47 protein-coding genes and 3 tRNA genes are annotated in these 51,865 nt (G+C 57.8%); 12 read left to right on the top strand and 38 right to left on the bottom strand.

Going from position 1 to position 51,865, the window contains the following annotated elements; translation table 11 throughout:
- From B3Z17_RS03710 to aroA, 4 genes are all read right to left on the bottom strand, one after another.
- A partial coding sequence (locus tag B3Z17_RS03710; RefSeq protein WP_286828595.1) for a S1 RNA-binding domain-containing protein occupies positions 1-679 on the bottom strand: 679 nt, incomplete at its 3' end.
- 146 nt (positions 680-825) lie between these two features.
- Positions 826-1,464, bottom strand: a complete 639-nt coding sequence (gene cmk, locus B3Z17_RS03705; RefSeq protein ID WP_286828594.1) for a (d)CMP kinase — start codon at positions 1,462-1,464, stop codon at positions 826-828.
- Positions 1,465-1,497: 33 nt separating this feature from the next.
- On the bottom strand, positions 1,498-2,592 hold the full coding sequence (locus B3Z17_RS03700) for an NADH:flavin oxidoreductase (RefSeq protein ID WP_286828593.1): 1,095 nt from the start codon (positions 2,590-2,592) through the stop codon (positions 1,498-1,500).
- 51 nt (positions 2,593-2,643) lie between these two features.
- Positions 2,644-3,966 carry a 3-phosphoshikimate 1-carboxyvinyltransferase gene (gene aroA / locus B3Z17_RS03695; protein WP_286828592.1) on the bottom strand — a complete coding sequence of 441 codons (1,323 nt, stop codon included), beginning with the start codon at positions 3,964-3,966 and terminating at the stop codon, positions 2,644-2,646.
- A gap of 118 nt (positions 3,967-4,084) precedes the next feature.
- On the opposite strand from aroA, the gene B3Z17_RS03690 reads away from it, so the two are divergent.
- The 7 genes from B3Z17_RS03690 (at position 4,085) to B3Z17_RS03660 (ending at position 9,824) form a co-directional block, all read left to right on the top strand.
- Entirely contained in the window at positions 4,085-4,600 is a 516-nt protein-coding gene (locus tag B3Z17_RS03690) for a TIGR02300 family protein (protein ID WP_286828591.1), read from the top strand.
- Between the two features lie 46 nt (positions 4,601-4,646).
- Positions 4,647-4,722, top strand: a tRNA-Ala gene (locus tag B3Z17_RS03685).
- Positions 4,723-4,946: 224 nt separating this feature from the next.
- On the top strand, positions 4,947-5,186 hold the full coding sequence (locus tag B3Z17_RS03680) for a DUF1150 family protein (RefSeq protein ID WP_206991666.1): 240 nt from the start codon (positions 4,947-4,949) through the stop codon (positions 5,184-5,186).
- A 210-nt stretch (positions 5,187-5,396) separates the two neighbouring features.
- Complete coding sequence (locus B3Z17_RS03675) at positions 5,397-6,503, top strand: parallel beta-helix domain-containing protein (RefSeq protein WP_286828590.1); 1,107 nt, start codon at positions 5,397-5,399, stop codon at positions 6,501-6,503.
- An 11-nt stretch (positions 6,504-6,514) separates the two neighbouring features.
- Entirely contained in the window at positions 6,515-7,564 is a 1,050-nt protein-coding gene (locus B3Z17_RS03670) for an SO2930 family diheme c-type cytochrome (RefSeq protein WP_286828589.1), read from the top strand.
- 70 nt (positions 7,565-7,634) lie between these two features.
- Positions 7,635-8,861: a threonine ammonia-lyase gene (locus B3Z17_RS03665; RefSeq protein ID WP_286828588.1), complete on the top strand. Its 1,227-nt coding sequence runs from the start codon at positions 7,635-7,637 to the stop codon at positions 8,859-8,861.
- A gap of 81 nt (positions 8,862-8,942) precedes the next feature.
- Positions 8,943-9,824 carry an FKBP-type peptidyl-prolyl cis-trans isomerase gene (locus tag B3Z17_RS03660; protein ID WP_286828587.1) on the top strand — a complete coding sequence of 294 codons (882 nt, stop codon included), beginning with the start codon at positions 8,943-8,945 and terminating at the stop codon, positions 9,822-9,824.
- Here the strand turns inward: B3Z17_RS03660 and B3Z17_RS03655 are convergent.
- On the bottom strand, positions 9,821-11,440 hold the full coding sequence (locus B3Z17_RS03655) for a caspase family protein (protein ID WP_286828586.1): 1,620 nt from the start codon (positions 11,438-11,440) through the stop codon (positions 9,821-9,823). The genes B3Z17_RS03660 and B3Z17_RS03655 overlap by 4 nt on opposite strands.
- Before the next feature lie 133 nt (positions 11,441-11,573).
- Here B3Z17_RS03655 and cysQ point away from each other — a divergent pair, with 133 nt between their 5' ends.
- Together cysQ and glmM are read left to right on the top strand one after the other, a co-directional pair.
- Positions 11,574-12,365 (top strand): 3'(2'),5'-bisphosphate nucleotidase CysQ, encoded by a 792-nt coding sequence (gene cysQ / locus B3Z17_RS03650; protein ID WP_414672761.1) that lies wholly within the window; start codon positions 11,574-11,576, stop codon positions 12,363-12,365.
- 59 nt (positions 12,366-12,424) lie between these two features.
- Positions 12,425-13,765, top strand: a complete 1,341-nt coding sequence (gene glmM, locus B3Z17_RS03645; protein WP_286828584.1) for a phosphoglucosamine mutase — start codon at positions 12,425-12,427, stop codon at positions 13,763-13,765.
- Positions 13,766-14,793: 1,028 nt separating this feature from the next.
- Here the strand turns inward: glmM and B3Z17_RS03640 are convergent.
- Positions 14,794-15,438 (bottom strand): DsbA family protein, encoded by a 645-nt coding sequence (locus B3Z17_RS03640; protein ID WP_286828583.1) that lies wholly within the window; start codon positions 15,436-15,438, stop codon positions 14,794-14,796.
- Positions 15,439-15,502: 64 nt separating this feature from the next.
- Here B3Z17_RS03640 and B3Z17_RS03635 point away from each other — a divergent pair, with 64 nt between their 5' ends.
- Entirely contained in the window at positions 15,503-16,459 is a 957-nt protein-coding gene (locus B3Z17_RS03635; RefSeq protein WP_286828582.1) for an alpha/beta hydrolase, read from the top strand.
- Between the two features lie 61 nt (positions 16,460-16,520).
- On the opposite strand, the gene B3Z17_RS03630 is transcribed toward B3Z17_RS03635, so the two are convergent.
- Positions 16,521-19,406, bottom strand: coding sequence for a TonB-dependent receptor domain-containing protein (locus B3Z17_RS03630; RefSeq protein WP_286828581.1), 2,886 nt, complete (start codon positions 19,404-19,406; stop codon positions 16,521-16,523).
- A gap of 549 nt (positions 19,407-19,955) precedes the next feature.
- Here B3Z17_RS03630 and B3Z17_RS03625 point away from each other — a divergent pair.
- Both B3Z17_RS03625 and B3Z17_RS03620 read left to right on the top strand, forming a co-directional pair.
- The gene (locus tag B3Z17_RS03625) at positions 19,956-22,124 is read left to right on the top strand and encodes a TonB-dependent receptor (protein WP_286828580.1); all 2,169 of its coding nucleotides are present in this window, start codon (positions 19,956-19,958) and stop codon (positions 22,122-22,124) included.
- A 79-nt stretch (positions 22,125-22,203) separates the two neighbouring features.
- Positions 22,204-23,607, top strand: coding sequence for a protein adenylyltransferase SelO family protein (locus B3Z17_RS03620; RefSeq protein WP_286828579.1), 1,404 nt, complete (start codon positions 22,204-22,206; stop codon positions 23,605-23,607).
- A 9-nt stretch (positions 23,608-23,616) separates the two neighbouring features.
- Here B3Z17_RS03620 and B3Z17_RS03615 read toward each other — a convergent pair whose 3' ends face one another.
- The 31 genes from B3Z17_RS03615 to B3Z17_RS03465 all read right to left on the bottom strand — a co-directional run bounded on the left by B3Z17_RS03615 (position 23,617) and on the right by B3Z17_RS03465 (position 51,738).
- Positions 23,617-24,180, bottom strand: coding sequence for an HNH endonuclease (locus tag B3Z17_RS03615; RefSeq protein WP_206991678.1), 564 nt, complete (start codon positions 24,178-24,180; stop codon positions 23,617-23,619).
- 140 nt (positions 24,181-24,320) lie between these two features.
- A complete protein-coding gene (locus tag B3Z17_RS03610) occupies positions 24,321-24,968 on the bottom strand; it encodes a DNA-3-methyladenine glycosylase family protein (protein ID WP_286828578.1) in 648 nt (215 codons plus the stop codon).
- A complete protein-coding gene (locus B3Z17_RS03605; RefSeq protein WP_286828577.1) occupies positions 24,965-25,984 on the bottom strand; it encodes a DUF2125 domain-containing protein in 1,020 nt (339 codons plus the stop codon). The genes B3Z17_RS03610 and B3Z17_RS03605 overlap by 4 nt, the downstream gene beginning before the upstream one ends.
- Positions 25,985-26,003: 19 nt before the next feature.
- Positions 26,004-26,744, bottom strand: coding sequence for a lysophospholipid acyltransferase family protein (locus tag B3Z17_RS03600; protein WP_286828576.1), 741 nt, complete (start codon positions 26,742-26,744; stop codon positions 26,004-26,006).
- Between the two features lie 19 nt (positions 26,745-26,763).
- Entirely contained in the window at positions 26,764-27,354 is a 591-nt protein-coding gene (locus tag B3Z17_RS03595) for a YdcF family protein (protein WP_286828575.1), read from the bottom strand.
- Positions 27,351-28,220: a cell division protein FtsX gene (locus tag B3Z17_RS03590; RefSeq protein ID WP_034814509.1), complete on the bottom strand. Its 870-nt coding sequence runs from the start codon at positions 28,218-28,220 to the stop codon at positions 27,351-27,353. Before B3Z17_RS03590 ends, B3Z17_RS03595 begins: the two co-directional genes overlap by 4 nt.
- A gap of 2 nt (positions 28,221-28,222) precedes the next feature.
- On the bottom strand, positions 28,223-28,972 hold the full coding sequence (locus B3Z17_RS03585; protein WP_286828574.1) for an ABC transporter ATP-binding protein: 750 nt from the start codon (positions 28,970-28,972) through the stop codon (positions 28,223-28,225).
- A complete protein-coding gene (locus B3Z17_RS03580) occupies positions 28,965-30,212 on the bottom strand; it encodes a lipoprotein-releasing ABC transporter permease subunit (protein ID WP_286828573.1) in 1,248 nt (415 codons plus the stop codon). The genes B3Z17_RS03585 and B3Z17_RS03580 overlap by 8 nt, the downstream gene beginning before the upstream one ends.
- 24 nt (positions 30,213-30,236) lie before the next feature.
- Complete coding sequence (gene proS / locus B3Z17_RS03575; RefSeq protein ID WP_286828572.1) at positions 30,237-31,547, bottom strand: proline--tRNA ligase; 1,311 nt, start codon at positions 31,545-31,547, stop codon at positions 30,237-30,239.
- Positions 31,548-31,990: 443 nt separating this feature from the next.
- Entirely contained in the window at positions 31,991-32,242 is a 252-nt protein-coding gene (locus B3Z17_RS03570) for a DUF1467 family protein (protein WP_068306049.1), read from the bottom strand.
- A 3-nt stretch (positions 32,243-32,245) separates the two neighbouring features.
- Positions 32,246-32,650 carry a methylmalonyl-CoA epimerase gene (gene mce, locus B3Z17_RS03565; protein WP_286828571.1) on the bottom strand — a complete coding sequence of 135 codons (405 nt, stop codon included), beginning with the start codon at positions 32,648-32,650 and terminating at the stop codon, positions 32,246-32,248.
- Between the two features lie 10 nt (positions 32,651-32,660).
- On the bottom strand, positions 32,661-34,370 hold the full coding sequence (locus B3Z17_RS03560) for a ribonuclease J (protein ID WP_286828570.1): 1,710 nt from the start codon (positions 34,368-34,370) through the stop codon (positions 32,661-32,663).
- Positions 34,342-35,130, bottom strand: coding sequence for a type III pantothenate kinase (locus tag B3Z17_RS03555; RefSeq protein WP_286828569.1), 789 nt, complete (start codon positions 35,128-35,130; stop codon positions 34,342-34,344). The genes B3Z17_RS03560 and B3Z17_RS03555 overlap by 29 nt, the downstream gene beginning before the upstream one ends.
- A 13-nt stretch (positions 35,131-35,143) precedes the next feature.
- A complete protein-coding gene (locus B3Z17_RS03550) occupies positions 35,144-35,893 on the bottom strand; it encodes a biotin--[acetyl-CoA-carboxylase] ligase (RefSeq protein ID WP_286828568.1) in 750 nt (249 codons plus the stop codon).
- Positions 35,894-35,928: 35 nt separating this feature from the next.
- On the bottom strand, positions 35,929-37,383 hold the full coding sequence (gene nuoN, locus B3Z17_RS03545) for an NADH-quinone oxidoreductase subunit NuoN (protein ID WP_286828567.1): 1,455 nt from the start codon (positions 37,381-37,383) through the stop codon (positions 35,929-35,931).
- A 13-nt stretch (positions 37,384-37,396) separates the two neighbouring features.
- Positions 37,397-38,926 carry an NADH-quinone oxidoreductase subunit M gene (locus tag B3Z17_RS03540; RefSeq protein WP_286828566.1) on the bottom strand — a complete coding sequence of 510 codons (1,530 nt, stop codon included), beginning with the start codon at positions 38,924-38,926 and terminating at the stop codon, positions 37,397-37,399.
- Positions 38,927-38,944: 18 nt separating this feature from the next.
- On the bottom strand, positions 38,945-41,062 hold the full coding sequence (gene nuoL, locus B3Z17_RS03535; RefSeq protein WP_286828565.1) for an NADH-quinone oxidoreductase subunit L: 2,118 nt from the start codon (positions 41,060-41,062) through the stop codon (positions 38,945-38,947).
- 4 nt (positions 41,063-41,066) lie between these two features.
- Entirely contained in the window at positions 41,067-41,375 is a 309-nt protein-coding gene (nuoK, locus tag B3Z17_RS03530; RefSeq protein ID WP_068306024.1) for an NADH-quinone oxidoreductase subunit NuoK, read from the bottom strand.
- 13 nt (positions 41,376-41,388) lie between these two features.
- Positions 41,389-42,036, bottom strand: a complete 648-nt coding sequence (locus tag B3Z17_RS03525; RefSeq protein WP_206594915.1) for an NADH-quinone oxidoreductase subunit J — start codon at positions 42,034-42,036, stop codon at positions 41,389-41,391.
- A 23-nt stretch (positions 42,037-42,059) separates the two neighbouring features.
- Complete coding sequence (nuoI, locus tag B3Z17_RS03520) at positions 42,060-42,548, bottom strand: NADH-quinone oxidoreductase subunit NuoI (RefSeq protein ID WP_068306021.1); 489 nt, start codon at positions 42,546-42,548, stop codon at positions 42,060-42,062.
- A 14-nt stretch (positions 42,549-42,562) separates the two neighbouring features.
- Positions 42,563-43,597: an NADH-quinone oxidoreductase subunit NuoH gene (nuoH, locus tag B3Z17_RS03515; protein ID WP_286828564.1), complete on the bottom strand. Its 1,035-nt coding sequence runs from the start codon at positions 43,595-43,597 to the stop codon at positions 42,563-42,565.
- Positions 43,590-45,641 (bottom strand): NADH-quinone oxidoreductase subunit NuoG, encoded by a 2,052-nt coding sequence (gene nuoG, locus B3Z17_RS03510; RefSeq protein ID WP_286828563.1) that lies wholly within the window; start codon positions 45,639-45,641, stop codon positions 43,590-43,592. The genes nuoH and nuoG overlap by 8 nt, the downstream gene beginning before the upstream one ends.
- A gap of 22 nt (positions 45,642-45,663) precedes the next feature.
- Entirely contained in the window at positions 45,664-46,944 is a 1,281-nt protein-coding gene (gene nuoF, locus B3Z17_RS03505; protein ID WP_286828562.1) for an NADH-quinone oxidoreductase subunit NuoF, read from the bottom strand.
- Complete coding sequence (gene nuoE, locus B3Z17_RS03500) at positions 46,944-47,540, bottom strand: NADH-quinone oxidoreductase subunit NuoE (protein ID WP_286828561.1); 597 nt, start codon at positions 47,538-47,540, stop codon at positions 46,944-46,946. Before nuoE ends, nuoF begins: the two co-directional genes overlap by 1 nt.
- Positions 47,537-48,715, bottom strand: coding sequence for an NADH-quinone oxidoreductase subunit D (locus tag B3Z17_RS03495; RefSeq protein WP_286828560.1), 1,179 nt, complete (start codon positions 48,713-48,715; stop codon positions 47,537-47,539). The genes nuoE and B3Z17_RS03495 overlap by 4 nt, the downstream gene beginning before the upstream one ends.
- The gene (locus tag B3Z17_RS03490) at positions 48,715-49,347 is read right to left on the bottom strand and encodes an NADH-quinone oxidoreductase subunit C (protein WP_068305998.1); all 633 of its coding nucleotides are present in this window, start codon (positions 49,345-49,347) and stop codon (positions 48,715-48,717) included. Before B3Z17_RS03490 ends, B3Z17_RS03495 begins: the two co-directional genes overlap by 1 nt.
- A gap of 90 nt (positions 49,348-49,437) precedes the next feature.
- Positions 49,438-49,998 carry a NuoB/complex I 20 kDa subunit family protein gene (locus tag B3Z17_RS03485; RefSeq protein WP_241493399.1) on the bottom strand — a complete coding sequence of 187 codons (561 nt, stop codon included), beginning with the start codon at positions 49,996-49,998 and terminating at the stop codon, positions 49,438-49,440.
- Entirely contained in the window at positions 49,989-50,354 is a 366-nt protein-coding gene (locus tag B3Z17_RS03480) for an NADH-quinone oxidoreductase subunit A (RefSeq protein ID WP_068149414.1), read from the bottom strand. Before B3Z17_RS03480 ends, B3Z17_RS03485 begins: the two co-directional genes overlap by 10 nt.
- Before the next feature lie 245 nt (positions 50,355-50,599).
- A tRNA-Asp gene (locus B3Z17_RS03475) sits at positions 50,600-50,676 on the bottom strand.
- A gap of 458 nt (positions 50,677-51,134) precedes the next feature.
- Positions 51,135-51,211: transfer RNA gene (locus tag B3Z17_RS03470), tRNA-Asp, on the bottom strand.
- Between the two features lie 221 nt (positions 51,212-51,432).
- Positions 51,433-51,738 carry a hypothetical protein gene (locus B3Z17_RS03465; protein WP_286828559.1) on the bottom strand — a complete coding sequence of 102 codons (306 nt, stop codon included), beginning with the start codon at positions 51,736-51,738 and terminating at the stop codon, positions 51,433-51,435.
- Positions 51,739-51,865: the final 127 nt, after the last annotated feature.

Below are 51,865 nucleotides of genomic sequence, written 5' to 3'. Positions count from 1 at the left end.
CGGTGACGTGCAGCAGGCCGTCGACGCCGCCGAGGTCGATGAACGCGCCATAATCGGTGATGTTCTTGACGATACCCTTGCGGACGTCGCCCTCTGCCATGTCGGAAACGATCTCGGCGCGCTGTTCGGCACGGCTCTCTTCGAGGATTGCGCGCCGCGAGACAACGATGTTGCCGCGAGCACGGTCCAGCTTGAGGATCTGGAATGGCTGGATTTCGCCCATCAGTGGGCCAACGTCGCGAACCGGGCGGATGTCCACCTGGCTACCGGGAAGGAAGGCGTTCACACCGCCAAGGTCGACCGTGAAGCCACCTTTGACGCGGCCGGAAATAGCACCTTTGACAGGCTCTTCGGCGTTGAAGCATTTTTCCAGTTTGATCCAGCGCTCTTCGCGGCGGGCCTTGTCGCGGGACAAGACAGCGTCGCCAAGGGCGTTTTCGATGCGATCAAGGTAGACATCAACGATGTCGCCGGCTTCCGGCTCCTTGTCTTCCATCGAGAATTCTTTGACCGGGATGCGGCCTTCGGTCTTCAGACCGATATCAACCAGCACGGCGTCATTGTCGATACGAATGACGGTGGCCGGAATGACCTGGCCTTCCTGCATTGCGCTGGCGGCCGTGGACGATTCAAACATTGCTGCGAAATCGTCGGTCGAGGGATTGAAGTTATCTGACATTTGGGTTCCTTCGGGCGGGTCGAACGGCTCAAGGCAGGCGTGCACTATTGCAGCCTGCTCAGAACAACCCGAGAGCGTGGTCTCTTGCATTTGAAGTGGTGCGGCCTGTTTGGATTTGAGGTCTCTCAAATATGAGAGCAGCCCCTTCAGGCGCGGTTTCCACGGGCCATCGCCGCCTCAACAGCCGCAATCGCCTTTTCCACTGCGGCTTCTATAGTCAGGTCGGTCGTATCTATCAAGACAGCATCTGCCGCCATTTCGGCCGGGGCGTCTTTACGAGACTGGTCTCGTTGGTCGCGAACGCGCAATTGCTCGATCACCGTTTCAAGGGCGATGTCACTTCCCTGGCCGCAAAGTTCCTTCCAGCGTCGCGCACCGCGCACTTCCACGCTGGCGTCTACCCAGAGCTTCGCATCTGCTTCCGGCGCGATAATCGTTCCGATATCCCGGCCATCGAGCAGGGCACCCAGCGGCTGGGTTGCAAAAGCCCTCTGCAGTTTGAAGAGAGCCTGGCGAACTTCCGCTATCGCCGCCACCACGCTTGCTGCCTTGCCGGCCTCAGCTGTGCGAAGGTCGGCCTCGTCGAAATCGGCAAGATCCAGGCTGCGGGCAACCGCTGCGACGCCATCTGCATCATCCAGTGCAACCCCGGCACGCATCGCGGCAACACCGGTCGCGCGGTACAGTCGCCCCGTATCCATGTGCGGCAGGCCGTAATGGGCCGATAGCCGCTTCGCGATCGTGCCTTTGCCCGACGCCGTAGTTCCATCAATGGCGATAATCATGGGGGCGGGAAGTGAGCGATCCCAAGGGGCAAGTCAAGCCGGGGCTGCCGTCGCCTCCACAAACCCTTTCCAGCCGCTCATATAGTCGATGAAGCTCTCGCCCAGCCCCTCCTGGCGCAGATGCGCGCGCGAAACCGGTAGCGCTGTCGGCTCGAAATCCGGATTGGCGGATACCTGTATTGGGAAATCATGGTGCAAGATCGCCCCCCGACCGACCACAACGAAATCGAGACCAGCCTCAACCGCTTCACGGCATTTCGCGGCTGTGGTCAGCTTTCCAGCCGCGCCCAACCGAACCTCGCCCCGCTCCAAGTCGGTGAACCAGTCGACGAGCCGGCGGTCCTGATAGGCTTCATCAACAGGCGTCTTGAATACATCCCATAGTGAAAGATCCAGATAGTCGATCTGACCCTCGGCCATGACCCGCCGTGCAACTTCACGAACCTCCATCAGGTCCATGCCGAACCTTTCCGGCGAAAGACGCATGCCAACCGAAAAATCGTCCCCGCAGGCTGCACGGATGCCGTCGATTATCTCGAAGGTCAGACGGGCCCGGTTTTCCAGACTGCCCCCGTAGTGATCATCGCGTTTGTTAATCTCGGCGCTGAGGAATTGGCAGAGCAGGTATCCATGCGCCCCATGCACTTCGACGCCATGAAATCCTGCCGCTTCGCACCGGACCGCCGCTGCAATGAAATCGTCGCGCGCCTGCTCCACTTCAGCAAGCGTCATCGCCCGCGCGCCGAATTCCTCATTATCAGACGGACAGACTGGTTGCTGCCCCTCGATCAACTCATGCGGCGTGCGCATGCCTGCATGATGCAACTGCACCACTGAGTGGCTGCCTGCGGCATTGATATTCGCGGCAAGTTCGCGGAGTCCCGGCAAGTGGGCATCATCATAACAACCCAACTGGCCCGGAAAACCGATACCATGGGGATCAATCTGCGCCGCCGCCGTCATGGTCAGGCCAAAGCCGCCTTCGGCACGCATCGAAAGCCAACGGATCTCGTCGGCGCTTAGCAGGCCATCCGCATGGCTCTGTTGATTGGTGAGAGGGGCCAGCATGAACCGGTTTTTCAGGGCTGGGCCGTGCGCAAGAGTCAGGGGGGAGTTGAGGTCTGTCATTTGACCAAGATGCCCGCTTATCGGGTCTGGTCAATTTTGACCTTGCGGAAATCAGCCTTCCGATATTTCCGCACCCAACTCCGCCATATGGCTCAGGAAGTCCGGATAGCTCGTCGCGATCATCGAGATGTCGTCAACGTGCACGGGCTTCTGGGACGCCGTTCCCATGACCAGCGCACTCATCGCGATGCGGTGGTCATGACGGGTCTCGACCAGACCACCTCCCGGAGGCGGTCCGCCGCAGCCCTGGACCGCGAACCCGTCCGGGCGTTCCTCGGCCTCAACACCGTTGGCACGCAGCATGGCAACAACGGCACCGATCCGGTCCGACTCCTTGACGCGAAGTTCTTCGGCGCCGGTTACAATTGTCTCGCCGTCCGCAAAGGCCGCCATGACACCCAGGATCGGGAATTCATCGATCATCGAAGGCACAAGGCGTTCCGGCACCGCCTTGCCGGAAAGATGCGCCGACCCTGCATGAATGTTGATCAAACGTTCACCAGCCGCATCCCCCATTTCCTCCGCGCCCAGATGCGCGCCCATCAGATTTGCAACATCATAGAAGCCGGAACGTGTGGGGTTGGACATAATACCCTCAACCATCACATCGCCCAGCGGCGAGAGGATACCGGCCGCGACCAGGAAGGCGGCGGAAGATGGATCGCCCGGAATGGCCGCATCAATGGCCGACAACATCTGTCCACCCGCCAGTGAAACGCGGACACCCTCGCTTCCAATCCGCTCAGTGCCAACCTCGACACCGAAGCCGCGCAGCATGCGTTCGGTATGGTCGCGCGTCTGGCGCGCTTCTTCGACAATGGTGGTGCCTTCTGCGTTCAGTCCCGCCAGCAATACGGCCGACTTCACTTGAGCCGACGCAACAGGAGGCACATAAGTGATCGCCTTGAGACTTTCGGTCCCGACAATTGCGAAGGGCAACTGACCGTCCGGCCCGGCCGTGTCGAGGCCCCGCATCAGGCGCAAGGGTTTCAGGATACGATTCATGGGGCGTGAGCGCAGGCTCTCGTCCCCGGTCATCTCCACATTGATCGGATAGCCGGACACCAACCCCATCATCAAGCGTGAACCTGTTCCGGAATTGCCAAAATCCAGTAATTTGGTCGGCTGGGTCAGTCCTTTTTCCCCAACACCGGTAACTTCCCAGGCACCCGGCCCCGTTTGTTTTACCGTTGCACCCAGGGCCTCCATTGCCCAGCCCGTGCGGAGCACATCTTCGCCCTCCAGAAGCCCGGTAAACCGGCTCTTTCCTACCGCGAGCCCCCCGAAGATTAGTGCCCTGTGAGAGCAGGATTTATCACCCGGCGCTCGTATAACGCCCTTGAGACTTTTAACGGGTCGGCTGGTCCAGACCATTTCAGGTACATTCCGTGGTTGATTGACGACGTGAAATGGGGCTTTGACAGCGTGAGGCGTTCATGGCAAGCGCCCGGCCATATCAAATTCAGAGAAGACTTAAAGGAGGCTGTCTCCCATGTCGAAAGACAAACTTGGAACCAAACAGGTCTGCCCGTCCTGCGAGGCACGCTTCTACGACCTCAACAAACGTCCGTGCGTCTGCCCAAAGTGCGGCGAGGAGTTTGACCCGGAAGACGAAGTCATCCGCACCACGATCACGAAAGTGAAGGCCAAGGCTGCCAAGGCCGCGGTCAAGACCGAAGATGATGACGAGGATGATGACGACGAGGACGACTCCGCCGCCCGCGCCAATGACGATGATGAGGACGAGGATGATGAAGTCGACGAGGAAGTCGCCAAAGAGCTTGGCGGCGACGAAGAAGAAGTGATCCTGGAAGGCGCATCCGAAGACGACGAGGACGGCGACACGCCCGCCAAGGTTCCTGCCGGCTTCAACGAGGAGGGTGTCGACGATGACGACGATGACGTCCTGCTGGATGACGACGACGATACCGATTTCGAAATCGACGCAGATGTCGACGATGATGACGACGACGATCTGCCGCTCGATGACGAGGATGATGAAAAATAAACTTGAATCACGGGAGCGACGGTTGTAACTGCGTCGCTTCCGGTTCGGGGCCATAGCTCAGTTGGGAGAGCGCTTGCATGGCATGCAAGAGGTCGTCGGTTCGATTCCGTCTGGCTCCACCATTTCCTTCCTCGCCCGAACCGGGCTCGCGCGGGTAGCCCGTTTTCTGAACCTCGCATGAATATTACGGCTGCACAGCAGCACATCATCGTGATGCGATGCCTTCAAGATGCCCCAATGCCGGCCTTGAACGGGAACCTTTATCCCCCACCTTTATTGTGAACAGTGGAACAGATCGTTCCGACGTTCGGCATGTCTGTCTCTTGCGACGGAAAGGATTGGAGCGATGACAACAGAACTGAAAACGAACCCGTTTGAAAACGATGCCTTCGTATATATCCGCCATCTTGATGCCGGAGAGCTTTCAGGGATTCTTCCCGCGAACGCCATCGACCAGATCGACGAACCTGAAGATTTGTTCGTCGTGGCATCTGCCGACGGAGTCCACTTGGCCGTAGTCCAGGGGCGCGAAGCCGCCTTTGCTGCCGCCCGGTCGCACGACCTCAAACCCCTGAGCGTGCACTAGGATACGATTTCAAACTAATACTTGCCTTTCCCTCCCCTTGGATTGAAATTCGATTCAAACCAAGGGGAGGGTTGAACTTTGAAACGCATTATTCTGGGCTCTGTGTGTTTGAGTATTGCCGCACTGGCCTCATGCGGCGATTCCGCACCAAAAGATGATGCCGCCCCTGCCGCTGGCATAGTTTCGGCCGAAGGAGATTTTGCCACAAATTTGCAGACAGCCCTCATCGAGGCTGTTTCCGGCAGCACCGTCGAGCTTCCTGAAGGCCACTTCCAACTTGAAACCGGCCTTTCCCTCGACGTGAACGGCATCACGCTTATTGGCGCGGGATCGGACAAGACCATACTCGATTTCTCCGGCCAAACCGGTGCCGGCGAGGGCCTTCTGGTTACATCGGACGATGTCACGCTGGCTGAATTCTCCATTCGCGACACCAAGGGCGACGGCATCAAATCCAAAGGAGCGGACCGGATCACCTATCGTGACCTGATCGTGGAATGGTCTGGCGATCCCGACGAAAGCAATGGCGCATACGGCGTATACCCGGTCGAATCACGAGACGTGCTCATCGAGCGCGTTGTCGTACGCGGTGCATCCGATGCGGGTATCTATGTCGGCCAATCCAAAAACATCATCGTTCGCAATTCGGTCGCCGAGTACAATGTTGCCGGCATCGAGATCGAAAATTCGATGAATGCGGACGTTTACGGAAATATTGCCCAGCACAATACTGGCGGAATTCTTGTTTTCGATCTGCCTGACCTGCCGCAAACGGGCGGGCACTCAACGCGCATCTTCAACAATCAGATCATCGACAACAACACCCGCAATTTCGCCCCTGCCGGCAATATCGTGGCGGGCGTACCATCCGGAACGGGCGTCATCATCATGGCCAACCGTAACGTGCATGTGTTTTCGAACAATTTTTCAAACAATCGCTCGGCGCACATTCTGATGACAGCCTATCCCGAACCCTTCAGTGACGAAGCATACAACCCTGTGCCTCGCGATGTCGTACTTGTTGGCAATTCCTATTCTGGCGGCGGCGACGACCCCCAAGGCATGCTGCAACCCATCGCCGAAGCCATGGGAGGCATCCTGCCGGAAATCGTCAGCGATGGCGTAGTGGCATGGGAAGGCGGCAGTGTTCCGACAACCAACATCTCCATTCAGGAGGATGAGTCGGTTGGCTTCATCGATCTGGGCATTGGCAAGTATCCTGCCGATCCAGCCAGCATCGCCCCATCCAACCAGCGTCCCGACGCTGCGCCAGCGGAGCAACCATCGGCAGTCGTACTGCCACAGGATGAAAAATAGCGGTCGACACGATGATTGCGCGCCTTTTTCTGATTGCCTGCCCGCTGGTGACGGCCTGCGGCGGTTTTGATCATACGGCCGCGCCATCCCTCGAAACAATCCTGAGCGACACACCCGCCCAAACGCTATCAGAATACGGATTGTTTACAGACCGTGCCGCCGAAACGCCCGCAAACCGGGTTTTGGCATATGACCTCGTAAACCCCCTCTTTTCCGACCACGCCGTAAAGCATCGCTTTGTTTTCGTGCCCGGTGGCGAACAGGCAATCTACTCGGATACGGATGTCTTCAGCTTTCCTGTCGGTACCGTGCTGGTAAAAACCTTTTCCTTCGCGCCGGACATGCGCACGCCCGAGACAGACCGGTACAAGGTGGAGACAAGGCTCCTGATCCACAAGGAAGATGGTTGGGCCGCGTTTCCTTATATCTGGAACGCGTCCGGTACGGAGGCGACCTACGCGCCTGCGGGCAAGCAACTCAATATCGACATGATCGATCCTTCCGGAACGCCTTTGGGCATTCGTTACGCCATACCGAACAAGAACCAGTGCAAGACCTGCCACCAAAGCGGAGATTCGGTTCTACCGATCGGGCCAAAAGCGCGAAACCTGAATCATGACGGGCCGACAGGTTTCAGCCAACTCTCCAACTGGCAGGCCCGCGGCATAATCGATGGTGTTCCGGCTCATCCACCCGTGGTCCCTCCTGTCTGGGAGACGCGCCTTCCGGTCGAGTCCCGCGCCCGTGCTTATCTGGATATAAACTGCGCCCACTGCCACAAGGCGGATGGATTAGCCTCCAACTCCGGCCTCTGGCTCGGCTGGACCGAAACCGAGCCTGTAAAGCTTGGTCTCGGTAAACATCCGACTGCTGCCGGGCGCGGCTCAGGCGGGCGGAGCATGGTCGTAGAACCGGGTCAGCCCGACCAGTCGATCCTGGTCTTTCGCATGGCCTCTGACGAAGCGGGCATCGCGATGCCGGAACTCGGCCGCAGCGTGATTGATGAAGACGGCCTGTTGCTGGTCCGGGAATGGATTGAAAGCCTCGACGGGCAGGAGTAGTTCCAGCCTTGCCCTTGCCGAACCGCGAGCATAGGGTGCGCGCGTTTTGCACCCTCAAGAATGGCTCATCATGCCCGACACCCAGACAACAGACCTTCCCGTGACCCTGTCCGATATCGAAGCGGCCGCCAGCCTGCTCGAAGGCCAGATCGTTCATACACCGTTGAACCTGTCTCGGACCCTGTCTCATATTACCGGCGCAGAAGTGTGGGTGAAGTTCGAGAACCAGCAATTCACCGCCGCCTTCAAGGAGCGCGGCGCGCTCAACAAGCTGTCGAAACTGACCGACGATCAGAAGCAACGTGGCGTGATCGCGGCCTCTGCCGGCAACCATTCTCAGGGCGTGGCTTATCACGCGCGACGCCTGGGTATCCCGGCCACCATCGTGATGGCCAAGACCACCCCATTCAGCAAGGTCGAGCATACGCGGAGCCACGGGGCACGCGTTCTGCTGGAGGGACTGATCTTCGACGAAGCCAAACAGTATGCAATGGAGGTTTGCGAGCGCGACAATCTTACCTTCCTGCACCCTTTTGACGACCCAGACATCATCGCGGGCCAGGGCACGATCGCACTGGAAATGCTGACAGCCCAACCAGACCTCGACACGCTGGTCGTTCCGATTGGCGGCGGCGGACTGATCAGCGGCATCGCCATTGCGGCAAAGGCCCTGAAACCGGACATCCAGATCATCGGCGTCGAGGCGGCGATGTATCCTTGTATGCACGCCGCGCTTCGTGGCGAAACGCCAAAAACCGGCGGCGCCACGATCGCGGAAGGCATTGCCGTGAAGGAAGCGGGTGAATTGACCCGTCAGATCTGCGCCGAACTGGTCGATGACATCGTTCTCGTTGAAGAAGAACATCTCGAGCGCGCCATCACGCTGTACGCGGAAGTCGAGAAGACCATCGCCGAAGGCGCAGGCGCAGCGGGCCTCGCAGCCTTGATCGCTCATCCCGCCCGCTTTCAAGGCCGAAAGGTCGGTCTGGTGCTCTGCGGCGGCAACATCGACACGCGCTTGCTGTCCTCAGTGCTGACACGCGCTCTCGTCCGTGAACACCGCCTGACTTCTATCCGGATCATCGGCGACGACCGGCCCGGCCTGCTCGCACTCGTCTCCAAGATTATTGGCGACCAGGGTGCCAACATCATGGAAGTTGCGCACAATCGGATCGCGCTGGATGTGCCCGCCAAGGGAGCCGAATTCGATATCCTGATTGAGACACGCGACGCACAGCATACGCAGGAAGTGATCGATGCATTGGCGCAGGCAGGCTATCCTCCGCGCTCACTTTGATCGATATATCAGCCGCCAAGGTGACTTGGTGGCGAGACCTGACTAAACCCGCCTGAACATCCCAGCCAACTGGAGAGTTACATGATCCGGACCATAATCGCAGCCTTCGCGGCCACTCTGCTTGTTGCCTGCGGCGGCACTCCCGACACCGCTGACCTGGATGCAACATTTGAAACCTATCTACCTTGGGACGCTGAACGTTCTGACGTGGAAACCGGCATGGGTGGTCTGGAATATATCGTTTTGAAAGAAGGCCCCGATGGCGGTGCCAGTCCTGTTCCGACAGACATGGTGCGCGTGCATTATGAAGGCCGCACGGCTGGCGGCGACAAGTTCGACTCCTCCTATGATCGCGGCTCCCCCTCCATGTTCCGCCTGAATCAGGTCATCCCGGGCTGGACGCAGGGTCTGCAACAGATGACTGAAGGCGACGTCTACCTGTTCTACATTCCGAACGCTCTGGCCTATGGCAATCGCAATCGCGGTGATGTCATCAAGGCTGGTGACGATCTCGTCTTCCAGGTTGAACTGGTGGAAGTGATGGAACCGAAATCCGCCGACGCCGAAGCGTGGGAGAAGTACACACCTTGGAATCCAGAATTGCCGGAAGTTCAGAAAACGGAGTCGGGCCTGCAATTCGTCGTGCTGGAGAGCGGAGATGCCGCTGGCGGGAGCCCGGTAAATGGCGAAATGGTCGCTGTCTACTATGAAGGCCGCCTTGTGGAGACCGGCGAGATGTTCGACAGCGCCTTTCAGCGCGGGCAACCGGAAACATTCCCTTCCAATCGCCTGATCCCCGGCTGGGTAGAGGCGCTCGCCATGATGAAGCCGGGTGATCGCTGGTTGATGTATATCCCGTCAGATATCGCCTATGGCGCGCAAGGCACACCGGGCGGTCCAATCCCGCCAAATGCCGACCTGATGTTCGAAGTCGAACTGCTGGACGTGATCAAGAGCAATTAAGGGTACGGGTCGGACGGCGGAGCATACGTGTCCTCCGGCCCCATCTGTGTGGTCTCGTCCTCTGGACGGATATCCGCCCGAAAAAAGATCGGCAGGTCGAGAGACGTCTGGAACCAGGGCCGTTCCGCCCCGTCCGTGCGCGCTTGAACATCCAACGCAACGCGGCGCATGACCGTCTCGATATCAATTCGGTCCTCGGACTGGATTATCCGGGAGAAGGAGCCCGCAAATTCCGAATCCGTCTGCGGGTTCAATCGATGTGTGCCCGGCGCAACCGCATATGCGACGACCACATTGTCCCGACCAAAGTCTTCGTTGAAGCCGGGATCACCGCCCCGGTGGCCCATTCCGTTAAATGGACGCCCGCAATCCGCCAAAACCATAATCGCTTGGGCGGATGAACTTTCCAGACGCGTAACCAGGTCACCAAGTCGAACCGATGACTGTGCCGCCTCGAATTTATTACGCGGCAGTTCGCCTTCCATCATGAGGTAATTGTCTCCGGAAATATCGGTGCCGTATCCCGCAAAATAGACAAGCCCCACGGCAGCCGGCCCGGCAACTCTCAAGCGATCAATGAAAGCATCCACATGACTGAAAAAGTCCGAATACTCAGTGTCGGGAACATACACTGTACTGTACCCGCTGGCTTCCAGCGCGGCGCGAACCTTTTCGCCGTCCGTATGGGTACCAGACAGAGAGAAGGCCTGTGATGTTGCATACGAATTCGCAATCACCAGGGCTTGCCGGAGCGGCCAGCGTGCTCCACCCGGCGTCATCTCGACCCGGTCCAACTCCCACGAGCCAATCTTGATGTCAGACGACCGCCGTTGCAGCCGCGAAAGATTCATGGGCTCCTGACGCTGAAAAGTCTTTTCCAACACATCGAGACGCACCTGTTCGAACATGTCCCGAACGGTGGTTGCCGGTTTGCTCAGGCGCGTGCTGAGCGCGCTGGCATAAGGCCCATTACCATCATCTGCGCGGCCATCGCTGGCCGTTTCGCCTTCCCAGGTTGCAAAGGACAGGAACATGTTGCGCTCCCCCGCCCCGCCGGCAGTGCGGCGTAATCCTCGGAAGGATTCGCCGCCGCCAAGCGAGCGCTGCGCCTCCGGAAGCTGCAGCACATTTCGACAGGCATCAATCGCCACGACGCTTGGGGCGTCCAGCGCATCCAGTTTCTGCATCAACCAGTCGAGCGACACCGAATCATCCCACAGGGCATCGTCCAGCACGTCGCTTTCTCCGACCGGAATCAAGTAATTGCCTTCGTTCTCCCGCGCGGCCCCGTGACCGGAATAGTAGAAAAAGCCCATCGCATCCGGACCCGCTTCTTTCAGCACGTCCACATAGTCCCGGATCGCAGCCATCATGGTTGAGCGGTTCGCATCGCGGACAATGTCACCTGACACGAGTCGAAAGCCGCAACTTGCAATCCCCTGCGCCACCAACTCCGCATCATTGACCGGGTTTGCCAATGTGCCAATGCCACTGGAATAGGCTGCATTCCCCATGATCAGGGCAATCCGAGGCTTTGCGGGCGTTTCCTGGGTATGCCCCGGCCACGGCATGGCAGCAGCGCCTCCAAGAAGCATCATGTGTCGACGTGAGATCATCTTCACCCTCTTTGACGACCGAGCGCCAAGTTTGCCGATGCGGACCTCCTGCGTCAACGCCGCGGCCATTTTTGGGTTGCTTCAACCCGGAGCGGCTGACAGGAAGGGCCGGAATTTGATCAGGGGACCCTACATAGTGACGATTACTGCGGACCAACTCGGCCGGATTGCCCTCGATGCCGGCAAGCTCATAATGGATATCTATGCGAGCGACTTCGGCGTGGAACACAAAGGCGATGCGTCACCAGTAACTGAAGCCGACCAGCGCGCGGAAGAATTGATCCTGAAAGGTCTCGCTGAGGCAGAACCTGATCTCGCCGTGGTGGCAGAGGAATCCTTCAGTGAAGGCAAGGTGCCCGAACATGGTTATCGGTTTGCGCTGGTTGACCCGCTCGATGGCACCAAGGAATTCGTGAACAAGAATGGCGAATTCACGGTCAATGTGGCGATCATAGAACATGGCCGCCCAGTCATGGGTGTTGTGTATGCGCCAGCCAAGAACCGGCTGTTCGTTGCGGAAAGCCACAATTCCGCCTGGCAAGCCACGGCGGAACCCGGCGGCGAGCTTCCAACGGTCCGCAAAGCGCTGAAGATTCGGCCTGCGCCCGAAGTTGGCCTGACCGCTGTGGCGTCCAAATCCCACCGCTCACCTGAAACGAATGAATGGCTCAGCAAGTTCAATGTGGCCGAAACGGTGGGTGCAGGCTCTTCGCTGAAGTTCTGCCTGATAGCAGCAGGAGAAGCTGACCTCTATCCCCGCATGGGTCGCACCATGGAATGGGACACCGCAGCCGGCCATGCTGTTGTGGAAGCCGCGGGTGGCCGCGTCCTGACGGAAGAAGGCACACCCTTGCTCTATGGCAAGACCGGTCGAGGGTACGATAATCCGCATTTCATCGTATACGGCGACGTCACCCCCGCCTGAGGACCGATCTCGATTTTTCTCGTCAGACCTGCCAGAATCGCGGGCGAAGGATTTGGATCATGGCACGACAGTATTTTGGAACCGATGGCATACGCGGGCGCGTGAACACACCGCCCATGACCGCAGAATCCGCTTTGCGGCTTGCGATTGCTGCAGCCCGCACTTTTGCCCCGAATGGCAGTCGTGAAGTCGTCATTGGTCGTGACACACGCCGCTCAGGCCAGATGATTGAAGCAGCCTTGATTGCAGGCCTGACCAGTATGGGGCTCAAACCCGTGCTGCTGGGCATTGTCCCCACTCCTACCGTCGCCTTGATGACACGCGAGACCGGGGCCGCCCTCGGTCTGATGGTCTCGGCTTCACATAACAAATCAGACGATAACGGGATCAAACTGTTCAGTCCCGCAGGGATCAAGCTTACGGACGCCGAAGAAGAGGCTCTGGAAGCCGCCATGGCATCAGCCTTTGAAGGCGACTTCGCCCCGCCACCCGCCATTTCAACGCCGCATCACATGAAGGGCGCAACCACTCTCTACCTGGAACGCTGCCTTGAAACGGTGGGCACGGACATTGATTTCTCTGGCCTGAAGATCGTCCTGGATTGCGCGCATGGCGCGGCTTACGAAGTTGGCCCGGCGGCACTGCGCCAACTGGGCGCCGACGTAACAATCATTGGCAACACGCCCGATGGGCTGAACATAAATGCAGGGGTCGGCTCCACAGCCACCGGCCTGCTGAAGTCTACCGTCACTGAGACGGGTGCGGACATTGGCATCGCCTTCGATGGCGATGCTGACCGCGTTATCGTGATTGATGAGTTGGGTGAAGAAGTGGATGGCGATCAGGTCATGGCGCTCATCGCGGGCGAACTGCATCGCGCCAACCGTCTCAAAGGGGGTGGTATGGTCGCCACAATCATGTCGAACATGGGGCTTGCCGAATATCTCAAGGGACTGGATCTCACCCTCGCCCGTACCAAAGTGGGCGATCGCTATGTCGGCGAACATATGCGCCAACATGGTTTCAATCTGGGCGGCGAACAGTCCGGCCATATCATCCTGTCCGACGTCTCTACCACAGGCGACGGTCTGCTGGCGGCACTTCAGGTGCTGAAGACGCTCGCCTCCAGTGATCTGCCCGCTTCCAGTATCATGCGGGTGTTTGAGCCTGCACCACAGGAATTGGTCAACATTCCCTTCAATGGCTCCAATCCCCTTGAAAGCGCAGGCGTGGGCGATGCCCTGACGCAAGCGGACGAGCTGTTGGGCGAGCGCGGCCGGATGGTTGTACGCAAATCGGGCACGGAACCCCTGATCCGGGTCATGGCTGAGGCCCTGGATGACGAACTGATGCACCGTGCGCTTTCGCTAGTGGTCGCTGCAGTACGGGCCGAAGCCTGAGATACTTCTGACGCGACCTAATCGCGAAGTCTTTGAAGCAACAGGGTTTTTCAGTCTCGATAAGTCTTTGTCAGTATTTTCCCGATATAACCTATGTTGTATCGGGGGACGTATAATGACGTTTGACGCGCGAGGCGGGGAAAAATCATCAGGCGGAAACACGCTTGTTTTCGGAGCGATCACCCTGACCGTTGTGGCAGGNNCAGGCGCATTCTTCGCTGTGCTCCACCTCCCTCATTCAGCGAACCGTGCTGCGCCGGGAAGCGCTCATACACTTGCCCAGGCGCAAGACGCTGCCAGCACAACAGAAATGGAATATCCGGAGTTCTCGGGAAAATCGGCCAAGTCATTCCTGTCCGCCCTCAGCCGCGTCGATCCCGCGGCACGCGCAAGTCTGGATCGGCGGCTCGCCAAAGCCGACGCATACGATCATACAAAAATTGCCATTGAAGAGGCTGGCAAGGTTTTGGCCCGGCACAAGTCAGACCTGGCAAAGGCTGATATGCGCCATGTCGATGACTGGCTGGATATGACCCGGTCGCAGCTCAAAAGCGCTTCGCGTTCCAAACATCGCTGGTGTGCAGGCAGCCGATATCAGGACTTCAACACAGCGTCAGGCCTGTCGGGTCAGATGGCCGCCGCATCCGACCTCGCAGATCTTGGCTCCGAACTGACCGACTATTCTTTTGCGTCAATCAGTATAGCGCTTGTGGCCATCGAAGACGCCCAAACGCGTCCCGTAAAGCACGGCAACTTGACGTCTCGCGATGAAGCTGCACTTCAGGGCGTCGCGATGTCCCTGATGTCGGATCCACAAATTATGCCACTCCTGCTGGCCTCCGGACCGGAAGGACCGTCGAAATCGGCGCTGGCTTCCCTCGATATGTGCCAATTGGGCGCGACCGCCGTAACCGCGCTGAAAACCCTGCCCCACGGGACCAAGGGCCGCGCATTCGCTGAAATGGTTCGTTCTGCGGATTTCAGCGGCGGAGACCTCAGCCAGTTAAAGAACTTGTCGAGCTTCTAAGTTACAGGCGCTGCACGCCAGACTGTTCCAGTCGCCATTCCAGCACATCCAGACGGTCCTGACCGAAGAAGGCCTCCCCTTCGAACACCATCAGCGGCACACCCCAATGATGCGGGTCCTGAGCAGCCTGGTTCTCGGCAATCAAAGCTTCGAGCCGATCCTTCTCGGCTTCTTGCCGAGAGTCTAGATCAGCGAGGTCAAACCCTGCACGCGCCGCAGCTTCAGCCAGAGCGGTCCCTTCGGTCCAAGCCCCTCCTGACCAGATCAGGCTGGAGACTTCATCCATAAAGGCCCACCCCTCGGCGTCGCCAACCTCACATGCAAGAATGCCCATACGGGTCAGCCGTCCAATATGCGGCTGGTCCGGTGAAATCTCGCGGGTCATCATGTTCATGACGACGGGATCCGGATTGAGCGCTCCGAGCGGTAGCCCCAGATATTGCGACAGGCGGACAATATCCCTCATCAGATAAGGCACCCATTGCGGCCGTATTTCGGAGAAGAATTCCGGGGTTCGAATGGCAATCGGATAGACTGGACGCGGACGCACCCGCACTTCCCAGACATTGCTCATGCTGCGAAGGCGCTTGGTCGCGAGATAGGAATAGGGCGAACGAAACGACCAAAAGACGTCAACGGTTTTCATATGGTCATCTTGGCGGCGTATTGCCGTCTTCACAAGGCCGGAATTTACCCCCATTTAGCCTGTCATGGGCTTCGATGACACCTTCCGCCAATTCATGGACAAATTCCAGATGCCGGACTTTTCCGCCGTTGACTGGAAAGGCTCGGTCGATCGTCTGCGCCAGCAATTCTATGTCGCCAGTCGCGCGATCGAGCGTGACGCCCCGGAGATGGCAAATATCTCGCTGATCACCATTCCCGGCCCCGGCGGGCCGATGAAGGCACGCATCTACACACCCCTCGGCGCGGGCATTCCGCCTGGTCCGGGAATCATCTTCTTTCATGGCGGCGGCTTTGTGCTCGGTGACCTCGACAGCCATGACATGATCTGCAAACGGCTGGCCGAAGGCGCGCGCTCCAGGGTGATCGCGGTCGACTACCGGCTCGCGCCGGAACACAAATTTCCCGCGGCCCATGAAGATGCCCTCGCCGCATGGAACTGGATCACCACCCATGCCGAAACGTGCGGGGTTGATCCGGACCGGCTGGCGGTCAGCGGCGACAGCGCTGGCGGAAACCTGTCAGCCTTTCTGGCTCAGGAATTGTTGCGGACAGGCCAAAAGGGCCCTGCCTTTCAGCTGTTGCTCTATCCGCTTGTTCAGTTTGTGGACATCCGGACGAAGAAGATGAGCTTTCAGGAAGGTGGCTTCTTCATATCAGCCAATCTGTTCGAGTATTTCCGCGATGCCTATATCGGGAATGATGCCGAACGAATGGATCCTCGCGTCTCGCCCCTCTTCGCAGAACCGAATGCCTTCAAGGGCCTGCCGCCAGCGCACTTCGTACTGTGCGGCTGGGACCCGCTCAAGGATGAAGGCCTCGCCTATGCTGACAAGATGGCGAGTTTTGGCGTGCGCGTCAGCGTGCGCGAACATCCGGGCATGGTACATGGCTTCATGAACATGACCGCCCTGTCAGATGCCGTGCGCGTTGCTATCCGCGATGCCGGCGTTGAAGCTGGCCGGGCACTTGGCGCCTTCTGACATCCCGGCATAAAAAAGGGGACGACCCGAAGGCCGTCCCCAGTGCTGCATTCGATGGCAATCAGTTGCTGCCGCCGAAACGCTTGGTCACACTTATCTTGAATGTACGGCCAAACGGATTGTGTGTGTAGGGATCATAATTCAGATCGAACTGTGCAAATGGTGGATCTTCATCCGTCACGTTCACCACAGACAGACCGAGGTCGAGGTCCCAAGCGGTCGACTGCCAAGTGTAGAACAGGTCGAACGTGGTCTGGCTATCGATCTCCGTCGTGTTGTTGCCAGTCAGGTCGCCACGCTCATCATCATATGCATCCATGTAACGCATCACAGCGCGGAAGTTGTGATCACCCATCTCATAGTTGCCGAAGATGTTGGCTTTGAGCTGCGGCAGCGAGCGGGAGAAATTCGACCGGTTGAACTGGCCGACCCGATCACCGCCGGCAATCATCACGCCTTCGATGTCGAAATCGTCCACATCATACTCTATGATATAACTGGCTTCGCCGCCGAGGGTGAAGCTTGAGGTGTTCATGTCCCAGACCTGTTCGGCACGGACGTCCATGCCGGACGTCTGAATGTCCGGGCCGTTCACGACATTTGTCCTGATACGGGCAATTTCATCGGCTGTATTGATGCCGTCACCATTGTTGTCGGTGAAGGTGATCCGCGACAGGATCGGGTTCTCCAGGTCCCCAGCCGCCAGGGCCGCAACGGCGGCACCCACGATCGACGACTGGTCTTCGACAATGATCGGATCCGAGAAGTCGAAATTGTAGTAGTCGATCGACGCGGTGAATCCGTTCTGGTTGTCATACAGGGCGCCGACATTGAAGCTGAAAGCCGATTCCGGGCTCAGGGCCGCATCGCCGAACTGGTCGACCGCCTTGAACGCCGAGGCTGCACCGACGAACTGCAAGGTCGTGACCTGGCCGGACAGCTGGTTCAGGGTTGGTCCGCGGAACGAGGTCTGGGCCGAACCTCGCAGGGCGAGGTTGTCATTGGCCTGCCACTTGATCGCAACCTTTGGGTCGAAGGTCGAGCCAACATCGCCACCATAATCTTCGTAGCGCATGGCCACCTGCATATCTATGTCCTCATAGAGCGGCACCTGCAGTTCACCGAAGACGGCATAGATGGTCTGGTCCTCATCCACTGGCGTCGTACCGGCCAAGAAGGAGAATGGTCCCGTGCCGCCCGGGCCCGGATTGAGGGTCAGGTTCGTCACGTCGTTTGGAACGACTTCATAACCTTCCCGACGCACCTGCATGCCGACGCCCCAGCCCACTTCGCCACCAGCGGCCTGGATGCCGCTCATGCCGGACATGGAGGCATCAAATACCAGAAGGTCTGTGGTCACCGTGGTGCCGACACCGTCCGTCAGCCAGTCGGCCAGCGTTTCGGTGTTTTCCAAGCCTGGTACATAGCTCGGGTTCGCGACACCGGTAATTCCGTTGGCAGCAATCGCGTTCGAGAACGGGTTGTAATATTCACACCCGCCGGCACCGGCCGTCAGCGATCCGGCATAGCCGGCCGCATAGGGCTGGGTTCCGGTCGCCGGGTCGTTCCCCGTGATCGGGTCCGTACAGACACCAAATCCGTTCAGAGCGGCGGTGAAGCCAGCGATATAGGTGTCATTCGTCACCCGCTCGCCTTCCGTGGTCGACCAGCTCAGCGCGGCATCCCAATTGATGCCATTGTCGAACTGCCCGGCCAGGTCACTGGCCACACGATAACTCTCATAGGTACGGAAGCCTTCCTGCGGTCCGCCATCCGATCCGGGGTAACCGCCCCAACCAAACGAACGGCCGATAAACAGCGCCGCCAGCGTGCCGGCCGGGAACTGACCAGGATTGTCGGCCATGTATTGCTGGAAGCCAGGATGCGAGGCCGGAACAACTTGGGTCGCAAGCTCCTGCGGCGGATAAGACGGAGACGTCTTCCAAGACGGCACGTCGCTGTAGCCATAAAGGCCCTCGATGTGGAAATCGATGCCATTGCCGAAGGTCCGGTTGTACTCGGAGAAGACCTGGTAGCGCTCCTCTTCCTCGACCAGGTTGTCATACTGGGTGAAGTTGAAGTTGCACAGGCCGCTAGCCGGATTGACGAAGCCGCCCGTATCAACACAGCCGAGGTCGCCGGTCGGACCCTGGATTGCTCCGACCTGGCCGCCAATAAGTCCCAGTGGCACATAATAGCCGGGATTGGACAGGGTGGACCAGCCGCCGACCGGATTATCGGCATAAGGCAGGATCGCCCAGTCCTTCTCCAGCAGTGGCACTTCCGGACGGAAATTGTAGCCTACCGAAGTGACCCAGTTCCAGTTGCCGCCCTGCATGCCGTAGGAGGCATTGATGTTGTACTCGCCGTCGGTGCCGTCGAATTGCTGGAAGTCAGCGCCGATTTCGAACCCTTCCAGGTCTGACCGTGTTATGAAGTTCACGACGCCGGCAATGGCGTCCGAACCATAGATCGCGGCCGCGCCATCCTTCAGCACCTCGATCCGGCCGACTGCGGCACTCGGGATCATGTTCGTGTCAATGAACAGCTGCGCCTGCTCGCCAATCGCATAAGGGTGATAGGTCTGGCGGCGTCCGTTGATCAGGACCAGTGTCCTGGCTGGGCCAAGCCCGCGTAGGTTGACGTTGGACGTACCTTCCAGGCCGTTCGAGGCGAACTGATTGGTTTGTCCATCAACACCCGACGACACGCCGAGATTCCGGATCAGTTCCGTTATCGATGGCGAACCCTCAAGCTTCAATTCAGCGGCGGTCAGCACGTCGACTGGCAGCGCGGCATCTTCTGGCGTACCCGCGATCAACGAACCAGTAACCGTAACAGTCGACTGGCGCAGCTCGCTCCCGTCTTCCTCCTGCGCGACGGCTGGCATACCGACTGCCAGCGCAACGCAAGACGCACTTATCCACATTTTCATTTGGTGTTTCATATACTTCCTCCCGTGGTGTGAGCGGCCGAATCTAGTGTTCAGCTCATGTCTCACTCGCAGCCAGCATATGCTCGCTTACGGACGGAAACAGGGTAATTTTGTTGTGCGGTGCAACAAATCGCCGCGGCTTCCTCAAGGGAAGTTATGATTACAACGTTGTCTTACTTCGGCGCGTGATCCAGACCTGCACAATTTCTGAACATATTAGGTCGGAAATGGCCTGATTGTGGCGCAAATGTTACAGTAAAAAACAATCCCCGACAGACTCGTTATTTGAGGCTGAATCTATCGAAATAGCGATTATTTTTAACTGTACCCGCCGCCAAGAGCGGGCTCCGAAATACCCTCCCGGAACTATAATATTACAATCAGGAAACTGCTATGCATCTCAAACAATCGTTGTTTGCGACGGCTTCTGCCGTCCTTCTAATTGCGACCCATGCTCAGGCTCAGGAAGCCGAAACCGAGCGCGAATCGGCAATCGATCGCGTCCTTGGAACGGTCACCGTCACCGCCACAAAGAAAAAAGACGTCGAGAATGTTCAGGATGTGCCCGTCGCGGTTACGGCCTTCAATTCCGACACACTTGACGCGCTGAACGTCACGACGCTGGAAAGCCTGTCCTACTCATCCCCGAACGTTTCGCTGGATGATGTGGGCACGTCACGCGGCACGGCGAACTTCGCCATTCGTGGTCTGGGCGTGAACTCGTCCATCCCATCGATCGATCCGGCCGTCGGTGTCTTCGTTGACGGTGTCTATCTTGGCGTGAACAGCGGCGTCGTCGTCGACCTGTTCGACGTGGACAGCATCGAGATCCTGCGCGGCCCTCAGGGCCTGCTCTTCGGACGCAACACAACAGGTGGTGCGGTTGTCATCAACTCAGGCAATCCGACCGACGAATTCACCTACAAGCTCGGTGCCAAGGTCGATGGCCCTGTGGATGAAGACCGTGGTGGCGCCAGCGCCACTGTGCAGGGTTATGTCTCCGGCCCGCTGATTGAAGGCGTGCTGAACGGCAAGATCGGCGCTTCCTATACGACCGATTCCGGCTATTTTGAAAACCAGTACAATGGCGACAATCACGGCGAGCTCCAGACCGCAACCTATCGCGGCGCCCTGGAATTCACGCCGACGGAACGCCTGACCTTCCTCGGCAAGATCGAATACACTGACAGCCGCGGTGACGGCCCGTCCGGCCAGAACCGGTCCTACTTCGACCGCGACACGTTTGATTTCTCGATCGACGAGCCAGGTCTGGCGGAATCCGAAACCATCTTCGGCTCCCTTCGCACCGATTATGATGTCGATTTCGGCAATGGCCGCATCACCAACATCATCGGTTACCGCGATCTCGATTCCGGCTCGGTCGGCGACATTGATGCGACGCCCTACACCCTGTTCCACTCCGGATCGGAGTTCACACAGGAGCAGATTTCCGACGAACTGCGCTATGCCGGTACATTCGGCAAAGCAGACGTGACGACCGGCCTGTACTATTTCGAACAGGAAATCGCCTACACTGAAACACGCAACCTGCCGACGACCCGCCCGGCAACCCTGCCGGCATCGATTCCGTGGGGCTTCTATGGTGGTGGACGTCAGGATCACACGGTCTGGGGCGCATTCGCCAACGTCGATTACGCCTTCACGGACAAGCTGGTTGGTACTGTCGGCCTTCGCTATTCCAACGAAGAGAAAGACGCAGACGTCATCTACATCCGCCCGCGCGGCGAATGTTCTGTCGTCAGCGGCACCTGTTCGCCGGATGGCACCAACGCGCTGATCTCCTTGATCACCGGCGGGGCCGCACAGGAGCCGAACGGTTTCAGCGACAGCAATGAATGGTCGAACTGGACACCGAAAGTCGGCGTGCAGTATTTCTGGAACGACAATCTGCAGACCTATGGTCACTACACCAAAGGCTTCCGCTCCGGTGGTTACAACTTCCGGATCACCGATATCCCGATCTTCTACCAGTTCGTGGCCGAGACCGGCGATTTCGGATTTGATGAGGAAGAAGTCGACGCCTTCGAAGTTGGTTTCAAGACCAGCAGTGAAGATGGTCGTATCCAGGTCAACGGTGCCGTGTTCCACACGGAAATCCAGAACATGCAGCGTGAGGTCAACACCGCTGGTTCATCCGGCGTGGTCCAGAACATCATCAACACTGCCGATGCGTCCATCACGGGCGTTGAAGTGGATGGCCGAGTTGCCTTCGCAGACTCCTGGCTCGCCACGTTCAATGTCGGCATGATCGATGCGTCCTATGATGACGTGTTCTTCGATCTCGATGCGGACGGTGTTGTTGGCGACAGCGATCTCGCACTCGACCTCCCACGCGTGCCACAGGCAACTTGGGGCGTCGGCCTGATCAAGGATGTCGATCTGGGCGATTCCGGTGCGCTCATCGGCCAGGTGAACTACCAGTATCGCGATCGCATCGCGTATACAGACAGCAACTTCGGCTGGGTTCAGTCCGCCAACATGCTGGACGCGAACCTGACATGGGAAACGCCTGTCGACGGCCTTGCTGCATCGATCTACGGCAAGAACCTGCTCGACGAAGTTCAGGCGGGTAACGACACCCAGCTGCCCTTCCCGGGCCCGCTCTCGACCGGTGTGAACTATACTTACCAGGCCCTTCCGGCCGGTGGTACGTTCTCCCCGCTCAAGAAAGGTCGCCTTGTTGGCCTCGAACTGACCTACGAATACTAGGATCAGTTCTTCTCAATCTTTTCGGAAAGGGCGGCCCGGCGGGTCGCCCTTTCTTCATTCAGGCCCTATGTGAGAGCGCATGACCCAGACACCCCCCATTCTCGCCATAGCCAACTTTATAGGCGATCCCGTCGATTCTGCGGATTTCCCGAAACATTCAGTACGTTACTGGAACACGCGTTGGGCCAACGAGGTAGGTCTGGGCGATCTGGATGCGGCTGATCAAGCCACCCATTTCGGCCAGTTCACGCCCCTGCCCGAAAATCTGCAACAGCCCCTCGCCCTGCGCTATCATGGCCACCAGTTCGGCACCTACAATCCGCAACTGGGCGATGGACGCGGCTTCCTGTTTGCACAGGTCCGCGACACGGACTCACGCCTGCTCGATCTAGGTACGAAGGGCTCTGGTCAGACGCCATGGAGTCGCCAAGGCGATGGCCGCCTGACACTGAAGGGTGGCGTGCGCGAGATTCTTGCCGCGAATTACCTCGAAGCCCTTGGCGTAAACACGTCCAAGCCGTTCGCCCTGATAGAGACCGGCGAACAGTTGGCCCGGAACGATGAACCCTCCCCGACTCGCTCTGCCGTACTCACTCGCCTGTCACACAGTCACATCCGCTTCGGCAGCTTCCAGCGCCTCGCCTATCTCGAACAGCCAGATGATCTGGCCCGGCTCGTCGACTATGTGGTCACAAACTTCCATCCTCTGGCGAAGGATGAGGATGTCAGTCGCAAGACGGTAAACATGCTCTCGGCCATAGCGTCCGCGACCGGTCACATGATCGGGCAATGGATGACCGCTGGTTTCGTGCATGGCGTGATGAACACGGACAATTTCAATATTACGGGCGAGACATTCGATTTTGGTCCTTGGCGGTTCCTGCCGATTTCCGATCCGAACTTCACCGCCGCCTATTTCGACCAGCAGGGTCTGTACCGTTTCGGGCGCCAACCCCTGCAGGGTGGATGGGCACTCCAACAACTCGCCTCCGCCCTCTTGCCCCTCGCCGGGGCGGAAGACCTCGCCACTGGTCTCAAGCCTTATGAACGCGCCTATCAGGAAAGCTTCATTTCTCACACTCATGCCATGCTCGGCATTGCACCATTAGGTGATCCTGAAACGGATACGGAGTTCCTGCAGGCGTTCTATGCCTGGATGACCGAGACAGGTGCGAGCTGGCCGCAAACCTTCTTTGACTGGTTTGGCGGGCATGAAAGCACCTCGCGGGCCAGCTCCTCACCCCAGGCTGCGCTCTATAAGGAAGACCGGTTTTCGCCTGTGCGGGACGCGCTGGTCGCTCGTCGCCCGGTCCGGCCCGAACGCCTTCAGCACGCCTACTTCCAGGCCCCTGCCCCGGTCAGCCTGGTGATCGATGAAGTCGAGGCGGTCTGGGCGCCCATTGCCGAGTCGGACGACTGGTCAGCTTTGCACGCAAAGCTCGACCATATCGAACAGGCGCGCCTTGCCTATGACTGGCACTAACCCCTTCGGTCAGCCTTCCAGTTCGATGTCCCAATAGAGATAATCCATCCAGGTCTCATGCAGGTGGTTCGGCGGGAATTTTCGGCCAATCTCCTGAAGCTGGTAGTTGTTTGGCCGCGCCGGGCGCCGCATCAGCTGCATGTCGGTATGCTTGAGCAGTTTTCCGCCCTTGCGAAGATTGCAGGGGCTGCAGGCGGCAACGATGTTTTCCCATGTTGTCCGACCGCCCTTGGAGCGCGGAATGACATGGTCGAAGGTCAGATGCTCCGACGTGCCGCAATAGGCGCACTCGAAACCATCGCGCAGGAAGACATTAAAGCGGGTAAAAGCCGGCGGGCGATCCTGCCGAACAAAATCCCTTAGCGCGATAACGCTGGGCAGGCGGAACTCCGTGCTCGGGCTGCGGACGACATAATCATACTCGGCGATGATATCGACACGGTCGAGGAACACGGCTTTCACCACTTCCTGCCAGGGCCACAAAGAAAGGGGGTAATAAGAGAGCGGCCGAAAATCAGCGTTCAATACGAGAGCGGGCCGGCCACTCGGGGGGGCCGAAATGATCTCAGCCATGGGTCACCTCCATGACACTGAGAAGATATGTCTGTTTGAACCGACTGAAGGCGTAGCTCCTTTTCGTCTCGCCCCTGCTTTAGGTGATTCACATAATGAGATTATGACAGTTGCGGCGTTTTGCAACGCTGTCCAGATGATCAGGCCTGAGGGCTCGGCTGGGCCGCCATGGCGCGCCGGTCGTTGATCCATGCCCAGAGCAGATGTGCCGCCACGCCGCGATAGGGTCGCCAGCACTCGGCATGCGCAGTGAATTCCTTGATTTCCATACGGGTTTCGACCTCCAGAAGCAGCTTGTGCGCCTCCATCAAGCCAACATCACCCACCGGGAAAGCGTCCATCGCGCCGACCGAATAGAGCAGGAACAATTCCGCAGTCCACGGGCCGATTCCCTTCACCGAGACCAATTCCTTGCGCGCAATATCCAGATCAGAAGTGCAAACACGCTCAAGGTCGAGCCTGCCTGTGGTCATCGCCTCGGCAATCGAGATCATGTGCCGAACCTTGGGGCGGGACATGCCACACGCCCGAATATCTTCGGGATCCGCAGCCAGAACAGCCACCGGCGTCACCTCGCCAAACATCGCCTGGGTGCGTTCCCAGATTCTGCCGGCAGCCGTGGTAGAGAGTTGTTGATAGGAAATCAGCCGGCAGAGCGCCGCATAGCAGGGCTCGCCCACCCGCCATTCCGGAATACCCAGTTCGTCATAGGCTCTCGCCAATGCGGGGTCTGCAGCGGCCAGTGTCTCGCAGGCCGCGCTCAGTACCCGCCGCGAGGGCGCCGTCAATAGCCCGGCTCTGGCAGTGTGCCGACCGGAATCAGACCCATCCTCACTTCACTGTCCTTGATGGTGAAGGTCAGGAAGCCACCATCCGCAGATGAGGTTTCCAGCATGGTCAGCATGGCATTTTCCTGCTGTCCCAACTGGCCGGAGGCATCCAGCGCGTCGCGCAACTCGTCCGCACTTTCTATCCGCATGCCCAGGGAGCCATGCGCCAGGCCGTCATCAAACTTGATGTCGCCCTTTACGCCGAGATCCAGCGGGCCCCAATCAAGCAGACCTTGCGCAATTTCGACTGCGCCATCTTCCTGCACGAGCGCGCGATGGAAGCGTTCCGGATTGCCGCCGCTGCGAATCCAGGCCGGAAAGAAGCTGCGCACTTCACCGATCAGACGTGAAGGTCCGATCGTGTCGCCAAGAAACTCTGCGCCTTGCGGAGCTGCATTGATGGTCAGCCGGTCCCATTGCAGGGCGATCATCAAATCATCTTCTGCGCCTTCACGCGGTTTCAGGTTCAGGGAAAACCCGGTCGTCGCATAGGTCTCGCCATCGATCAGCGCCGTCGCATTTCCCATTTGCAGGCCGATGCGCTCAATCGTATCGCTGTTCCAGGAAAGGCTGGCGGCGGATGTCTTGTCCAGTGTCACGGTCTGGCGAAGCCCGCCTGCCTCCGTTAGCAGGTTCCGACCCGGCGAATAGGCGATGACATGCTGCCAGTTCCAGGGCTGCATGACGAGGCGCAATTGCTCACCTTCCCAGCGGGGCGCACCGGCCGGCTGGTAGACCGGATCGTTCACGACCAGCTCGAACCGATAGGGAAACCCGCCCAACGACTTGGAGGAATATTCAAGCTCAGCGCCATTGGCACGTTCTGCCGCTATCCATTCATCAATGCCCTTGTCGAGTTGGTCTTTCGCAATGAACCAGTAGGCTGTCCATGCGCCGACGAGGATCAGCAGCAGGACAAATGGCACATAGAGCCAGAACCGAGATTTTTTCCGAGAGGTGGAGGGCTCGACCATTGACGTGTCCTGAAGCGAGTTAGCGGGCGAGGCGACCCTGCACGGTACGGCCCTCGGCAACAAGAGCGTCTGATGCGGTCTCGAGTTCCGATTGCAGCCGGCTCATCAATTCCTTGCGTGGCAGGCCCGCCGGAATGGGCGGCAGGATCTCGTAGATGATCGTCCCCTTGCTGCGCTTCACTCCCCGACCCGGCCAACACAGGCCAGCATTTGTCGCCACCGGCAGGATGGGCGCCTCAATACCCTTGGCGAGCGCCGAAATACCGGCGGCATGATAGGCAGGCTCGGCCCCTGGCACCGTGCGCGTCCCTTCCGGGAAGATCACGATCTGGCGACCATCGTCGGCGCGCTCCCTTGCAGCTGCGACCATCTTCTTCAGCGTTCTCGTATTCCCCGCTCGGTCAATCGGGATCATCGCCGCCTTCAGCGCGTACCAGCCAAGGAATGGATACCACAGCAATTCCTGTTTCAGGATGATCGCCGGCGCAGGCATCACCAGGAAAGGAATGAAAACGTCCAGCATGCAATTGTGCTTGCCCGCATAAAGCACCGTGCCACGCGGCATGTTCTGGCGGCCGCGTATTTCCACGCTGATGCCGCAAAACACTTTCAGCCCCCAGATCAGGCCACGCGCATACAGGCTGATCGCCCAGAACGTCACCGATTTCGGCAACAGCAATGCCGGAAGGGCCAGCAGGCCCAGAACGGCCATCAGGCCGTACATCCAGATTACGAACAGGATCGAACGAAACATCATCATTGGACTACCAGATAACCGGTCATTCGAAGGTCGTCACGCGCCACTTGGCCCATTCGAGGAATACGCCCCGAAAGGAATCAGGATCGCTCCAAATTGAAGCAGGATCATTCACCGTGCGCACAGGCCACGCGACCAACTCTATATCGGGCATCGACTTTTTCAGCACGATCAGGCTGCGCGGCATGTGATAATCAGATGTCACGATGACCAGCTTCTTGTAGTCGCGCTCATATGCCCAGGCAGCGGTTTCCTCGGCATTGCCCCGCGTAGATTCAGCAACATAGCCAATATCCACGCAGCACGCCCACACATCAGCGGCGCCCCCCGCCAGAGTGATCAAATCTTCCACAGGCACATCCGGGTTCACGCCGGAAATGAGCAACCGTGCGCCACGCCCCTGCATTACCAGTTCCACGCCCGCAGCAATGCGCAGGCCGGACCCTCCTGTCAGCGCCACAATCGCATCGCCAGTGACTTCTGGTGAATGGTCAGCCTTCGCGGCGCGGTTCGCAAACAGCACAAAGTCCAGCGCCGCCAACAGCAGCACCGCCACTCCGATCGCCGGCACCACGCCGATACGTCGTTTCTTCAGTCGTTTTTCACCGCTCACATGACACTCTTCAGAGAACGGATGACAGTTACACGTGCTGCAAGGCGCGCAGCAAGTCCCGCAATCAGCGGCGTCAGGATCAGAATGATCAGGTCCAGGAAATCCAGGCTCAGCTCAGGCAGCAGGCCGGTTCGCGCCCCGCTGGAATGGACCGCAAATATCATCGCTGCTGCCGCGCCGAGGGCAAGTAAGGCCCCCACTGCCCCCGCCCGAATGCCAAGCAACCAGAAGCGTCGCTCGAACAGGCCGGCAATGTAACGATCCCGCGCGCCCGCCAGATGCAGCACATCGACAATATCCCGCCGCGCCAGCAATGCGGCATGTGTTGCAAATGCGATCACGGCGACCGCCGTCGATGCCAAGAGCGCGACAGCTGTCAGCGCCACCAGCCGGGCAATCGCCAGCATGCGTCGAACATCTCCGGCCCAATCGGCATGCTCGTCCACGGCGTTTACAAATCCCGCCTCGGTGAGACGGCGCTCCAGAGTTGGCCCAATGAACTCCACATCCGGCTCGGCGGTGACCGCGATCAGCTGCGGCAGGGGCAGGCTTTCCGGCAAGCCCCGGCTACCAAAATTCGGCTCCAGCAGCGCGTCAATTTCCGCTTTCGACAACAAGCGCGCTTCACGTATTCCATCGGTCGACTCGATCAGCTTTCGCGCGGCTTCTGCGCCGCGCCGGTCAGCATCCGGCAGCGACACGGTCAGCTCGCCTTCGACTTCTGCCGTCCAGCTGCGCGCCGCACCATAGGTCGACTTCGCTGACAGCGTCGCCAGCGCCGCAAGAAAGCACAGCGCACCAACCACGAAGAACAGGGCCATTTCGCGAGCGTCCTCAAGCGGCAGGAGGGGAGTTTCCTTCGACATGCCTATTCCACCGCCTTGGAAATGTCCGTCCGCCGTCGTGCGGCCGGTCCATATTCCACATCCTGTACCAGCAGGCCGTGCTGCAGGCGAAACACTGGCGCCTCAACCTGCCGCACAAGTCCCAGATCGTGGGTCGCGATAATCACCGTCGTAGCCCGGCGCTTGTTCAGCTCAAGGAACAGCCGCATCAGGCGCGAGCCCATCTCCGGGTCGACATTGCCCGTCGGCTCGTCCGCAATCAGGATGTCCGGCTGGGTCACCACGGCGCGGGCGATGGCCACGCGCTGCTGTTCGCCGCCCGAAAGCTCGGCAGGATTATGAGACAAGCGGTCGCCCAGCCCCATCTCGGCCAGAATTGCCTCAGCCTCTTTGGCTGAGGTTTTTGGGTCGACTCCCCCTATTCGCAATGCCATCTGGACATTCTCAAGCGCGGAAAAGTCCGGCAGAAGATGGTGGAACTGATAAACAAAGCCAAGTTTGGAGCGGCGAATCTGGCTGCGCACATCATCCTTCAAGTCAGCAACACGCTCGCCAGCAATGGCAATCGTCCCGGAGGTTGGCTTGTCCAGAAGGCCGGCAAGCTGCAGCAATGTGCTTTTCCCAGACCCGGAAGCCCCCACAAGCGCCACCAGCTCGCCCGGCTTTACCGAGAGGTCAATGCCCTTGAGGACGTGCAGTTCCTTGTGGCCCTGAAAAAAGCTCTTGCAGATGCCCGTCATCTCAAGCGCGAGGGGTGCTGATGCGTTACTCATACCGAAGCACCTCCACAGGATCGAGCTTGGCGGCCCGCCGCGCCGGAATCACGGCCGCGATCAGCGACAGCAGCACGGCAAGCCCGATGGTCAGGCCAGCTTCAAACCAGTCCACATCGGCACGAATGCCAGAGATAAAGCGGACAGCTGGGTCCCACACATCCATGCCGGTCATGCGCTCAACCAAATTTTTGATGCCTTCAATGTTGGCAATGGTCACCCACGACAGCAAACAGCCAACACCGATTCCCACCAAGGCCACGCACAGGCCCACGGTTACGAAGATACGCTTGATGGCCCCTTGCGTGGCGCCCATGGTCCGAAGAATGGCAATATCAGGCGATTTGTCCTTCACCAGCATGAAAAGGCTGGAGGAAATGTTGAAAACCGCCACGACGATTATCAATCCGACAACCAGGAACATGACAACGCGCTCTGTCTGCAGCGCACCAACCAGGCTTTGGTTCAGCGAGCGCCAGGACCGGACAAAGGCACGCCCGCCGACCACCTCGGCAATCGTCGGCCCCATGCCGTCTACTGCGTCTGGGCTCGTCAGCATCAGCTCAATATTGGTGACCGTGTCGCCCAACCGGAAAAACCGCTGGGCTTCCGGAAGCGGCATGCCGATAAAGCTTTCGTCGAACTGATAAACGCCGATCTCAACGACGGCCGCGACAGGAAAGGAAAGATACCGGAGGGTTGACCCAAAAGGGGTTGAAACAGAATTCGGGCTGACGATGGTAACGGTATCGCCCGCAGTAACCCTGAGCCGGTTGGCAAGCTGCATCCCAAGCACGACGCCGCCGACTTCAGGCGCCTGCTTGATATCGCCGGCAACCGTGCGCGCTACATTCAGCTTTTCTTCGGTGAAATAGTCATCGGGCATGCCACGCACCAATGCGCCCCATGCCTGCCCTTCCTTGGTAACCATGACCTGGGATTCGCTGAAGGGCATGAGCTTCACCACGCCGTCGACCTGCTCCAGGTCCTTCAGAATATCCTGATAGTCATTGATCTTGCCGCCGTAGCCCTGCACCAGCACATGACCATGATAGCCAAGGATTTTGTCCATCAGCTCAGCCCGGAAACCGTTCATCACAGCCATAACGACAATCAGGGCCCAAACCCCAACGGCAATGGCTGTGATGGACAGCAAGGCAGTGACGGAGATAACAAGGTCATTCTTGCGCGCAAGCAGATAGCGCTGCGCAACAGACCATTCAAATCCTCGTGCTATCACCAAACTCCCCCTTCTTTGGGCCGATTAAGCCGTCAGTTTGGCAATGGCCTCTTCCGGCGTCAACTCAAGCTTCTCGCCGCTTTTGCGGTCCTTGACCTCAACAACACCGTTCTTGAGCCCGCGCGGGCCGACAGCCAGCTGATATGGCAGACCGATCAGGTCCATGTTGGCGAACTTGGCGCCCGCCCCGGTGTCGGTATCGTCATACAGCACCTCAATGCCCGCAGCGGTCAGTTGCTGATAAAGCTTGTCGCAGGCTGCCGTGCACTCTTCGTCCTTGGCGCGCAGGTTCATCAGGCCAACCTTGAACGGCGCCACGGCCTCCGGCCACACGATGCCGTTCTCGTCATGACACGCTTCAATGATGGCACCAACAAGGCGGGACACGCCAACACCGTATGAGCCCATCTGTACCGGCACGGTATCGCCATCTGGCCCCTGAACGGTTGCGTTCATCGGTTTGGAGTATTTTTCGCCAAAGAAGAAGATGTGCCCAACCTCAATACCGCGACCGGTAATCAGGTTGCCCGCGTCTACCGGGCAGTTATCTGCGTCGTGGATTTCATCTGTTGCGGCATAATGGCTGGTCCACTCATCCACAATCGGCTGAAGGTCAGCACCCTCGGCAGCTTCAACCATGGGATCGAGCCCGTCGAACGCCTTATCAAAGAAGACTTCACTTTCGCCCGTTTCGGCCAGCACGATAAACTCGTGGCTCAGGTCACCGCCAATTGGCCCGGTATCTGCCCGCATTGGGATCGCCTTCAGGCCCAGGCGCGCGAACGTGCGCAGGTAAGCCACAAACATGGCGTTGTAAGACTTCTGGCCGTCTTCAGCGGTCAAATCGAAGCTGTAGGCATCCTTCATCAGGAATTCGCGTCCACGCATCACGCCGAAGCGTGGACGGCGCTCATCGCGGAATTTCCACTGGATGTGATAGAGATTCTTGGGCAGATCGCGGTAGGATTTAATTTCCTTGCGGAAAATATCCGTGATCATTTCCTCGTTTGTCGGGCCATACAGCATCTTGCGGCCGTGGCGGTCTTCAATGCGCAGCATCTCGTCGCCATAATCGTCATACCGGCCGCTTTCAACCCACAGGTCTGCTGCCTGAATGGTTGGCATCAGCACTTCCTGTGCGCCCGCCGCGTCCTGTTCTTCCCGAACAATCTGTTCGATCTTGCGCAGTACCTTAAGCCCCATCGGCAACCAGCTGTAGATTCCGGCTGCGCCCTGGCGGATCATGCCGGCACGCAGCATCAGGCGGTGCGAGGCAATCTGCGCATCTGCAGGGGTTTCTTTCAAAGTTGGCAAAAAATAACGGCTTGAACGCATGATGGCTTGTATCTCTTGTTTGAATCATGGTGAGGGCGCTTCTTTCCGCGCCTTAAGTCTTTGCTTCTTTTGCCGCTCAGGCAGTCGAATAGCAACGGTTTCTTTCAAATTTTGTGTGCAGGTATGCCCCTCAATGCTAAATTTCCGGCAACATCAGCGGGAAGTCGCTCAAAATGTTGCAGCCGTGCAACAGAATGCGGAAAGAAACACAATATATGGTGGCAACACACGCTTTCAATTGATGACAAGCATCAAATGTTTCCATAGCGTCTCTCAGGCGCAGAGCTGAACGGATCACGCATTATGTGGCCCACGCTCAGGGAGGACTTTGTGCTCATATATATTAGAAACGGGCTCTAAAAAAATCGCTCGTTCATATATTAAAGAAAAGCAAGGCTTAGCGGCCTTGCTTTTTTACTTTCAGACGTGGTGACGTGGCGTCACTAGCCCTTGTACCGGAAGGAAATCCAGCCTGACGTGGCGACAAAATAATAGCCCACAGTCAGCACCAGCGCGATCAGTGACGTCACGATGATTTTCTTCTTCAGGTTCGGGTTTGCCGGTGCGCCTGGTTCGGTGCCCTCAGTCACCCCCTCTTCCGTCTCATGCTGGGAGCGGATACCCCAGGGCAGCACAGCGAAGAACACCATCCACCATGCGACCACATAAACCAGCAGGATCGTCGCGATATTCATGGACTAGACCTCCTCGATTTCCACAAGTGTGCCGCAGAAGTCCTTGGGGTGCAGGAACAATACGGGCTTGCCGTGGGCACCGGTCTTGGGCTCGCCATTGCCCAGGATACGCGCGCCCTCTGCCACCAGCTTGTCGCGCGCGGCGAGGATATCCTCAACCTCATAGCAAACATGGTGCATGCCGCCGGACGCATTCTTTTCAAGGAACTTAGCGATGGGAGAGCCCTCGCCGAGCGGATGCAGCAGCTCGATCTTGGTGTTCGGCAGCTCAACGAAAACGGTGGTCACGCCGTGGTCTGGCAGGTCAACAGCCTCGGACACCGTCGCACCGAGCGTATCCCGGTAGGTCCTCGCAGCGGCTTCAAGGTCAGGCACAACAATCGCCACATGGTTCAAACGACCAATCATCCTTCTCTCCCTAACTGAATTCTAATTCGTCCCGACGGGTGATCAGCACAGCCACGCCGGGGTTTTTACCGATTTCACGGCGACAGAAGCGGCGAACGCCAATCCGCACTGCTTCTTCCACGAACACATCGCTTTCACGGTCCCGGCGTTTCATCCGCTCAACAGCGGTTTCAATCGCATCCACCATGCCGTCATAAAAGCTGTCATCGTCCGCACGCGGCAGCCCAAGGGGCGCCATAAGCGGCTCAGCGGCCAGTGCGCCATCGTCATCGAACACGAGGCTGACGGAAACAAAGCCGTTATGGGATGCGCGCCTGCGGTCTGCGATGGCAGCGTCCTCGAAGGACACCACTTCGGTACCGTCCAGCACAAGGCGGCCAAAGGGCGCCTGATCCACCAGCTTGAGGCCCTTCTTGCTGATCTCAATCACATCGCCGTTCTTGGGCACGATGGTATGTTTGACCCCCAGTTCGCGCGCAAGCTTGGCATGGCGCTGCAGGTGGCGGGCTTCACCATGCACTGGAATGGCGGTATGCGGTTTGGTCCACTCATACATTTTGGCCAGTTCCGCGCGACCCGGGTGACCGGACACATGGATGAATTCATCCTTCTCCGTAATCACATTCACATTCTTGATCGCAAGCTGGTTGAACAGCTGGCCAAGAACCAATTCGTTGCCCGGAATGATCTTGGACGAGAAAATCACATTGTCTTCGGGGCTGAGCTGCAAGTGCTTATGGTCGTCGCGGGCGATGCGGGCGATGGCCGCGCGCGGTTCACCCTGACACCCTGTGCAGGCGATCAGCACTTCGTCCTTGGGCAAGTAATCGGCATCTTCCTCGTCCACAAGCGGTGGGAAATCCTTCAGATAGCCGGTTTCCTTGGCAGCTTTGACGACGCGCTCCATCGACCGGCCGAGCAGCACAAGCCGTCGGCCTGTCGCCTTGGCCACTTCACCAATGGTTTCAAGGCGCGCCACGTTTGACGCAAAAGTGGTGATCACCACCCGGTTCTTCAGGCCTGCAACGATTTCCTTCAGGCTTTCGCGCACAGCGGCCTCAGAGCCCGATTCTGTCGGGTTGAAGACATTGGTACTGTCGCCCACAAGCGCCAGCACGCCCTCTTCGCCCATCGCGGACAATACCGGGCTTGGACACGCCGGGCCAATCAGGGGCCGGTCATCCAGCTTCCAGTCACCTGTGTGGAAAATCGTGCCCACAGACGTCTTGATCGACAGCCCGTGTCCCTCCGCGATGGAATGCGCGAGCGGCACATACTGGACCTCAAACGGATCAAGATTGATGGGATCAATGCCGTCAACCACATAAAGCGGTACTTTATCCAGAAGTCCTGCTTCAGACAGCTTCCCCTTCACCAGCTCCGCCGTAAACGGCGTGGCAAACACCGGGCACTGAAAGCGCTCCCACAGGAACGGCACAGCGCCGATATGGTCTTCATGGCCGTGTGTCAGCACCAGGCCGACCAGATCATCCTGTTCGTCCTCGATAAACTCAGGGTCCGGGAAAATCAGGTCTACGCCGGGCAGGAAATTGTCGGCGAAGCTCATGCCGCAATCCACCATAAGCCATTTGCCCTTATGGCCATACAAGTTGAGGTTCATGCCGATTTCGCCGGAGCCGCCCAGTGGCAGGAACAGGAGCCGTTCGTCGCTTTTGCGCATATATGCCATATCAGCGCGCGCCCGGCTTGTTGCGGTCATAAATCAGCCGCAGGCCCTGGAGCGTCATCTCACCCGCGACTTCATCAATCGCGGTCGTCCGGTTGGCAAACACAGGCGCCAAACCGCCGGTGGCCAGTACTTTCATATTGCCGCCGTGTTCGGTCTTGAGGCGTGCAACCAGGCCTTCAATCATGCTGACATAGCCCCAGAAAACGCCAGATTGCATCGCTTCCTGTGTGGTCTTTCCGGTAACGGGCTTGCCTTCTTTGGGGGCTTCCACAGCAATGCGCGGCAACTTGGCTGCGGCCAGATGCAGCGCCCGCAGGCTGAGGTTGATACCAGGGCAAATCACGCCGCCCAGGTAGGCCCCGTCTTTGCCCACAATATCAAAGGTGGTCGCTGTGCCGAAATCCACCACGATCAATGGCCCGCCATAGAGCGCATGGCCCGCGACAGCATTCACCAGGCGGTCAGCGCCAACTTCGCGCGGGTTGGTCACCTGAATGTCCACACCCAAGTCGACATTCTCCTCACCCACCACCAAAGGCTCACAGCCGAAGTATTTCTTGCACAGCTGCGTCAGTGGCCACACTACTTGCGGCACAACGCTGGCGATGATCGCGCCAGAGACAGCGTCTGGCGACCGACCTGAAAGCGCCATCAGGTTGGAAATCCACACCATATATTCGTCAACCGTGCGCTGATCGCCCGTTGAGATGCGCCATTGTTCCACAATGTCGCTATCTTCAATCAGCGCGAACACCGTGTTGGTATTGCCTGCGTCAATGGTCAAAAGCATAAAGCCTAATCCTTTAATCCGCCCGTTCGACCGGGAAAACATCCCCTGCATATAGGCGCTTTTCAAGGCCGTCGTCCAGTCTGGCAATCAGGGCGCCATCATCAGATAGGCCCAAAAGCGTTGCTGTGAAGGTTTCATCGTGGGTCCTGAGTTCGCGCGACTGGCCCAAACCCCAGGAATACCGGGTCCATTCTTCGGCAACGGATCTGAAATCATCAACCTTCCAGGCATCGATCCGGGCATATAACTTCTCCGCGAGCACTGTGGCGGCATCCTTGACTGACACCTCCTGCCCTGTGACGTGCAGAAGCGATGTCGCGCCGAATGCTGCATCGTCCGGAAAATGCACCAGGTTCATACCGATACCAATGATGACATAGTCCAACATACCACCATGTTTGGCACTGCTTTCAATCAACACGCCACTGGCTTTGCGTTCCCCGATCAGGATGTCGTTGGGCCATTTGCACTGAACGTGGCTTTCAGGTGCACCGAAAGCGAGGAAGGTATCCCGCACTGCCAGTGCCACAATGAAGGGCAAGGCTGCCAAGTCCTGCGGCCTGATATGCGGGCGGAACATCAACGACGCATAGAGGTTACCTGTCTTGGATGTCCAGCTGCGGCCGCGGCGCCCCCTGCCCGCGCTTTGTTCGCCAGCCACAACCCACAAAGGTCCTGGCTCGCCGGCAATAGCCAGTGTCGCCGCACGGGCGTTGGTGCTGTCACAGACCTCAAAGAAGAAGGCCCCGACACCATTCGGCATCGAGGCCCCCCAATTTTGATGGTCGCTGCCCGTCACTAGAACAGCAGGGACTGGGCGGCCCAGCCCGCTGCGCTCACGAGTGGCGCAATCAATATGAAGTAGCTGACTGGCGAGTTGATCAGGGCGCTCACGCCGATCACGAAGCTGATGCCATTGCCCTGACCGCCTTCAAAGGCAGGTGCTGGATCGTCGAAGAACATCACTTTGATGATACGGATATAATAGAAAGCGCCCACAACACTTGTCAGCACGCCAACGATGGCAAGTGGCACAAGACCAGCTTCAACAGCTGCCAGGAACACATACCATTTGCCCCAGAAACCCGCGAGAAGCGGAATACCCGCCAGCGAGAACATGAAGATGGCAATGCCGATGGCCAGTGGCAGGTTGCTCTGGCTCAGGCCCGACAGGTCGGAAATGTCTTCCACCATGCCGTTGGAGCGGCGCATGCACAGGATGGCACCAAAGGTACCCAGTGTCATGGTCAGGTAGATGGCAAGGTAGATCAGCAGTGCTTCAATACCCGCCTGCGTGCCAGCCGCAAGGCCCACAAGCGCATACCCAACATGGCCGATGCTTGAATATGCCATCAGGCGCTTGATGTTGGTCTGTACCAGCGCAATGAAGGCACCCACCAGCATGGAGGCGACGGAGATAAAGACGATGACCTGTTGCCATTCCTGTATCATACCAGGGAAAGCGCCAAACAACACGCGAACGAGCAATGCGAGCGCAGCAACTTTGGGTGCCGCGGCAAAGAACGCTGTCACAGGCGTTGGCGAGCCTTCATATACATCCGGCGTCCACATGTGGAACGGCACGGCGGAGATCTTGAAGGCAAGGCCTGCCATCAGGAACACCATGCCGACAACGACGCCCATGGACGTGCTTTCCTGGCCCTTCAGTGAGGACGCGAGCAGGTCGAAGTCCACGGTACCTGCGAAGCCATACACCAGCGATACGCCGTAAAGCAGCATGCCGGACGACAGCGCGCCCAGAACAAAATACTTCAGGCCCGCTTCCGTTGAACGCGTGCGCTCCCGGTTCATGGCTGCAAGCACATAAAGCGAAAGGCTTTGAAGCTCGAGACCCACATAAAGCGTCATCATGTTGTTCGAAGAAATCATCACCATCATGCCAAGCGTGGCCATAAGGATCAGGATCGGATATTCGAACTTGGCGATTTTATGCTGCTTCATGAAGTTGCCGGACATCAGGATCGCAATCACAGAGCCCGCAAGCACCAGGATTTTGGTGAACACGGCGAAGCTGTCGGTCACGAACATGCCGCCAAACGTCAACTGGCGCTCACCACCAACTTTTGTCACCAGCACGGTTGCGGCGGCTACCAGAAGCAGGATGGAAAGGTTGGAAACCTGGCCATAGCTTTTGTCGCCCTGAAACACACCAAGCATCAGCAGCACCATCGCGCCAATTGCCAGCATAATTTCCGGCATCACGGGAACGAGGGATGGAATGTCACCGGTCATCGGTTTGTACTCCTTAACGTGCTGCAGCAGCAGAGGTGGTTACACCTTCCGCATGCTCGGCTGCAGATGAAAAATCAGTTTGGATGAGATTTTCCACGGATGCGTGGATCGGCTCAAGGAAGCTGTTCGGGTAAATACCCATCCAGAAGACCACAATCAACAGCGGCAGGAAGATCAGCTTCTCGCGCAGGGTCAGGTCAGGCATCGCCTTCACATCGTCTTTGTCCAGTTCACCAAACACGAGGCGGCGTACCAGATACAGCATGTAGGCAGCGCCCAGAACCACACCCGTGGCAGCACCGAAGGCAACCCAGCTGTTGTAAGCGTAAGCGCCATTCAGCACCAGGAATTCGCCGATAAAGCCGCTTGTTCCTGGCAGGCCAACAGACGCCATCGAAAAAATCACGAACGTGGTCGCATAGATCTTCATGTTGACGGACAGGCCACCATAACGGCTGATTTCCCTTGTGTGCAGGCGGTCATAGATCACGCCGACACACAGGAACAGTGCGCCAGAGACGATACCGTGGCTCAGCATGGTGAAGATCGCGCCTTCAATACCATTGGTATTCAGGATGAAGATACCGATTGTCACGAAGCCCATGTGGGCGACAGACGAATAAGCAATCAGCTTCTTGATGTCTTCCTGCACCAGCGCGACCAGCGATGTATAGACAATCGCAATGATCGACAGCGCAAAGACAAGCCAGGCGAAATGCTCAGTCGCGTCCGGGAACATCGGCAGGCTGAACCGCAGGAAGCCATACCCCCCCATTTTCAAGAGCACGCCCGCCAGGATCACAGAACCACCCGTTGGCGCCTGCACGTGCGCGTCAGGCAACCAGGTGTGTACCGGCCACATTGGCATCTTCACCGCGAAGGAGGCGAAGAAGGCCAGCCACAGCCAGTTCTGAACATCAGCCGCGAACTCATGGTTCATCAGCATCGGGATGTCTGTCGTGCCGGTTTCCACATACATGTAGAACACAGCCACCAGCATCAGCACAGACCCCAGAAGTGTATAGAGGAAGAATTTGAACGCGGCATAAATCCGGTTCAAGCCACCCCAGACGCCAATCAGCAGATACATCGGGATCAGGCCGCCTTCGAAGAAGACATAAAACAGGAAGATATCGAGCGCTGTAAACACGCCAATCATCAGCGTTTCAAGCAGCAGCAGCGCGATCATATATTCCTTCACGCGCGTCTCGATCGATTCCCAGCTCGACAGGATCACGATTGGCATCAGGAAGGCTGTCAGCACCACCAGCAGCATGGAAATACCGTCCACACCGACATAGTAGCTAATGTCCCCAACCCAGCTGTAGCGTTCTTCAAACTGGAAGTCCGCGCTGGAGTTATCGAAGCCAACCCACAGGAAAATGCTGAGGATAAAGGTGGAGATTGTCGCCAGCAGCGCAACCTGACGGATGTTCCGTTTTTCGATCTCTTTATCCTGATGACGAATGATCAGGATAAGAGCTGACCCCAAAAGCGGGATCAACATCATCAGGCTGAGCAGGTTATTCGAGAAAAATTCCATTTTACTTATCCCCTGCCCTTAGTGTGCGCCACTTTGGGCCATAAACCATGTCACCACGACGGCCAGGCCAATGATCATGGCGAAGGCATAGTGATAGACGTAACCAGTCTGAAGCTTGCGGGCCTTGGCAGCAACCAGAGCCACCGTGGACGACACACCATTCGGGCCGAACCCGTCGATGGTTTGCTCGTCGCCGCGCTTCCAGAACACGCGACCAAGCCAGAAGGCCGGACGTACGAACAGGAAGTCATAGAGCTCATCCCAGTACCATTTGTTCAAGAGGAAGGCATAAAGGCCGTTCCACATGGTGGCGGTACGCTGTGGCAGGTCATTCGTCACCTTCCCGGCCGCGTACAGGTACGCGTAGTAGAAGATGGCGAAGGCAAAGCCCGCGAAATAGCCAACGTACTTCATGAAGCCAATGTGATGCAGGTCGGTGAACTTGGCGGCGATAAAGAGCGCCAGCGTCAGAACCGCGAGGCCTGCTGCCGCAAACTTTGGCATCGTAATGCGGGGGGCATAGAACATCATGGAGATGAAGAAGCCCAGAACCATCACAACGAACGGTGCCAGCGTCACGCCCATCGGCACGCCTTGTGCCGCGTCCATCACATCACCCATCTGGGTAACCAGCGAGCCATTCCAGAAGGCAACACGATCTTCGCCAACGAAGTAGCGACTGAACACCGCACCGGCAAAGACTGCGCCCGTTGCAAGGAGCAGCAATGGCCCCATGATCGTGATCGGGCCTTCGTGTGCCGCATCGAAATATTTCTGCTTCGCACGAGTTTCACCGAAGAAGGTCATCCACACCAGGCGCCAGCTGTAGAAGCTGGTCATCAGCGCTGCGGCCACACCCATAACGAAGGCATATTGGGCCACTGAACTGTCAGACGCGTAGGCAGCCTGGATGATCAGATCTTTGGAATAATAGCCCGACAGCAGTGGGAAGCCGGTGATCGCCAGCGTACCAATTGTCATGACAGTGCCGGTGATTGGGATCTTCTTGAACAGACCGCCCATCTTGCGCATGTCCTGCTCGTGGTGCAGGGCGTGGATCACGGAACCCGCACCCAGGAACAACAGCGCCTTGAAGAAGGCGTGCGTGAACAGGTGGAAGATCGCGCCGCCGTATGCGCCTACGCCAAGGGCGAAGAACATATAGCCAAGCTGCGAACAGGTCGAATAAGCAATCACGCGCTTGATATCGTTTTGAACCAGACCAACACTCGCCGCAAAGAAAGCTGTGGTCGCACCAACGATCGCAACTACCTGCAACGCATAGTCGGAATATTCAAACACAGGGCTGAAGCGCGCCACCAGGAACACACCCGCCGTTACCATAGTTGCCGCGTGAATAAGCGCAGACACAGGCGTCGGGCCTTCCATCGCGTCCGGCAGCCATGTGTGCAGGCCAAGCTGGGCGGATTTACCCATGGCACCCACAAACAGCAGCAGGCAGACAACCGTGATGGCGTGATATTCGTGGCCGAGGAAGCTCAGCGTCGCCGTCTCATAGTTGCCAATGGTGCTGAAAATCACGTCGAACTGCACCGAGCCGGTCAACAGGAACACAGCGTAGATGCCCAGCGCAAAGCCGAAGTCACCAACGCGGTTCACAACGAAAGCCTTGATGGCGGCTGCGTTCGCGCTTGGTTTCTTGAACCAGAAGCCGATCAGCAGATAGGACGCCAAGCCTACGCCTTCCCAACCGAAGAACATCTGCACCAAGTTATCGGAGGTAACGAGCATCAACATCGCGAAGGTAAAGAGCGACAGATACCCAAAGAAGCGCGGCTTGTCAGGGTCTTCTTCCATGTAGCCCATGGAATACCAGTGCACCAGCGCGGACACCGTATTGACAACAACCAGCATCACAGCGGTCAGCGTGTCAACCTGCAGCGCCCAGGCGAACTCAAGGTCACCTGACTTAACCCAGTCAAGAAGCGTCACAACGAACTTGTTGCCCGCAAGCGCCACATCAACAAACACCAGCCATGACAGGATCGCGCCGATGGTCACCAGCGACGATGTCAGTATCTGGCTGGCACGGTCGCCGATGGTGCGGCCAAACATGCCTGCGATCAGGAAACCGACAAGCGGCAGGAATACAATAAACTTAGCAGCTGTTTCCATTGTCCTACCCCTTCATCTGGTTGATGTCTTCAACCGCGATGGAACCACGGCCGCGGAAATAAACCACGAGGATCGCCAGACCAATCGCCGCCTCAGCAGCAGCCACCGTCAGCACGAACATGGCAAACACCTGGCCCACCATGTCCTGCAGGTAGGTAGAGAAGGCCACAAGGTTGATGTTGACGGCCAGAAGCATCAGCTCGACCGACATAAGAATGATGATGACGTTCTTCCGGTTGAGGAAGATACCGAGGACCCCAAATACGAAGAGGATCGCGGCGACCGTCAGATAATGTCCTAACCCAATAGTCATGGACTATCGCCCCCTAGCCTTTCTTCGTTGGCAGGGCGACGCCCTTACCAACTTCTACATCTACGAGTTCATATGCGTCTTCCGGACGGCGCGCATTCTGCTTCGATACATCCTGGCGGCGTACGCCAGGACGGGTGCGGTGTGTCAGCACAATCGCGCCGATCATCGCCACAAGAAGAATGAGGCCAGACATCTGGAAGATGAAAATATAGTCGGTGTAAATAATGTTCCCGAGTGCAGCTGTGTTTTCCACCTGCTCGACAACGGGCGTTGGTGCCGCCGCATTCTTGGCCACATCGTCACCGAAGTGCCAGGCAGCGCCCAGCGTCCCCAGCTCGGCCAGCAGCACAAGGCCAACAACAACGCCAATCGGCGCGTTCTGCATGATGCCCTGGCGAAGCTCGACAAAGTTGATATCGAGCATCATCACGACAAAGAGGAACAGCACGGCAACCGCGCCCACATATACAATGACCAGCAGCATCGCCAAGAATTCCGCGCCCATCAGGACGAAGAGACCAGCAGCACTGAAGAAGGCCAGGATAAGCCACAGCACCGAATGTACCGGGTTCTTGGCCAAAATCACCAGAAGGCCTGATAGAATGGTAATCGAAGCGAACAGCCAGAACGCAGCGACTGGAAGCATTGAGCTAAAGTCCATGATTATCGTCCCCTGCCCTTCGTTTAGCGATACTGCGCGTCGGCGGCGATGTTCGCCGCAATCTCGCGCTCCCAGCGCTCACCGTTGGCGAGCAGCTTGTTCTTGTCATACATGAGTTCTTCGCGTGTCTCGGTCGCGAACTCGAAGTTCGGGCCCTCAACAATCGCGTCCACCGGGCACGCTTCCTGACAGAAACCGCAGTAAATGCATTTGGTCATGTCAATGTCATAGCGTGTCGTGCGGCGGGAGCCATCTTCGCGTGGCTCGGCCTCAATCGTGATGGCCTGCGCCGGACAAATGGCTTCACAGAGCTTACAGGCAATGCAGCGCTCTTCCCCGTTGGGGTAGCGGCGCAGGGCGTGTTCGCCACGGAAGCGTGGACTCAGCGGGCCTTTTTCGTATGGATAGTTAATTGTCACCTTAGGTCGGAAGAAATATTTCACCGACAGCCAAAAAGCGCAGAGGAATTCCCAAAGGATCCACGTCTTGGCGGCTTGCTTAAATGTACTCATGTTTCAAGCCTTTCCTATCCGATATTGCCGATAACGCCGTAAACGGCGAGGCCCGAGTAAATGACGACGAACGCGAGCGACAGCGGCAGGAACACTTTCCAGCCAAGGCGCATCAGTTGGTCGTAGCGGTACCGCGGCACGAATGCCTTCACCATCGCGAACATCCAGAACATCAGGGCAATCTTGAGGGTCAGCCAAACAATGCCGGGGATGAAGTCCAGCGCCGGCAGCGGTGCGTACCAGCCACCCATGAAGAGGATCGCCATCACAGCAGACATCAAGAGGATGTTGGCATATTCGCCCAGGAAGAAGAGCGCGAATGCCATCGAGCTATATTCCACCTGATAACCCGCCACCAGTTCAGCTTCCGCTTCCGGAAGGTCAAACGGTGGACGGTTGGTTTCCGCCAGTGCCGAGATAAAGAAGATCACAAACACAGGTGCGAAGACCCACATGTTCCACATGTGTGCGCCGCCCTTTTGTGCCACCACAATATCCGTCAGGTTCAGGGAACCCACAGACACCAGGATACATACCAGGACGAAGCCAATGGAGACCTCGTAGGATACCATCTGTGCTGCAGACCGCAGCGCACCCAGGAAAGCGTAGCGGCTGTTTGATGCCCAACCGGACATGATGATGCCGTATACGCCGAGCGAGGAGATCGCCAGCAGATAAAGGATGCCCACATTCAGGTCCGCAATCGCGACGCCTTCACCGAAGGGCACAACAGCCCAGCTGATCAGTGCCAGCGTGAAGGTGATCATCGGAGCAATCAGGAAGATCACCTTGTTCGCACCCGCCGGGATCACGGTTTCCTTCAGGAACAGCTTCAGTCCGTCAGCGAAGGATTGCAGCAGGCCAAACGGGCCAACCACGTTCGGGCCGCGACGCATCTGAACCGCCGCCCAGATTTTCCGGTCGAAATATACCGCGAATGCCACCGAGATCAGAAGCGGCAGCACAATCGCGAAGATGGAAGCGAGGATCGCAAGGAAATAGAAGAAAGGACCCTCACCGCCGAACAGTGTGTAAAGCGCCTCAACCATGGGTTCCTGTCGCCTCCTCAGCTACACCTTCCCGGGCCGCTACGCAGTCAGCCATAATCTGGCTGGCGCGGGCGATCGGGTTGGTCATGTAGAAATTATCGATGATTGGCTTGATGGCGCCTTCAGCGATATCGCCTTTGGTTCCAAAGTCGCCCCAGGCTTCGGTTGGCACTTCATCAAGCGTTGCCGTGGCTGGTGCCACTTCCGCCAGACGGGTGCGCAGTGCAGCCAGCGTATTGTATGGTAGCGTTTCGCCAACCACGTCAGACAGCGCCCGCAGGATTGTCCAGTCTTCGCGGGCATCGCCCGGTGCGAACACGGCCTTTTCCGTGCGCTGTACGCGGCCTTCTGTGTTGATGTAAGTGCCAGACTTCTCGGTATAGGCTGCAGCCGGCAGGATCACATCAGCGTTTTTCACGCCTTCGTCGCCGTGCGTGCCGATATAAACCGTGAAGGCTTTCTTCAGCTTGGCGGTGTCGATTTCGTCCGCGCCCAGCAGGAACACAGCCTTGACCTCACCAGCAGCCGCATCATCAAGGATGGCGTTCACGCCGCCCTCGGTGGTGAGGCCCAGGTCCAGCGCACCAACCCGACTTGCCGCCGTGTGCAATATGTTGAAGCCATTCCAGCCGTCCTTGACGCAGTATTTGTCTGCGGCGTCGCGGGCAGCCTTCAGGATTGCAGCACCGTCTTCCCGGGCCAGCGCAGCCTGACCAACGATGATCATTGGCTTTTCGGCGGCCTTGAGCGCCTTCGCGGCGGCATGACGGCCAGTAGGCACTGACTTCAGCAGCTTCGCGTCGTCGCCAAAGTCTTCAACCTTGTATGTCAGGTCAGCTTCGGCGCCGATGCGACCAACCTTGAGGCCCATGTGGCGGACTGCCTTGCGGATACGGCTGTTGAGTACCGGCGCTTCCGCGCGTGGGTCACAGCCAACCAGCAACAGATAGTCAGCTTCTTCAACACCGGCGATGCCAGAGTTCATCAGGTAGCCCGCGCGTACGCTTGCATCAAGCGCTGCGCCGTCCTGACGGCCTTCCACGCGGCTCGAGCCCAGCGTGCCCAGAAGGTCCTTGAGCGCCAGCATGGCTTCCATGTCTGCAAGGTCACCAGCGATAGCAGCAATCTGCTCGCCCTTGACGCCTTTGAGCTTCTTCTTGATCGCTTCAAACGCTTCAGCCCAGGTCGCTTCTTCAAGCTTCTTGTTCTTGCGGGCGTATGGACGGTCCAGGCGGCGCTTCTTCAGGCCGTCATAGACAAAGCGGGTTTTGTCGGAAATCCACTCTTCGTTCACGTCTTCATTCAGACGCGGCAGAATACGCATCACGGCAGAGCCGCGTGTGTCCACATTGATGTTGGAGCCCAGAGCGTCCATCACATCGATGCTTTCGGTGTGCTTCAACTCCCAGCTCCGCGCCGTGAAGGCGTATGGCTTGCTGGTCAGCGCGCCAACCGGGCACAGGTCAATCACGTTACCGGACATTTCGCTATCGAGCGTTTTTTCCAGGTAGGTAGTGATTTCCGTATGCTCACCGCGCCACAGGGCACCCATGTCTTCCACACCCGCCACTTCACTTGAGAAGCGCACGCAGCGCATGCAGTGAATGCAGCGTGTCATGGTGGTGGAGATAAGCGGACCCATGTATTTGTCTTCAACGGCGCGCTTGTTCTCGTCGTAGCGGCTTTTGCCGCCACCGAACGCCACAGCCTGGTCCTGCAGGTCGCATTCGCCGCCCTGGTCACAGATCGGGCAATCCAGCGGGTGGTTGATCAGCAGGAATTCCATCACACCTTCGCGTGCTTTCTTCACACGCTCGGTGTTGGTGTGGATCACCATACCGTCGCCCGCAGGCATCGCGCAGCTTGCGATCGGTTTCGGTGCCTTTTCCATATCAACAAGGCACATACGGCAGTTGCCAGCGATCGACAGACGCTCGTGATAACAGAAACGCGGCACTTCAACGCCGATTTCCTCACACGCCTGCAGAACCGTTGTTCCCGGCTCTACCGTTACTTCTTTTCCATCAATGGTTAGCGTGGGCATCTAACTCTCCTTGCCATGCGCTCTATTCAGCCGCTTTGGCATGATATGCATCGATACGCGCTTCCACTTCATGACGGAAGTGGCGCATCAAACCCTGGATCGGCCAAGCCGCCGCGTCGCCAAGCGCGCAGATGGTGTGGCCTTCAATCTGTTTTGTGACATCAAGGAGCGAGTCGATCTCGGACTTGTCAGCCTTGCCTTCAACCAGCCGCTCCATCACACGCCACATCCAGCCCGTACCTTCACGGCACGGCGTACACTGGCCGCAGCTTTCGTGCTTGTAGAATTCGCTCAGGCGCGCAATGGCCTTCACGATGTCCGTGGATTTGTCCATCACGATCACCGCAGCGGTGCCAAGGCCTGACTGCACTTCACGCAGGCTGTCAAAATCCATCAGCACGGTGTCACAAATCTCTTTTGGCAGAACCGGCACTGAGGACCCGCCCGGGATCACGGCCAGCAGGTTATCCCAGCCGCCGCGTACGCCGCCAGCGTGCTTCTCAATGAGTTCCTTCAAAGGAATGCCCATCTCTTCTTCCACGTTGCACGGATTGTTCACGTGACCGGAAATGGAGAAAACCTTCGTGCCTGTGTTGTTCGGACGGCCAAGGCCGGCGAACCAGGCGCCGCCACGGCGCAGGATGGTTGGCGCAACCGCAATCGATTCCACGTTGTTAACCGTGGTTGGGCAGCCCCACACACCTACGTTCGCAGGGAACGGAGGCTTCAGCCGCGGCTGACCCTTCTTGCCTTCAAGGCTTTCGATCAGCGCGGTTTCCTCACCGCAGATGTAGGCGCCCGCACCGCGGTGCACATAGACGTCGAAATCATAGCCGGAACCGCAGGCGTTTTTGCCAATGAAGCCCTTGTCGTAGGCTTCCTTGATCGCGCGCTCAAGCGCTTCGGCTTCGCGGAAGAACTCACCGCGGATATAGATGTAAGCCGCCACGGCGTTCATGGCGAAGCCCGCGATCAGGCAGCCTTCGATCAGCTTGTGTGGATCGTGGCGCATCAGGTCACGGTCTTTACAGGTACCGGGCTCGCCCTCGTCCGCGTTGATTACGAGATAAGACGGACGACCATCGGTTTCCTTCGGCATGAAGGACCACTTGAGGCCCGTCGGGAAGCCCGCACCACCACGGCCGCGAAGGCCGGACTCTTTCATCTCACCGATGATCCAGTCTTTGCCCTTGGCGATAATGTCTTTGGTGCCGTCCCAGTCACCGCGCTTCATGGCGGCGTCGATGCCGGGGCTCTCGAAACCATAAAGGTTTGTGAAGATGCGATCCTTATCAGCAAGCATTATGCATCCTCCCCTTTGTCGCCCTTAAGCGTGGTTGGGCCACCGGCTGGCGCGCTGTTCTTGCGGTCGATCTGCGGGCCTGGCTTAACAGCCTCGCCTTTCCCAAGCTTATCAAGTAGCTCGGTCATGGTTTCAGGCGTCAGGTCCTCGAAATAATCGTCATCAATTGCAACAACAGGCGCATTCACACAAGCGCCTGCACATTCAACTTCACTCAGCGTGAACATGCCGTCCTTGGTGGTTTCACCCTTCTCGATACCCAGCTTGGACTTGCAAGCCTTCATGATATCGTCGCTGCCACGCAGCCAGCATGGCGTCGTGCCACACACCTGAACGTGGTGCTTACCAATCGGCTTGTGGTTATACATGGTATAGAAAGTCGCCACTTCCTGAACCCGGATTGCCGGCATGTCCAGATAGTCAGCGATATATTCCATGATTTCCTGCGTCACATGGCCACCATTCTGGCGCTGGGCCAGATCAAGAAGCGGCATCACAGCACTTTGCTGGCGCCCTTCCGGGTATTTTGCGATGTGCGCTTGCGCGGTTTTCTCGTTTTCCGAGGTCCACACAAATTTTTCTGGTGCCGTACTCATCGGTCAACCTCACCAAATACAATGTCCATAGCCCCAAGTACTGCCGGAGCATCAGCAAGCATGTGACCTTTCAGAAGGTAATCCATGCCCTGAAGGTGTGCGAACCCGGGTGCCCGGATTTTACAGCGGTACGGACGGTTGGAGCCGTCAGACACCAGATACACACCAAATTCACCCTTCGGCGCTTCAACCGCGGCGTAAACTTCGCCTTCAGGCACTTTGAAGCCTTCGGTATAGAGCTTGAAGTGGTTGATCAGCGCTTCCATCGACCGCTTCATCTCGGCGCGACGTGGTGGCGAAATCTTCGGGTCGGTCGACATGACCGGACCAGCTGGCATATCGTTCAGGCACTGGCGAATGATCTTCAGCGACTCGCGAATCTCAGCGATTCGGAGCATGAAGCGATCATAGCAATCACCCGCGTTACCGATAGCGACCTGGAAGTTCATTTTGTCATATACTTCATAGGGTTGCGCTTTACGCAGGTCCCAGGCAACGCCGGTAGAGCGAAGCATCGGGCCGGTAAAGCCCCATGCCAGCGCTTCATCTGCGTCGAACACGCCGATGTCCACATTCCGTTGCTTGAAGATACGGTTATCAATCAGGAGCGCTTCCATATCCGCAAGGGTATTCGGGAATGTTTCGGTCCATTTCATGATGCGCTCGGCGAGGCCTGCTGGCAGGTCCTGGTGTACACCGCCTGGGCGGAAGTAGGCTGCGTGCAAACGCGCACCACAAACCGCCTCATAGAATTCCATCAGGATTTCGCGCTCTTCGAAGCCCCATAGGATCGGGGTCAACGCGCCGACGTCCATACCGTGGGTCGTCAGGTTCAAGATGTGGTTGAGGATACGCCCGATCTCGGAGAACAGCACGCGAATATATTGGCCGCGCTCAGGCACTTCGATGCTGGCGAGCTTCTCGACAGCCATACAGAAAGCATGTTCCTGGTTCATCGGCGCCACATAGTCGAGGCGGTCGAAGTACGGCATTGCCTGCAGATACTGCTTGTGCTCAATCAGCTTCTCAGTACCACGGTGCAGCAGCCCGATGTGCGGGTCCACCCGCTCAACGATCTCACCGTCCAGCTCCATCACCATCCGCAGTACGCCGTGCGCCGCAGGGTGCTGTGGGCCGAAATTCAGGCAATAGTTCTTGATATCAACCTCAGCCATTATTTCGCCCCCTCTTTACTCTCAGCGGCATCGTCGGCTTTCTCGTCACCCGGCAGCACATACTTGGCGCTTTCCCATGGGCTCATGAAATCGAAGTTGCGGAATTCCTGTTTCAGCTTCACAGGCTCGTACACAATCCGTTTTTCTTCCTCGGAATAGCGGCACTCGACGAAGCCGGTCAGCGGGAAGTCCTTACGGAGCGGATGGCCCTGGAAGCCATAATCCGTCAGCATGCGGCGAAGGTCCGGGTGATCGGCAAAGAAGATGCCGTACATATCCCACGCTTCGCGCTCGAACCAACCGGCGGCCGGGAATACGTCAATTGCCGAAGGCACCGGGGTGTCGGCATCGGTTTCCACTTTCACGCGGATGCGCTGGTTCAGCTGCACACTGAGCAGGTGATACACAACATCGAACCGGCGGGTGCGCTCAGGATAGTCGGCACCGCACAGGTCGATCAGTTGCTTGAACATACATTCCTGGTCATCGCGCAGGAAAGTGAGCACTTTCTGAACATGCTCCGCGCGGGCTACCACCGTCAGCTCGCCAAAAGCGACACTGGTGGAAATGACCTCGTTTTCCAGACTGGTAGCGATGTGCTCGCCCAGTGACTTTAATGCCTTATCAGTCATGCGCTGACGCGCTCCTTTTTGATGTGCGGCAGAGGTGCCGCAGGCACACAGCGAAGCGCCCCCAACTGGTGGCGGCGCCTCGTACTCGATCTAACGGTTGATGGTCCCGGTGCGGCGGATCTTACGCTGCAGCTGAAGCACACCATAAAGAAGTGCTTCCGCGGTGGGAGGACAGCCGGGGACATAGATATCAACCGGCACGATGCGGTCACAGCCCCGAACAACCGAATAGGAATAGTGATAATAACCGCCACCATTGGCGCAGGACCCCATGGAGATCACATAACGTGGCTCCGACATCTGGTCATAAACCTTGCGCATGGCGGGTGCCATCTTGTTCGTCAGCGTACCGGCGACGATCATCACGTCCGACTGGCGTGGGCTGCCACGAGGGGCAAAACCAAAACGCTCCACGTCGTAACGCGGCATCGAGGTATGCATCATCTCAACGGCGCAGCACGCAAGACCAAACGTCATCCACCACAGCGAACCCGTCCGGGCCCAGGTGATCAGATCCTCGAGGTTGGTGACAACAAAGCCCTTTTCAGTCAGTTCTTCGTTGAGACCCTCAAGCAGATCACCCTCGCTTACTGGTGGGATTGGTGACAGCGTGTTGTACGCACCGGGATTTTTTGCGGATGTTACTCCCATTCCAGCGCTCCTTTATTCCACTCGTATACAAAACCTACGGTCAGCACACCGAGGAAGATCATCATCGACCAGAAACCATACAGCCCGATCTCGCCCAGGGACACGGCCCAAGGGAACAGGAAGGCGATCTCGAGATCGAAGATAATGAACAGGATAGCGACGAGATAGAAGCGGACATCGAATTGATGACGGCTGTCTTCAAATGCTTCAAATCCACACTCGTACGCAGACAGCTTTTCACTGTCGGGTCGCTGTTTTGCGATCAGCATCGCAGCGCCAACAAAAATCAGTGAAAAAGCAATGGCGATCCCGAGGAAAATCAGGATCGGAAAATATTGTATCAGCAACGACTCCATGGGAGTCCCTTTTTGATTATTGGCCCTAATTACAGCGCCCTTTTAAAGGCCGATTTTCGATCCGTAAAGGGCGAATTTGCCCCTGGCGCCTGAGGGCGTGAGTATAGGCATGCTTTTAGTTAATGAAAAGCTTATCTCCTGCGGTTTTTTGGCGCATTTGCAGGATATTGGACGGGCCAAACAAAAAAACGCGTCCGGACAGGCCGGAACGCGTTTTCTGTACTGCCCTCTAGGAGGGAGGCAAGTGGCGCGAGTGACGGGGCTCGAACCCGCGACCTTCGGCGTGACAGGCCGACACTCTAACCAACTGAGCTACACCCGCGCGTCTTGCGTGAGGGGTGTTTAAATTTTCAGGCCGCCCGTGTCAACGGACAAAACGTATTTTTTGGATTTTTTTTGACCCGCTGTCGGTGCGTGTAATCCCGCAATTGCAAAAGTGCCTTATTCACTCTTGGCGGCTGGCCGAAAGTAGCCTGATCAATATGGTTGAGGTCACTGTCCCAAAGAAAAGAGTGCAGCACATGACCACGCCATTAATCATACTATCGATCCTTCTTCTGCCACTGCCTGCTACCAGGCTGCTAACTCTCGTATCCGGCAACGGCTTGCCTTTATGACCTGTCCGCGCATATGCACTGGCAGTCGCCTTCATCTTTGCAGGTTTTGTTAATTTTTTGGGCCTATTGGTTCGCCGTGCGCGATGAAGGAAACGTGTCCGCGGACGGCTGAAAAGAAAAAAGCGTTCGAGGCAAAGCCTGAACGCTTTCTTTACAACAAGAGTGGCGCGAGTGACGGGGCTCGAACCCGCGACCTTCGGCGTGACAGGCCGACACTCTAACCAACTGAGCTACACCCGCGCGGCTCTTGTGTGAGGGGGTGTTTAAGCCGCACCCCCGCCCCTGTCAACGGCTTTTTTGACACTTTTTTTCGGCTCGCGTTTTTTCGGGAGAAAACCGCCAAAAATAGCCCGCCCTGCCCGCCTCCTGTTCGAAGCACTCACAGTCCCTGCAACTGACGATTTTCGATTGTTTTAACACTGCCGCGCTCGCGTGCTTTAGGGCGACGTCCGAACTCGAAATCAGGCGGCCAGATAAACCAACCCCGCCGCAGTAATAACCAGCAACACTGCCAGTGCCCACCTGGGCATACGGCGCAACAGCTGGCCTACAAGCAGCACACTGTTCAAAACGGGGTGAAATGCCGCAATCACCCGGATCAGGGACATGGTGCGCTCTGACGCCGTCGCATCTTCATCATACAACCGGTCGCGCGGGTCCTTCGGGGCCCAGGTCGCCTCGATCACGATTCTGCCTTCCCCTTCTGCAGCGGGAGAATCACCGTCCGGGTCATGCCCGGTTGCCTTGCTGTCTTTTTTATTGGTCATATCGATGGCATTCCGAATCCCCTGGACGGCACATATTGGGCGTCACACCGATGGCATGGCCAGCCAGCAGTAGTATATCAGGAACCAATGTCGGGAAAGAGAAGAGAATGGTGGGCGATGACAGGCT

This window comes from Kordiimonas sp. UBA4487, assembly GCF_002389025.1.
Taxonomy (GTDB): Bacteria; Pseudomonadota; Alphaproteobacteria; order Sphingomonadales; family Kordiimonadaceae; genus Kordiimonas; species Kordiimonas lacus.
Note: the sequence above shows the minus strand (reverse complement) of the source record. Positions and strands in the feature narration are given on the sequence as shown.

Excerpts from the sequence above, each read along its gene's own strand:
- cmk (WP_286828594.1), bottom strand. The coding sequence starts at position 1,464 with ATGATTATCGCCATTGATGGAACTACGGCGTCGGGCAAAGGCACGATC.
- B3Z17_RS03700 (WP_286828593.1), bottom strand. The coding sequence starts at position 2,592 with ATGACAGACCTCAACTCCCCCCTGACTCTTGCGCACGGCCCAGCCCTG.
- aroA (WP_286828592.1), bottom strand. The coding sequence starts at position 3,966 with ATGGTCTGGACCAGCCGACCCGTTAAAAGTCTCAAGGGCGTTATACGA.
- B3Z17_RS03690 (WP_286828591.1), top strand. The coding sequence starts at position 4,085 with ATGTCGAAAGACAAACTTGGAACCAAACAGGTCTGCCCGTCCTGCGAG.
- B3Z17_RS03680 (WP_206991666.1), top strand. The coding sequence starts at position 4,947 with ATGACAACAGAACTGAAAACGAACCCGTTTGAAAACGATGCCTTCGTA.
- B3Z17_RS03670 (WP_286828589.1), top strand. The coding sequence starts at position 6,515 with ATGATTGCGCGCCTTTTTCTGATTGCCTGCCCGCTGGTGACGGCCTGC.
- B3Z17_RS03665 (WP_286828588.1), top strand. The coding sequence starts at position 7,635 with ATGCCCGACACCCAGACAACAGACCTTCCCGTGACCCTGTCCGATATC.
- B3Z17_RS03660 (WP_286828587.1), top strand. The coding sequence starts at position 8,943 with ATGATCCGGACCATAATCGCAGCCTTCGCGGCCACTCTGCTTGTTGCC.
- B3Z17_RS03655 (WP_286828586.1), bottom strand. The coding sequence starts at position 11,440 with ATGATCTCACGTCGACACATGATGCTTCTTGGAGGCGCTGCTGCCATG.
- glmM (WP_286828584.1), top strand. The coding sequence starts at position 12,425 with ATGGCACGACAGTATTTTGGAACCGATGGCATACGCGGGCGCGTGAAC.
- B3Z17_RS03640 (WP_286828583.1), bottom strand. The coding sequence starts at position 15,438 with ATGAAAACCGTTGACGTCTTTTGGTCGTTTCGTTCGCCCTATTCCTAT.
- B3Z17_RS03635 (WP_286828582.1), top strand. The coding sequence starts at position 15,503 with ATGGGCTTCGATGACACCTTCCGCCAATTCATGGACAAATTCCAGATG.
- B3Z17_RS03630 (WP_286828581.1), bottom strand. The coding sequence starts at position 19,406 with ATGAAACACCAAATGAAAATGTGGATAAGTGCGTCTTGCGTTGCGCTG.
- B3Z17_RS03620 (WP_286828579.1), top strand. The coding sequence starts at position 22,204 with ATGACCCAGACACCCCCCATTCTCGCCATAGCCAACTTTATAGGCGAT.
- B3Z17_RS03615 (WP_206991678.1), bottom strand. The coding sequence starts at position 24,180 with ATGGCTGAGATCATTTCGGCCCCCCCGAGTGGCCGGCCCGCTCTCGTA.
- B3Z17_RS03605 (WP_286828577.1), bottom strand. The coding sequence starts at position 25,984 with ATGGTCGAGCCCTCCACCTCTCGGAAAAAATCTCGGTTCTGGCTCTAT.
- B3Z17_RS03600 (WP_286828576.1), bottom strand. The coding sequence starts at position 26,744 with ATGATGATGTTTCGTTCGATCCTGTTCGTAATCTGGATGTACGGCCTG.
- B3Z17_RS03590 (WP_034814509.1), bottom strand. The coding sequence starts at position 28,220 with ATGTCGAAGGAAACTCCCCTCCTGCCGCTTGAGGACGCTCGCGAAATG.
- B3Z17_RS03585 (WP_286828574.1), bottom strand. The coding sequence starts at position 28,972 with ATGAGTAACGCATCAGCACCCCTCGCGCTTGAGATGACGGGCATCTGC.
- proS (WP_286828572.1), bottom strand. The coding sequence starts at position 31,547 with ATGCGTTCAAGCCGTTATTTTTTGCCAACTTTGAAAGAAACCCCTGCA.
- B3Z17_RS03570 (WP_068306049.1), bottom strand. The coding sequence starts at position 32,242 with ATGAATATCGCGACGATCCTGCTGGTTTATGTGGTCGCATGGTGGATG.
- mce (WP_286828571.1), bottom strand. The coding sequence starts at position 32,650 with ATGATTGGTCGTTTGAACCATGTGGCGATTGTTGTGCCTGACCTTGAA.
- B3Z17_RS03560 (WP_286828570.1), bottom strand. The coding sequence starts at position 34,370 with ATGACCGCAACAAGCCGGGCGCGCGCTGATATGGCATATATGCGCAAA.
- B3Z17_RS03555 (WP_286828569.1), bottom strand. The coding sequence starts at position 35,130 with ATGCTTTTGACCATTGACGCAGGCAATACCAACACGGTGTTCGCGCTG.
- B3Z17_RS03550 (WP_286828568.1), bottom strand. The coding sequence starts at position 35,893 with ATGCCGAATGGTGTCGGGGCCTTCTTCTTTGAGGTCTGTGACAGCACC.
- nuoN (WP_286828567.1), bottom strand. The coding sequence starts at position 37,383 with ATGACCGGTGACATTCCATCCCTCGTTCCCGTGATGCCGGAAATTATG.
- B3Z17_RS03540 (WP_286828566.1), bottom strand. The coding sequence starts at position 38,926 with ATGGAATTTTTCTCGAATAACCTGCTCAGCCTGATGATGTTGATCCCG.
- nuoL (WP_286828565.1), bottom strand. The coding sequence starts at position 41,062 with ATGGAAACAGCTGCTAAGTTTATTGTATTCCTGCCGCTTGTCGGTTTC.
- nuoK (WP_068306024.1), bottom strand. The coding sequence starts at position 41,375 with ATGACTATTGGGTTAGGACATTATCTGACGGTCGCCGCGATCCTCTTC.
- B3Z17_RS03525 (WP_206594915.1), bottom strand. The coding sequence starts at position 42,036 with ATGGACTTTAGCTCAATGCTTCCAGTCGCTGCGTTCTGGCTGTTCGCT.
- nuoI (WP_068306021.1), bottom strand. The coding sequence starts at position 42,548 with ATGAGTACATTTAAGCAAGCCGCCAAGACGTGGATCCTTTGGGAATTC.
- nuoH (WP_286828564.1), bottom strand. The coding sequence starts at position 43,597 with ATGGTTGAGGCGCTTTACACACTGTTCGGCGGTGAGGGTCCTTTCTTC.
- nuoG (WP_286828563.1), bottom strand. The coding sequence starts at position 45,641 with ATGCCCACGCTAACCATTGATGGAAAAGAAGTAACGGTAGAGCCGGGA.
- nuoF (WP_286828562.1), bottom strand. The coding sequence starts at position 46,944 with ATGCTTGCTGATAAGGATCGCATCTTCACAAACCTTTATGGTTTCGAG.
- nuoE (WP_286828561.1), bottom strand. The coding sequence starts at position 47,540 with ATGAGTACGGCACCAGAAAAATTTGTGTGGACCTCGGAAAACGAGAAA.
- B3Z17_RS03495 (WP_286828560.1), bottom strand. The coding sequence starts at position 48,715 with ATGGCTGAGGTTGATATCAAGAACTATTGCCTGAATTTCGGCCCACAG.
- B3Z17_RS03490 (WP_068305998.1), bottom strand. The coding sequence starts at position 49,347 with ATGACTGATAAGGCATTAAAGTCACTGGGCGAGCACATCGCTACCAGT.
- B3Z17_RS03485 (WP_241493399.1), bottom strand. The coding sequence starts at position 49,998 with ATGGGAGTAACATCCGCAAAAAATCCCGGTGCGTACAACACGCTGTCA.
- B3Z17_RS03480 (WP_068149414.1), bottom strand. The coding sequence starts at position 50,354 with ATGGAGTCGTTGCTGATACAATATTTTCCGATCCTGATTTTCCTCGGG.
- B3Z17_RS03465 (WP_286828559.1), bottom strand. The coding sequence starts at position 51,738 with ATGACCAATAAAAAAGACAGCAAGGCAACCGGGCATGACCCGGACGGT.